General features: G+C 72.6%; 56 protein-coding genes (1 of these 56 only partly in view). 40 read left to right on the top strand and 16 right to left on the bottom strand.

Annotated elements, in window-relative coordinates; all coding sequences use genetic code 11:
- The 9 genes from J5X75_RS29245 to J5X75_RS29205 all read left to right on the top strand — a co-directional run.
- A protein-coding gene (locus tag J5X75_RS29245) for a hypothetical protein (protein ID WP_208470744.1) crosses the window boundary here: on the top strand, positions 1–207 show its final stretch. 360 nt of this gene lie to the left of the window's left edge; only the last 207 of its 567 coding nucleotides appear in the window; the start codon falls outside the window, past its left edge; the stop codon is at positions 205–207.
- Entirely contained in the window at positions 204–1,277 is a 1,074-nt protein-coding gene (locus J5X75_RS45640; protein WP_208470743.1) for a peptidoglycan-binding protein, read from the top strand. The genes J5X75_RS29245 and J5X75_RS45640 overlap by 4 nt, the downstream gene beginning before the upstream one ends.
- On the top strand, positions 1,274–1,942 hold the full coding sequence (locus tag J5X75_RS29235) for an ABC transporter ATP-binding protein (RefSeq protein WP_208470742.1): 669 nt from the start codon (positions 1,274–1,276) through the stop codon (positions 1,940–1,942). Before J5X75_RS45640 ends, J5X75_RS29235 begins: the two co-directional genes overlap by 4 nt.
- Positions 1,939–3,132, top strand: a complete 1,194-nt coding sequence (locus J5X75_RS29230) for an ABC transporter permease (protein WP_208470741.1) — start codon at positions 1,939–1,941, stop codon at positions 3,130–3,132. The genes J5X75_RS29235 and J5X75_RS29230 overlap by 4 nt, the downstream gene beginning before the upstream one ends.
- A 58-nt stretch (positions 3,133–3,190) precedes the next feature.
- Entirely contained in the window at positions 3,191–4,012 is an 822-nt protein-coding gene (locus J5X75_RS29225; RefSeq protein ID WP_208470740.1) for a TIGR02452 family protein, read from the top strand.
- A gap of 43 nt (positions 4,013–4,055) precedes the next feature.
- Complete coding sequence (locus tag J5X75_RS29220) at positions 4,056–4,505, top strand: hypothetical protein (protein ID WP_208470739.1); 450 nt, start codon at positions 4,056–4,058, stop codon at positions 4,503–4,505.
- A 116-nt stretch (positions 4,506–4,621) separates the two neighbouring features.
- Positions 4,622–6,250, top strand: coding sequence for a methyl-accepting chemotaxis protein (locus J5X75_RS29215; RefSeq protein ID WP_208470738.1), 1,629 nt, complete (start codon positions 4,622–4,624; stop codon positions 6,248–6,250).
- A gap of 37 nt (positions 6,251–6,287) precedes the next feature.
- The gene (locus tag J5X75_RS29210; protein ID WP_307798324.1) at positions 6,288–6,551 is read left to right on the top strand and encodes a hypothetical protein; all 264 of its coding nucleotides are present in this window, start codon (positions 6,288–6,290) and stop codon (positions 6,549–6,551) included.
- 9 nt (positions 6,552–6,560) lie between these two features.
- Positions 6,561–7,067, top strand: coding sequence for a GAF domain-containing protein (locus tag J5X75_RS29205; RefSeq protein WP_208470737.1), 507 nt, complete (start codon positions 6,561–6,563; stop codon positions 7,065–7,067).
- Positions 7,068–7,070: 3 nt separating this feature from the next.
- Here the strand turns inward: J5X75_RS29205 and J5X75_RS29200 are convergent, their stop codons facing one another.
- Complete coding sequence (locus tag J5X75_RS29200; RefSeq protein ID WP_208470736.1) at positions 7,071–7,712, bottom strand: DinB family protein; 642 nt, start codon at positions 7,710–7,712, stop codon at positions 7,071–7,073.
- 70 nt (positions 7,713–7,782) lie between these two features.
- On the opposite strand from J5X75_RS29200, the gene J5X75_RS29195 reads away from it, so the two are divergent.
- The 4 genes from J5X75_RS29195 to J5X75_RS29175 all read left to right on the top strand — a co-directional run bounded on the left by J5X75_RS29195 (position 7,783) and on the right by J5X75_RS29175 (position 11,700).
- The gene (locus J5X75_RS29195; protein ID WP_208470735.1) at positions 7,783–8,184 is read left to right on the top strand and encodes a hypothetical protein; all 402 of its coding nucleotides are present in this window, start codon (positions 7,783–7,785) and stop codon (positions 8,182–8,184) included.
- A 43-nt stretch (positions 8,185–8,227) separates the two neighbouring features.
- Positions 8,228–9,292, top strand: coding sequence for a carbohydrate kinase family protein (locus J5X75_RS29190; protein ID WP_208470734.1), 1,065 nt, complete (start codon positions 8,228–8,230; stop codon positions 9,290–9,292).
- Positions 9,293–9,685: 393 nt separating this feature from the next.
- A complete protein-coding gene (locus tag J5X75_RS44735; RefSeq protein WP_238489741.1) occupies positions 9,686–11,338 on the top strand; it encodes a family 4 glycosyl hydrolase in 1,653 nt (550 codons plus the stop codon).
- A gap of 53 nt (positions 11,339–11,391) precedes the next feature.
- Positions 11,392–11,700, top strand: coding sequence for a putative quinol monooxygenase (locus J5X75_RS29175; RefSeq protein ID WP_208470733.1), 309 nt, complete (start codon positions 11,392–11,394; stop codon positions 11,698–11,700).
- Positions 11,701–11,801: 101 nt separating this feature from the next.
- On the opposite strand, the gene J5X75_RS29170 is transcribed toward J5X75_RS29175, so the two are convergent.
- Positions 11,802–12,980: a fatty acid desaturase family protein gene (locus tag J5X75_RS29170; protein ID WP_372450981.1), complete on the bottom strand. Its 1,179-nt coding sequence runs from the start codon at positions 12,978–12,980 to the stop codon at positions 11,802–11,804.
- A 127-nt stretch (positions 12,981–13,107) separates the two neighbouring features.
- A complete protein-coding gene (locus J5X75_RS29165; protein WP_208470732.1) occupies positions 13,108–14,202 on the bottom strand; it encodes a ferredoxin reductase in 1,095 nt (364 codons plus the stop codon).
- Positions 14,203–14,312: 110 nt separating this feature from the next.
- Between J5X75_RS29165 and J5X75_RS29160 the strand changes: the two genes are divergently transcribed.
- The 7 genes from J5X75_RS29160 (at position 14,313) to J5X75_RS29130 (ending at position 20,715) form a co-directional block, all read left to right on the top strand.
- Positions 14,313–15,497 (top strand): PucR family transcriptional regulator, encoded by a 1,185-nt coding sequence (locus tag J5X75_RS29160; RefSeq protein WP_208470731.1) that lies wholly within the window; start codon positions 14,313–14,315, stop codon positions 15,495–15,497.
- 123 nt (positions 15,498–15,620) lie between these two features.
- Positions 15,621–16,319 (top strand): YqeB family protein, encoded by a 699-nt coding sequence (locus tag J5X75_RS29155; protein ID WP_208470730.1) that lies wholly within the window; start codon positions 15,621–15,623, stop codon positions 16,317–16,319.
- A complete protein-coding gene (locus J5X75_RS44730; protein ID WP_307798322.1) occupies positions 16,316–17,485 on the top strand; it encodes a sensor histidine kinase in 1,170 nt (389 codons plus the stop codon). Before J5X75_RS29155 ends, J5X75_RS44730 begins: the two co-directional genes overlap by 4 nt.
- A complete protein-coding gene (locus J5X75_RS29145; protein ID WP_372450980.1) occupies positions 17,464–18,144 on the top strand; it encodes a response regulator in 681 nt (226 codons plus the stop codon). The genes J5X75_RS44730 and J5X75_RS29145 overlap by 22 nt, the downstream gene beginning before the upstream one ends.
- A 131-nt stretch (positions 18,145–18,275) precedes the next feature.
- Positions 18,276–19,247, top strand: a complete 972-nt coding sequence (locus tag J5X75_RS29140; RefSeq protein WP_307798321.1) for a methionine ABC transporter ATP-binding protein — start codon at positions 18,276–18,278, stop codon at positions 19,245–19,247.
- On the top strand, positions 19,244–19,900 hold the full coding sequence (locus tag J5X75_RS29135) for a methionine ABC transporter permease (protein ID WP_208470727.1): 657 nt from the start codon (positions 19,244–19,246) through the stop codon (positions 19,898–19,900). The genes J5X75_RS29140 and J5X75_RS29135 overlap by 4 nt, the downstream gene beginning before the upstream one ends.
- An 11-nt stretch (positions 19,901–19,911) precedes the next feature.
- Positions 19,912–20,715, top strand: a complete 804-nt coding sequence (locus J5X75_RS29130) for a MetQ/NlpA family ABC transporter substrate-binding protein (protein WP_238489737.1) — start codon at positions 19,912–19,914, stop codon at positions 20,713–20,715.
- 32 nt (positions 20,716–20,747) lie between these two features.
- Here the strand turns inward: J5X75_RS29130 and J5X75_RS29125 are convergent, their stop codons facing one another.
- Positions 20,748–21,431, bottom strand: a complete 684-nt coding sequence (locus J5X75_RS29125) for a lytic polysaccharide monooxygenase (RefSeq protein ID WP_208470725.1) — start codon at positions 21,429–21,431, stop codon at positions 20,748–20,750.
- Positions 21,432–21,546: 115 nt separating this feature from the next.
- Here J5X75_RS29125 and J5X75_RS29120 point away from each other — a divergent pair, with 115 nt between their 5' ends.
- Positions 21,547–21,711: a hypothetical protein gene (locus J5X75_RS29120; RefSeq protein ID WP_208470724.1), complete on the top strand. Its 165-nt coding sequence runs from the start codon at positions 21,547–21,549 to the stop codon at positions 21,709–21,711.
- Between the two features lie 206 nt (positions 21,712–21,917).
- Here the strand turns inward: J5X75_RS29120 and ald are convergent, their stop codons facing one another.
- Positions 21,918–23,033, bottom strand: a complete 1,116-nt coding sequence (gene ald, locus J5X75_RS29115) for an alanine dehydrogenase (RefSeq protein ID WP_208470723.1) — start codon at positions 23,031–23,033, stop codon at positions 21,918–21,920.
- Positions 23,034–23,162: 129 nt separating this feature from the next.
- On the opposite strand from ald, the gene J5X75_RS29110 reads away from it, so the two are divergent.
- Positions 23,163–23,633 (top strand): Lrp/AsnC family transcriptional regulator, encoded by a 471-nt coding sequence (locus J5X75_RS29110; protein WP_208470722.1) that lies wholly within the window; start codon positions 23,163–23,165, stop codon positions 23,631–23,633.
- A gap of 102 nt (positions 23,634–23,735) precedes the next feature.
- A complete protein-coding gene (locus tag J5X75_RS29105) occupies positions 23,736–25,004 on the top strand; it encodes a WD40 repeat domain-containing protein (RefSeq protein WP_208470721.1) in 1,269 nt (422 codons plus the stop codon).
- Positions 25,005–25,036: 32 nt separating this feature from the next.
- Here J5X75_RS29105 and J5X75_RS29100 read toward each other — a convergent pair whose 3' ends face one another.
- The 5 genes from J5X75_RS29100 to J5X75_RS29080 are packed head-to-tail and all read right to left on the bottom strand — an operon-like array spanning position 25,037 to position 29,836.
- Positions 25,037–25,690, bottom strand: coding sequence for a hypothetical protein (locus J5X75_RS29100; RefSeq protein ID WP_208470720.1), 654 nt, complete (start codon positions 25,688–25,690; stop codon positions 25,037–25,039).
- Positions 25,687–26,523 carry a carbohydrate ABC transporter permease gene (locus J5X75_RS29095; RefSeq protein ID WP_208470719.1) on the bottom strand — a complete coding sequence of 279 codons (837 nt, stop codon included), beginning with the start codon at positions 26,521–26,523 and terminating at the stop codon, positions 25,687–25,689. Before J5X75_RS29095 ends, J5X75_RS29100 begins: the two co-directional genes overlap by 4 nt.
- Positions 26,523–27,500 carry a carbohydrate ABC transporter permease gene (locus J5X75_RS29090; RefSeq protein ID WP_208470718.1) on the bottom strand — a complete coding sequence of 326 codons (978 nt, stop codon included), beginning with the start codon at positions 27,498–27,500 and terminating at the stop codon, positions 26,523–26,525. The genes J5X75_RS29095 and J5X75_RS29090 overlap by 1 nt, the downstream gene beginning before the upstream one ends.
- 5 nt (positions 27,501–27,505) lie before the next feature.
- A complete protein-coding gene (locus J5X75_RS29085) occupies positions 27,506–28,801 on the bottom strand; it encodes an ABC transporter substrate-binding protein (RefSeq protein WP_208470717.1) in 1,296 nt (431 codons plus the stop codon).
- A gap of 9 nt (positions 28,802–28,810) precedes the next feature.
- Complete coding sequence (locus J5X75_RS29080; RefSeq protein WP_208470716.1) at positions 28,811–29,836, bottom strand: LacI family DNA-binding transcriptional regulator; 1,026 nt, start codon at positions 29,834–29,836, stop codon at positions 28,811–28,813.
- Positions 29,837–30,054: 218 nt separating this feature from the next.
- Here J5X75_RS29080 and J5X75_RS29075 point away from each other — a divergent pair, with 218 nt between their 5' ends.
- The 9 genes from J5X75_RS29075 (at position 30,055) to J5X75_RS29035 (ending at position 40,603) form a co-directional block, all read left to right on the top strand.
- On the top strand, positions 30,055–31,374 hold the full coding sequence (locus J5X75_RS29075) for a Gfo/Idh/MocA family protein (protein ID WP_208470715.1): 1,320 nt from the start codon (positions 30,055–30,057) through the stop codon (positions 31,372–31,374).
- On the top strand, positions 31,371–32,792 hold the full coding sequence (gene uxaC, locus J5X75_RS29070) for a glucuronate isomerase (RefSeq protein WP_208470714.1): 1,422 nt from the start codon (positions 31,371–31,373) through the stop codon (positions 32,790–32,792). Before J5X75_RS29075 ends, uxaC begins: the two co-directional genes overlap by 4 nt.
- Complete coding sequence (locus J5X75_RS29065; protein WP_208470713.1) at positions 32,789–34,078, top strand: enolase C-terminal domain-like protein; 1,290 nt, start codon at positions 32,789–32,791, stop codon at positions 34,076–34,078. Before uxaC ends, J5X75_RS29065 begins: the two co-directional genes overlap by 4 nt.
- On the top strand, positions 34,069–35,529 hold the full coding sequence (locus J5X75_RS29060; RefSeq protein WP_208470712.1) for a mannitol dehydrogenase family protein: 1,461 nt from the start codon (positions 34,069–34,071) through the stop codon (positions 35,527–35,529). Before J5X75_RS29065 ends, J5X75_RS29060 begins: the two co-directional genes overlap by 10 nt.
- Positions 35,529–36,689 carry a Gfo/Idh/MocA family protein gene (locus tag J5X75_RS29055; RefSeq protein ID WP_208470711.1) on the top strand — a complete coding sequence of 387 codons (1,161 nt, stop codon included), beginning with the start codon at positions 35,529–35,531 and terminating at the stop codon, positions 36,687–36,689. Before J5X75_RS29060 ends, J5X75_RS29055 begins: the two co-directional genes overlap by 1 nt.
- A 143-nt stretch (positions 36,690–36,832) precedes the next feature.
- Positions 36,833–37,168 (top strand): cupin domain-containing protein, encoded by a 336-nt coding sequence (locus J5X75_RS29050; RefSeq protein WP_208470710.1) that lies wholly within the window; start codon positions 36,833–36,835, stop codon positions 37,166–37,168.
- 10 nt (positions 37,169–37,178) lie between these two features.
- Complete coding sequence (locus J5X75_RS29045) at positions 37,179–38,492, top strand: pectate lyase family protein (protein WP_208470709.1); 1,314 nt, start codon at positions 37,179–37,181, stop codon at positions 38,490–38,492.
- 145 nt (positions 38,493–38,637) lie between these two features.
- A complete protein-coding gene (locus J5X75_RS29040; RefSeq protein ID WP_208470708.1) occupies positions 38,638–39,237 on the top strand; it encodes a fascin domain-containing protein in 600 nt (199 codons plus the stop codon).
- 142 nt (positions 39,238–39,379) lie between these two features.
- Positions 39,380–40,603, top strand: coding sequence for a hypothetical protein (locus tag J5X75_RS29035; RefSeq protein WP_208470707.1), 1,224 nt, complete (start codon positions 39,380–39,382; stop codon positions 40,601–40,603).
- 76 nt (positions 40,604–40,679) lie between these two features.
- On the opposite strand, the gene J5X75_RS29030 is transcribed toward J5X75_RS29035, so the two are convergent.
- Both J5X75_RS29030 and J5X75_RS29025 read right to left on the bottom strand, forming a co-directional pair.
- Positions 40,680–41,969: an MATE family efflux transporter gene (locus J5X75_RS29030; RefSeq protein ID WP_208470706.1), complete on the bottom strand. Its 1,290-nt coding sequence runs from the start codon at positions 41,967–41,969 to the stop codon at positions 40,680–40,682.
- Positions 41,970–41,989: 20 nt separating this feature from the next.
- Positions 41,990–42,583, bottom strand: a complete 594-nt coding sequence (locus J5X75_RS29025; protein WP_208470705.1) for a hypothetical protein — start codon at positions 42,581–42,583, stop codon at positions 41,990–41,992.
- Between the two features lie 219 nt (positions 42,584–42,802).
- Here J5X75_RS29025 and J5X75_RS45635 point away from each other — a divergent pair, with 219 nt between their 5' ends.
- Entirely contained in the window at positions 42,803–42,937 is a 135-nt protein-coding gene (locus J5X75_RS45635; protein ID WP_274383686.1) for a hypothetical protein, read from the top strand.
- Positions 42,934–44,970: an MFS transporter gene (locus J5X75_RS29020; protein WP_208470704.1), complete on the top strand. Its 2,037-nt coding sequence runs from the start codon at positions 42,934–42,936 to the stop codon at positions 44,968–44,970. The genes J5X75_RS45635 and J5X75_RS29020 overlap by 4 nt, the downstream gene beginning before the upstream one ends.
- Before the next feature lie 7 nt (positions 44,971–44,977).
- Here the strand turns inward: J5X75_RS29020 and J5X75_RS29015 are convergent, their stop codons facing one another.
- Positions 44,978–45,835 (bottom strand): class I SAM-dependent methyltransferase, encoded by an 858-nt coding sequence (locus J5X75_RS29015; protein WP_208470703.1) that lies wholly within the window; start codon positions 45,833–45,835, stop codon positions 44,978–44,980.
- A gap of 47 nt (positions 45,836–45,882) precedes the next feature.
- On the opposite strand from J5X75_RS29015, the gene J5X75_RS29010 reads away from it, so the two are divergent.
- A complete protein-coding gene (locus J5X75_RS29010) occupies positions 45,883–46,449 on the top strand; it encodes a helix-turn-helix domain-containing protein (protein ID WP_208470702.1) in 567 nt (188 codons plus the stop codon).
- Between the two features lie 6 nt (positions 46,450–46,455).
- Here the strand turns inward: J5X75_RS29010 and J5X75_RS29005 are convergent, their stop codons facing one another.
- A complete protein-coding gene (locus J5X75_RS29005; RefSeq protein ID WP_208470701.1) occupies positions 46,456–47,475 on the bottom strand; it encodes a LacI family DNA-binding transcriptional regulator in 1,020 nt (339 codons plus the stop codon).
- Positions 47,476–47,652: 177 nt separating this feature from the next.
- Between J5X75_RS29005 and J5X75_RS29000 the strand changes: the two genes are divergently transcribed.
- Positions 47,653–48,663, top strand: coding sequence for a LacI family DNA-binding transcriptional regulator (locus J5X75_RS29000; RefSeq protein WP_208470700.1), 1,011 nt, complete (start codon positions 47,653–47,655; stop codon positions 48,661–48,663).
- Positions 48,664–48,731: 68 nt separating this feature from the next.
- Here the strand turns inward: J5X75_RS29000 and J5X75_RS28995 are convergent, their stop codons facing one another.
- Both J5X75_RS28995 and J5X75_RS28990 read right to left on the bottom strand, forming a co-directional pair.
- The gene (locus J5X75_RS28995) at positions 48,732–49,343 is read right to left on the bottom strand and encodes a GNAT family N-acetyltransferase (protein ID WP_208470699.1); all 612 of its coding nucleotides are present in this window, start codon (positions 49,341–49,343) and stop codon (positions 48,732–48,734) included.
- 123 nt (positions 49,344–49,466) lie between these two features.
- Positions 49,467–50,867 carry a serine/threonine-protein kinase gene (locus J5X75_RS28990; protein ID WP_208470698.1) on the bottom strand — a complete coding sequence of 467 codons (1,401 nt, stop codon included), beginning with the start codon at positions 50,865–50,867 and terminating at the stop codon, positions 49,467–49,469.
- Positions 50,868–51,019: 152 nt separating this feature from the next.
- Here J5X75_RS28990 and J5X75_RS28985 point away from each other — a divergent pair, with 152 nt between their 5' ends.
- From J5X75_RS28985 to J5X75_RS28970, 4 genes are all read left to right on the top strand, one after another.
- Positions 51,020–51,613 (top strand): hypothetical protein, encoded by a 594-nt coding sequence (locus J5X75_RS28985; protein WP_208470697.1) that lies wholly within the window; start codon positions 51,020–51,022, stop codon positions 51,611–51,613.
- A 131-nt stretch (positions 51,614–51,744) separates the two neighbouring features.
- On the top strand, positions 51,745–53,568 hold the full coding sequence (locus J5X75_RS28980; protein WP_208470696.1) for a sensor domain-containing diguanylate cyclase: 1,824 nt from the start codon (positions 51,745–51,747) through the stop codon (positions 53,566–53,568).
- Positions 53,565–55,841, top strand: coding sequence for a putative bifunctional diguanylate cyclase/phosphodiesterase (locus J5X75_RS28975; protein ID WP_208470695.1), 2,277 nt, complete (start codon positions 53,565–53,567; stop codon positions 55,839–55,841). Before J5X75_RS28980 ends, J5X75_RS28975 begins: the two co-directional genes overlap by 4 nt.
- A 20-nt stretch (positions 55,842–55,861) precedes the next feature.
- Positions 55,862–56,361 (top strand): hypothetical protein (locus tag J5X75_RS28970; protein ID WP_208470694.1); only part of this gene is annotated, 500 nt, incomplete at its 3' end.

Below are 56,361 nucleotides of genomic sequence, written 5' to 3'. Positions count from 1 at the left end.
GGCCCCGAGGACGTCGAGGCGCTGCGCAAGCTGGCGCAGTGCTACCGGGAGAACGGTGTGCCGGAGTGGCCGGACCCGGACGCCGAGGGCCGGTTCCCGATCAAGGGCACGGCCCTGGAGGGCGAGCGACCGGAGCCGGGCAACCGCCTGGACACCGCCCGCAAGGCGTGCGAGCAGGTCTGGTCCGGCCCGATCGGGATCTCGTGAGCACCCGGCGGAGGGTGGCGGTGTCGCTGACCGGGGCGGTGGTCGCCGCCGGCGCCCTGGTCACCGGCTACACCGTCACCGCGGAACCGGAGGCGGCGGCGAGCGCCACCGAGGTACCCACGAACACCGTGGCGGTCGAGAAGGGCACGGTCACCCAGCGGTTCCGGATCTCCGGGACGTACGGGTTCGACGGCTCCTACACGATCGTCCACCGGGGCGCCGCCGGAATCCTCACCGGGACCGCCCGGGCCGGATCGACGGTCCGCCGCGGCGGCGTCCTCTACCGGGTCGACGGCGCACCGGTCCGGCTGCTCTACGGCAACGTTCCCGCGTACCGGGATCTCGACGTGAGCGTCACCGACGGCGACGACGTCCGCCAGCTGGAGCGCAACCTGAAGGCGCTCGGCATGGACCCGGACGGCGAGATGACCGTCGACCGGGACTTCACCGCGGCGACCGCGGCCGCCGTGAAACGCCTCCAGAAGAAGTGGAACGTGACGCGGAACGGCCGGCTCACCCTCGGGACGGTGGCGTTCCTGGCCGGCGAGATCCGGGTCACCGAGGCGAAGATCGGGGTGGGCGCGTCGGCCGGTCCGGACCAGCCGGTGCTGACCGGCACCACCACGCGACGGGTGGTCACCGCCGACCTGGCCGCCGAGAAACAGAACCAGATCAAGGCCGGCGACCAGGTGTCGGTCACCGTGCCGGGGGCCGGCCCGGTCGACGGCGAGGTGCTCGAGGTCGGGAAGGTCGCCACCAGCGCCACCGACGACAACGGCAACCAGGAGCCGGCCACCGTCCGGGTGGTCATGCGGATCGGCACCCCGAAGGGCGGCGCCACCCTGGACCAGGCGTCGGTGCAGATCAGCCTGGCCACGGCGAGACACGACGACGTGCTGGTCGTCCCGATGGCGGCGCTGCTGGCCGCCCCGGGGACCGGCTACCGGGTACGGCTCGCCTCCGGGGCCTACGCCGACGTGAAACCCGGCCTGTACGACGACGCCTCCGGCCTGGTCGAGGTGACCGGGAACATCCGGGCGGGCGACCGGGTGGAGGTGCCGGCGACATGACCGCCGCCCTGCAACTCGCCGGGGTGTCCAAGACGTACCCGGGCAACCCGCCGGTCGAGTCGGTCCGCGACGTCGACCTCACCGTGCACAGTGGCGAGATGGTCGCCGTCGTCGGCCCGTCCGGATCCGGCAAGAGCACCCTGCTCAACCTGGCCGCCGGGCTGGACCGGCCCACCTCCGGTTCGGTACGCGTCGCCGGAGAGGCCCTGGAGAAGCTCAGCGAACGCCGGCTCGCCGGATTGCGGGCGCACCGGCTCGGCGTGGTCTTCCAGCAGTTCTTCCTGCTCGACCACGCCGACGCCCGGGACAACGTGGCGACCGGCCTGCTCTACCGGGGCATCCCGGCCCGGCACCGGCGGGCGGCCGCCGAACAGGCCCTGGAACGCGTCGGCCTCGGCCATCGGATGAACCACCGGGCCCGGCTGCTCTCCGGCGGGGAACGGCAGCGGGTGGCGATCGCCCGGGCGCTGATCGGCCGGCCCGCGGTCCTGTTCGCCGACGAGCCGACCGGCAACCTCGACTCGGCCAACGGCGACGGGATCCTGACGTTGCTGCGGGAACTCAACGCCGAGGGCGCCACCATCGTGGTGATCACCCATGACGCCCACGTGGCGGCCGCCGCCCAACGGCAGGTCACCATCCGGGACGGGCGGGTGGCGTCATGACCCCGCTGTCCCGGCTGCGCCCGGCCGACCTGCTGCCGGTCGCCACGATCGGGCTGCGCACCCGGCCGGGCCGGGCCGCGCTGTCGGTGCTCGGCGTGGCCATCGGCATCGCCGCCATGGTCGCCGTCCTCGGCGTCACCCGGTCCAGCCAGGCGCAGGTGATCGCCCAGCTCGACCGGCTCGGCACCAACCTGCTCACGGTCGCCAGCAGCCAGCCCAAGGGGGCGCCCGAGGAGCAGCTGCCGGCCACCGCGGCCGCGTCGATCCGGCGTACCGAGGGGGTGACGTCGGCGTCCGGCACCGCGCAGATCCCGGACGTGCACGTGCTGCGCAACGACCGGATGCCGGCGAACCGGCACGGCGGGCTGGACGTCCGGGCCACCGACACCGAGCTGCTGTCCACCCTGGACGGCAGCCTGCTCGACGGGGTGTTCCCGGACGAGGCCACCGCGCGGTACCCGGTGGTGGTCCTCGGCTACCAGGCGGCGACCGTGCTCGGCATCGCCGAGGTGACCGGATACGAACGGGTCTGGCTGGGCGAACGCTGGTTCACCGTGGTCGGCGTCCTGCGGCAGGTGGAGCTGGCGCCGGAGATCGACCGGGCCGCGCTGATCGGGTTCGAGGTGGCGAAGAGCGAGTTCGGCTACCAGGGGCATCCGAGCCGGATCTACGTACGGACCGACACCGCGCTGACCGAACAGGTGGAGAACATGCTGCCGCGCGCCGCCAACCCGCAGAACCCGGGCCGCACCTCGGTCAGCCAGCCGTCCGACGTGCTCACCGCCCGGCAGGCGGTCGACGACGCGAGCACCTCGCTGTTCCTCGGCCTCGGCGCGGTGGCGCTGCTGGTCGGCGGCATCGGCATCGCCAACGTCATGGTGATCTCGGTGCTGGAACGGCGGGGCGAGGTCGGCCTGCGCCGGGCGCTCGGTGCGGCGCGGCGGCACGTGGCGGCCCAGTTCGTGGTCGAGTCGGTGCTGCTCGGCGCGGTCGGGGGCGGGGTGGGCGTACTGCTGGGGGCCGGGGTCACGGTGGCGTGCGCGGTCAACCGGGGCTGGCAGCCGCTCATCCCGCCGGAGGCCGCGACCGGCGGGCTGGCCGCCGCGATCCTGGTCGGCACGATCGCCGGCCTCTACCCGGCGCTGCGGGCCGCCCGGATGGCCCCGACCGAGGCCCTCCGGACGGCGTGACACGTCTCGGCCGGTAAATGCCTGGTGCCGTTCGCCGAGGGCGGCGATCATCGAGGCCATGAGTGCCAGGTTGCGCGGGATCGCGCGGGAGACGGTCGCGATCACCGAGCGGGGGTGGTACGAGGGGCCCGACGGTGTCGTGGACATCGCCGGTGACGTCGCCGCCGCGGTCGCCGGCACCCGGCTGCACCTGCCCGGCGACCCGCTTCCCGAACCCGTCCCGGCGCCCGGCCCACCCGTGATCGAGGTGACCGCGGAGTCCACTCTGGCCGCCGCGCGCCGGATCGGCGGCCGGGTCGCCTGCCTCAACTTCGCGTCGGCCCGCAACGCCGGTGGCGGCTTCCTCAACGGGGCCCAGGCTCAGGAGGAGAGCATCGCCCGCGGCTCGGCGATCTACCCTTCGCTGCTGGCGGCCGGTGACTTCTACGCCTTCCACCGGGCCGACCGGGGACTGCTCTACACCGACCGGGTCATCTGGTCCCCGGCGGTTCCGGTCTTCCGGGACGACCGCGGCCGGTTGCTGGCTCACCCGTACCCCGTCTCGATTCTGACCTCGGCCGCCCCCAACCGCGCGGCGATCACCCGGAACGAGCCGGACCTGCTCGCGGAGGTCTCCGGCGCGCTCGCCCGGAGGGCGGCGCGAGTGTTGCGGGTGGCCGCCGCCCACGGTGTCCGTGAGCTGGTCCTCGGAGCCTGGGGCTGCGGCGTCTTCGGCAACGACCCGGGCGAGGTGGCGCGGGTCTTCGCCACGGCGCTGCGGGACGGGCCGTGGTTCGACCGGGTGGTGTTCGCGATCCTGGACCGCCGGGAGACGGTCCGCGACGAGTTCCGGGCGGCCTTCGCGCTTCCCGCCGACGCCGGGCCCCGGACGGTAGGGTAGGCGCTGCCGCCTGTCCGCCGTCGTTGCCCGGCTGGAGTGCGTCATGACGGATGCCGACGACCCCCTGGTCCGCGTCGGGCGCTGGGCGCTCGCCAAGGTCTGGTTCGGGGTGGTGCTCTCCGGCGGCTACGCGCTCGGCCGCCACTACGACTGGCCACAGGCGTTCCTGACGGCGGCCGCCGTGCTCGGCGCGGTGGCGCTGGCGCTGGCCTCGTCGTTCCTGCCGATCTGGACCAGGCAACGGCCCAGCGGCATCCCGGTCGCCGACGTCGGCCTGCGGGTGATGGTGTGGGGCGGGCTGACCGGGTCGGTGATCGCCCTGCTGCTGGGCATGCCGGCGGTCGGCATGGTGGCCGCCGCGCTCCTGTTCAACACGGCCGCCCGTACCTTCGGCGATCCGTTCGCGCCGTTCCTGCGGCGACTGCGGATCACCCCGCCGGTCCGGTACCGGGACCGCCGGCGGTCCGCCCCGGTCGAGGACCGGGCCGCCTGAGTCCCGGTCCGTCCCGCGCCTCCTATCTGGCCCGGGTTGCTCAGCGGTAGCCGGATGGTGCCGACCTGAGTAGTACGGGCGGCCGGTGTGGTCCGGCCGGACCAGGGGGACACGAGATGACCGAAGTGACCGGGGAGGCGGATCGGGACGCCGGAGTACGGCGGTTCTGGGCCGACCTCAGCGTCAACCTCAAGATCATTTTGGCGATCGTGGTCGCCGTGGTGGTCGCTCTGCTGATCGGCGTACTGGGACTGCGGGCGCTCAGTTCGGCCAGCGACTCGGCGCAGTCGATCTACCGGAGCAACGTGCTGGGCGTGGCGGCGCTGGGCGCGGTACAGAACGGGATGACCCAGGCCCAGCTCGCCCTCTCCGACCACATGCTCAACGCGGACACCGACGCCGAAGGCCAGTACGAGGAGCGGATCTCCGAAGACTTCGACGCCGTCGAAACGGCCTGGGCCCAGTACGACGCCACCGACCCGGTCCCCGACCCCGCCATGGTCGACGACGTGAAAGCCGACTGGCGGACGTTCGTGCAAACCGCGAACGAGAAGCTGATCCCCGCCGCCCAGAGCAACGACATGGACGCCTGGGTGGGGGTCCGCAACGGCCCGCTCGACGAACTGACCACCGAGGTCGACGGGCACCTCGCCGAGATGGTGCAGATCGAGCAGGCCGCGGCGGCGCAGGCGGCCGAGAGCGCCCGCTCCGGCTACGAGAGCAGCCGCCTCCAGTCGATCCTGCTGCTCGTCCTCGGCGTCGCCGCGGCACTCGGACTCGGCGTTCTGGTGGCGCAGGGCATCGTACGCTCGCTGGCCGGCGTCACCGACGTCTGCGAAGGACTGGCCGACGGGGACCTGACCCGGCAGACCGGGCTCACCAGCCGCGACGAACCCGGGCGCATGGGCCGCGCCCTGGACGTCGCCATCACCCGGCTCCGGGACACCGTCGGCACCATCGGCGGGTCCGCGGTCACGCTGGCCAGCGCGTCCGAGGAGCTGACCACGGTCAGCTCCCAGCTGGAGAGCGGCGCCGCCGAGGTCGCCGAGAAGGCCGGCGCCGCCAGCTCGGCCAGCGAACAGGTCAACGTCGGCGTCCAGTCCATCGCCGCCGGCGCCGAGCAGATGAGCGCCTCGATCACCGAGATCGCCTCCAACGCGGCCGACGCGGCCCGGATCGCCCACGAGGGCATGGCCGTCGCCGACCGCACCAACAACGAGGTCGCCGAACTCGGCGCCGCCAGCGCGGAGATCGGTGACGTGGTCCGGCTGATCACCAGCATCGCCGAGCAGACCAACCTGCTCGCCCTCAACGCCACCATCGAGGCCGCCCGCGCCGGCGAGCTGGGCAAGGGCTTCGCCGTGGTGGCCGGTGAGGTCAAGGAACTCGCCCAGCAGACCGCCAAGGCGACCGAGGAGATCACCGAGCGGATCGCCGCCATCCAGGAGTCCAGCGGCTCGGCGGCCACCGCGATCGGCGAGATCACCCAGGTGATCCAGCGCATCGGCGACTACACCACGACCATCGCGTCCGCCGTGGAGGAACAGACCGCCACCACCGGCGAGATGAGCCGGTCGGTGGCGGACGCCGCCACCAGCAGCGGGGACGTCGCCCGGACCGTCTCCGAGGTCGCCGAGGTGGCGGCCGCCACCGCCGACGGCGCCCGGGCCACACAGCAGGCGGCGGGCGAACTGACCCGGCTCGCCGGAGACCTGACCAACCTGGTCGGTGGGTTCCGCCACTGAACCGGCGGACCCGCGGACCCCCGATACGGGAGAGATCGTGACCAGTGCGCCCTACGGGCTCAGCCGGCCCGACCTGGACGACGCCCGGGCCGCGGTGCTCCGGGTCCACGCCGGCGACGGCCCCCGGGTCTGGAACGACCTGCTCCACACCGCCGGGCTCACCGGAAAGGAGCCCGGCGGTCTGGACCGGATGCTCGTCGTCATGCACGGCGCCGACCCGTCCACCCGGCTCTGCGCCCTCGCCCTCAAGATCCGGATCACCGCACACACCGAGCTCACCGCCACGCACAGCATCCTGTAGGAGCCACCCGTGAACACCGACCTCTTCGACCGGCTCGGCGTACCGGAGCGGATCCGGGAGATCGCCGGGTACGACCTCTTCGACGACGACCTGCGGACCAGCCTCGACGCCATCGCGAAACGCAGCGCCGGGCTCCTCGAGGCGCCGGTCTCGATGGTGTCGATGGTCCTCGACACCTCACAGTTCATCATCGGCTCGTACGGGGTGTCCGGATGGGTGGCCGACGCGGAGGGGACGCCGGCGGAATGGGCCATGTGCACGCACACCGTGCTCGCCGGGGAGCCCTACTGCGTCGTCGACGGGACGCAGGATCCCCGGCACGCGGACAACCCGTTCCTGCGGATGACCGGACTGCGCAGCTATCTCGGGGTGCCGCTGACCCGCGGCGGGCACGCGCTCGGGGCGCACTGCGTGATCGACGCGCGGCCGCGGATCTTCACCGACGTGGACCGGGCGGTGCTGGCCGACGGGGCGGAGAAGGTGATGAAGCTCCTCGAGGCCTACCGGATCACCTAGCCGTCACCCGGTCGCGAGGGGCGTGCCGTCCCACCGCCAGTCGGACGGCCGGCGCTCCCGGCCGGTCAGTTCGCCGCGGCCGGTCGCCCACAGCAGCGTCGCCCAGCGGCCGGGGCCCGTCGGGGCGTCCCGGAACAGCCGGCGCAGTGCCCGGTCGCACAGGTCCTCCGGCGGCGTCCACTCCAGGTGCAGGGCCCGGGCGACGTCGTGCATGTGCGCCAGCGTCTCGACCACGCCCATGGCCGCGAAGCCGGAGGGATCCGACACCCCGTACGGATGGAAGGTGCGCCGGTCCGCCGGAGTCACCGCCACCACCGCCGCCAGCAGGCCGGCCGACGAGTCCAGCACCTGGATCAGGCCCTCCGGGCCCGCGCCGTCCTCGGCGTAGACGGTCAGCGCGGGACCGCCCTCGCGGTTTCGCCGCCATCCGAAGGGGACGTAGGTGTCCCGTGACGGATTTCCCGGCGTCAATGGAGCGGCGTAGGCGAAAAGATCATCGGCGATGTGCTCGATCGTTTCCCAGCAGGTCCAGGTGAGGCCGGCGGCGGGAATGTGCCAATCCCGGTCCGTCGCGGCTCGCAGCGTGGCGATGGCCAGGTCAGCCGCCTCGCGGACGTCGTCTTCTCCGGGCCGCGTCTCGGTCATCGCGGCAATCTATCCCGATGGGTGACGGGCGGCCACGGAATTTGTCATACCCCAGGCGCATCATCGCGGTATGGGAGAACCAGCAACGCCGATTCGCCGCCGGATTGAGCTCACCGTCGCTGAGGCTCGCCTGCGGTTCCAGCAACTCGTCCGCGTCACCGGGGTGACCGGGCAGGTGACCGTCGTGGTCGACGGCGGGCGGCCGATCGCCGCCATCGTCCCGGCCTCGCAGGTGCTCGACCCGCCCCCGCCCGCGGCGCCGCCCCCGTCCCCGGCCGCCGCCGAGGGTTGGATGCGCCGCATCGAGAAGGTGCGGGAGGACGTCCGGCGGCAACATGCCCAACGCATCGGTGACCTGTCCCAAGCCTTGGAAGAGGCATGGAGCGTCATCGATGGACTTCGGCCACCGGGCACCGACCGGACTGTGGACACGCTGCGTGCCGCGCATGTAGACCTTCGGAAGGCTCGCTGATCAAAGACCACTTCGCCGATAGGCGCGGCGCTAAGATCGGACGATGGCTCGACAGCTCGACCTCTTCGTCCCGGGAATCGTCTACCTCGATGTGATCTTCACCGGCCTCCGCGAGCTGCCCGAGCCCGGCACCGAGGTCTGGGCGCCCGGCATGGGGTCGTGCCCCGGCGGCGTCGCCAACCTGGCGGTGGCCGCCAGCCGGCTCGGCCTGCACACCGGGCTCGGCACGGCGCTGAGCTCGGACGCCTACGGCGAGTTCTGCCACCAGGTGCTGAGCCGCCAGGAGGGGATCGACCTCACCGCCTCCCGCCGCCTCGACGACTGGCACTCGCCGGTGACCGTGTCGGTGGCGTACGACCGGGACCGCAGCATGATCACCCACGGCCATCCCCTGCCCACCGACGCCGACGGGCTGGTCAACGGCCTGCCACCGGCCCGCAGCGCCGCCGTGAGCCTGGCGCCGGAGGGCACCGGCTGGGTGCGCCGTGCCCGCGCCGCCGGGACACTGATCTTCGCCGACGCCGGATGGGACGACACCGACCAGTGGTCGTGCGAGGTGCTGGGGGTGCTCGCCGACTGTCACGCCTTCCTGCCCAATGCGGTCGAGGCCATGCGCTACACCCGCACCGACGAGCCGCGCCAGGCGCTGGAGAAGCTGTCCGGCCTCGTACCGGTGGTGGTGGTGACCTGCGGCGGCGACGGGGCACTCGCCATCGACGGGAGCACCGGGGAGGTCGCGTCCGTCCCCGGCGTGCCGGTGGAGGCCCTCGACCCGACCGGCGCCGGCGACGTCTTCACCGCCGGGTTCGTCACCGGCACGCTCGGCGGCTGGCCGCTCGCCGAACGGGTCGCCTTCGCCACCCTCGTGGGCGCTCTGTCGGTGCAGCACTTCGGCGGTTCCCTGTCGGCCCCCGGCTGGGGCGACATCGCCGACTGGTGGACCGCCACCCGCGCCGGCGCCGCCCGCCACCACGGCGACTCCAGCGAGGCGGTCCTGGCCAGGCGCTTCGGCTTCCTCGACGACGTGATTCCACCGGGCAGCCGCAACGCGGTCCACCGGGCCACGGCCACGATCGCCCGCCTCTCCGACGTCGGCCCCGGCACATGACCATCCCCGCCGGCGCAGCCCTCCGCACCGGGCCGCAGCCCCGCCCCTCCACCGACGGGCAGGCGACTGTGCGATCTTGCCCAGCCGGCCGTGGGTGCTGTTTCAACGGTGCTGGGACAGCTCTGACCGCCAGCCGCGACCGCCCGGCCGGCCGTGCGTGCTGTTTCGGAGCGTTCGAGACCGCGCTGACGGCCAGCCGGGCAAGATCGCTCGCCTGCGGTCGGGCGGCGTTCCCGGGCCTTTCGGTCCGTTCGCGTCGGGTCAGCCCTCGCGTGGGCAGCGCGGGGAGAAATCGCCGCCGTTCACGTTGTGGTCCGGCGCCTTCTGCCTGGCCGTCGCCCGTGGGCCAGAGCGGCGAAGAACGATGATCGGTAGCCGAGTCAAGGAGACCGCATGCGACTGACGATTCTCGGCGGCGGGGGCTTCCGGGTGCCGCTGGTGCACCGGGCGCTGCTCGCCGACCGCGAGCGGACCCTCATCACCGAGCTGGTCCTGCACGACGTCGACGCCGGGCGCCTCGACGCGATCGGGCGGGTGCTCACCGCCCAGGCCCACGGCGTGCCCGGAGCCCCGCGGCTGATTACCACCACCGACCTGGACACCGCGGTCGCCGGTGCGGATTTCGTGTTCTGTGCGATCCGGGTGGGCGGCCTCCGGGGGCGGGTCACCGACGAGAGGGTGGCACTCGAAGCGGGCGTCCTCGGCCAGGAGACGGTCGGGGCGGGCGGCATCTCCTACGGCCTGCGCACCGTCCCCGAGGCCCGCCGTATCGCCGCCCGCATCGCACGCCTCGCCCCCGCCGCCTGGACGATCAACTTCACCAACCCCGCCGGTCTGGTCACCGAAGCCATGGCCACCCACCTCGGCGACCGGGTCATCGGCATCTGCGACTCCCCGTCCGGACTGGTGGACCGCGTGCTGCGGGCCCTCGGCGCCGACCCCGGCACGGTCCGCGTCGACTACGCCGGACTCAACCACCTGGGCTGGCTCTACGGCGTCCACCCCCTCGGCGCGGCCGACCCACGCACCGCAGATCATCCACCAGGATCGGCCGCTCAGCGTGCCGTAACCGACCCACTCGGGGACCCCGCTCGAGGCGGCGGGGCCGATTCGCTCGGGGCGGGCGCTCGGCATGGCGGGACCGATCCGGTGGGGGCGGGCGCTCGGCGTGCCGGGGTCCACTCGGCCGGAGGGAGCGATGCGCTCGGGGTGGGCTCGGCCGGGTGGAGTGATGCGCTCGGGGTGGGCGCTCGGCGTACCGGAACGGGTTTGCCGGGCTCTGTCGGCGTGACCGACCCGCCTGCCGGCACCGAGGTCCTCGGCGGGGATCTCCTGCCGCGCCTCCTGGCCGACCGCCCGAGGCTGGAGTCGTTCGAGGAGGGCCGCCTGTTCGGCGCCGACCGTCTTCGGGACCTGGGCGCGATCCCCAACGAGTATCTGCACTACTACTACGATCCGGCGGGCACGCTGGCCGCGGTGCGCCAGGCGGCGCAGACCCGGGGCGAGTTCCTGCTCGGGCAGCAGCGGCGCTGTTACGCCGAGATCCTGGTCCGTGATCCGCTCGGTGCCTGGCTGGGGGCGTGGCGGGAGCGGGAGGCCACCTACATGGCCGAGAACCGGGAGCTCACCGGCGCCGGAGAGCGGGAGCACGACGAGTCCCGCCCGGCCGGTTACGAGGGTGTCGCGCTCGCGGTGATGCGGGCTCTGGCCCACGACGAGCCCACCACCCTGATCCTGAACGTGCGCAACCGGGGCGTCGTCGCCGCCCTCGACGACGACGCGGTGGTCGAGGTGCCGTGCACGGTGGACGCCCGCGGGGCTTCGCCCCAGCGGATCTCGCCGCTTCCGGCGCACGGCACGGGGCTGATCCAGGCGGTCAAGACGGCCGAGCGGTGGGTCCTGCGGGCGGTCGACGCGGGATCGAGAACCGCGGCGGTACGGGCGATGGCCGCGCATCCCCTCGTCGGATCGGACCACCTCGCGGCCCGCCTGATCGACGCCTACCGGGCCGAGTTCCCCGAACTCGCCTACCTGCGGGCCGGGTGAGCCGAGAACTGTCGTACCCGCGTGGCAGGGTGACCGGTGGAAGGGGGCACGAGATGAGATACGGCTACTTCGGCACGATGAGGGCCCGGCCCGGCCACCGGGAGGAAGTCGTGTCCATCCTGCTCAGGGGCGCCGACGGTCTGCGCGCCGCCGGTTGCCACGTCTATGTCGTCGGTGTCTCGGACGCCGACGAGCACACCATCTGGGTCAACGAGGTGTGGGAGAGCAAGGAGCATCACGACGCCTCCCTGCGACTGCCCGCGACCCGGGCCGCGATCGCCACGGCCATGCCGCTGCTGACCGGCGAGTTCACCAGTCAGGAGATCAGCGTGCTGGGCGGCCTGGGAGTCCCACCGGAGTGACGGCGCCGGGGCCGGCGGGGTGATGCCGGGCGGAGTGACGGCGCCGGGGCCGGGCGTCACACGCCCGGCCCCGGTGGATCGTGCCGTGGTGGATCGTGCGGTCAGGCCGCGACCTCGGCGGGGTGGCGCGGCGGGATCGAGTGGTCGATCTCGCGGGCCGGCTTGCGGTTGGGCAGGGCCAGGCGGAAGACCTTGGCCCACGCCGACGCCACCTGGAAGACCAGCGGCCCGGTCACGTACTTGAGCTGGTAACGCTCGAAGAGCGCCCGGACCTTCGGCGCGACCTCGGCGTAACGGCTGGCCGGCAGGTCGGGGAAGAGGTGGTGCTCGATCTGGTGGGAGAGGTTGCCGGTCATGATGTGCATCAGCTTGCTGCCGGAGATGTTGGCCGAGCCGAGCATCTGCCGGAGGTACCACTCACCCCGGGTCTCGCCGGTGATCGACGTGCGCTCGAAGGTCTCGACGCCGTTCGGGAAGTGGCCGCACATGATCACCGAGTGGCTCCACAGGTTCCGGACCAGGTTGGCCACGAAGTTGGCGGCCATGGTGCCGAAGAGGGCGCCGAGCGGGTTGCCGACGGCGAAACCGACCGGGAGAGCGAGAGCCGGGTGCACGACGTAGTCCCGGGTGACCTGCCGCCGGATCTTGTGGAGGACCTGGCGGGCGCGGGCGCGGAACTCGGGGTTGTTGCGGCGCTTCTTGGTCCGCAGGTTGCGGCCCAGCTCCAGGTCGTAGGCGGCGATGCCGTATTCGAAGAAGCACGCGTTGACGAAGTTGTAGAACGGCTGCCCGAGGTGGGCGGGCGCCCACTTCTGCTGCTCGTCGACGCGCATGATGCCGTAGCCGAGGTCGTTGTCCCGGCCGACCACGTTGGTGTACTTGTGGTGCAGCTCGTTGTGCGAGTGCTTCCACTGCTCGGCCGGCGACGCCGAGTCCCACTCCCAGGTGGTCGAGTGGATCTTCGGGTCGCGCATGAAGTCGTACTGGCCGTGGAGGATGTTGTGGCCGATCTCCATGTTCTCCAGGATCTTGGAGATCGACAGGCCGATCGTGCCGAGGACCCAGGCCGGCGGGAAGACCGAGAAGAGGAGTACGGCGCGGCTGCCGAGTTCGAGGCGCCGCTGCACGGCGATCATCCGCCGGATGTACCGGGCGTCCTTCTCGCCGCGGACGGCGAGGATCTCGTCGCGGATGGCGTCGAGCTCCCGGCCGAGCTGCTCGATGTCCTCGGGGGAGAGATGGGCGATCGGGTTGACTTCCTTGCGCTGCAGCGTCGTCACAGAACTTCCTCGTTCTTTCGGGAGCCGGTCCGGCGGGGAGCCGGCTCGCGGGCGGGTCTCCGAGGCGGCGGCTCGGAGGTGGCGCCTCCGAGGTTGCGGGCTCGGAGGAGGCCGGGTCGCGAAGGGGTCAGGCGTCCAGCCGGCACGGGCCGGCGGCGGTGGAGATGCAGGTCTGGATCAGGACGTTGTCGCCGTCCACCTCGGTGGCGGTGGTGAGCTTGCCGTCGCGGACGTCGCGGACGATGCCCTCGCGCATGGGCAGCACGCACTTGAAGCAGATGCCCATCCGGCAGCCGGATTTCATCAGCTGGCCCGCCGCCTCGGCCGCGTCGAGCACCGTGGCGCCGGCGGCCACGTCGACGACCAGCCCGGACTTCTCGAAGGTGACCGTGCCGCCGTCGCCGGCGACCAGCACCGTGGGCCGGAACCGTTCGACGTGCAGCCGCTCGGCGGCGCCCGCGTCGGCCCAGTGCTCCTGGAGGTCGTCGAGCATGTCGCCGGGGCCGCACGCCCAGGTCTCCCGCTCGAACAGGTCGGGCACCAGGTCGGCCAGGGCGGCCGGCTTGAGCCGCCCGTCGGCGCCGGTGTGCCGCTCGATCAGCCGGATCCGGCCCTGGGCGGCGAGCTCACGCAGCTCGGCGCCGAAGACCACGGCCTCCGGGGTCCGGGCGGAGTGCACGACGACCACGTCGCCCAGCTCGGGAAGGGCGCTGCGCAGCATGCCCATCACCGGGGTGATGCCGCTGCCCGCCGTGACGAACAGCGTCCGGGCGGGCCGGGGCGAGGTCAGCACGAAGTCACCGGCGGGCAGGTCGAGGTGGACCAGCATGCCCTTGCGGGCGTGCCGCAGCAGGTGACCGCTGACCACACCGTCCCGGACGGCGTTCACGGTGACGGTGAACCGGCCGTCGCGACGGTCGGCCGCGCTGGTCACCGAGTAGGCACGCCACAGCCGGACACCCTCGACGTCCACGCCCAGCCGAACATACTGTCCGGGCTGGTGCGGCTCCCAGCCGCGGCCGGGGCGCAGCTCCAGGGTGACCGCGTCGGTGGTCTCGGGGCGCACCGCTTCGATCCGGGCGCGCAGGACGGTGGGGTTGCGCAGGGGCGCGATGACGTCGAGATAGTCGGCGGGCACCACCGGAGTGGTGATCAGCTCGACCACGCGCCACGCGCCGTTCCTGAGTCGCCGGGTGAACGGCGATGTCTGTGTCACAGGCACCTGACCAAGCCTGGTCGCTCGCAAAGGCAAAGTCCTGACCTGGGGAAGTGAATCCGGGGCCGCATAATTGTTCGGCGGGGACAAGGACGGACGGAATGTGAGGGAGCCGCGTGAAACAGCCGTTGCGCGACGTACGGTCCTATCGCCTGCCGCCGGAGGTCGTCGACCCACTCCGGCAGGGTTTGTCCGGAGTCTCCTCCCAGACGATCACGGCGATCATCCGGGAGGTCCCGGCGTACGCCGAACCGTTCGCCGGCGAGCTGGGGCACAAGATCGCGAGGGCGGTGCGGGCCGCGCTCGCCACCTTCCTGAACCTGGTGTCCCGCCCCGGCGCCGACCCGGGCACCCCGATGGCGTCGGCGATCGAGGCGGCGTACGCGCTGGGCCGCGGCGAGGCCCGCTCCGGCCGCAGCCTGGACGCGCTGCTCGCCGCCTACCGGGTGGGCGCCCGGGTGGCGTGGCGTGAGCTGGCCGCGATCAGCGTCGCCGCCGGGCAGCCGGCCGCCACCATCGCCGACTTCGCCGAGCTGGTCTTCGCCTACATCGACGAGCTGTCCGCGGCCAGCGTGGCCGGGCACGCCGACGAGCTGGCCGCCTCCGGCCGGATCCGGATGCGCCACCTCCAGGAGCTGGCGCAGGCGCTGGTGGCCGGGGAACCGGCGCACGTGCTCCAGGCCGCCGCCGAGCAGGCCGAGTGGGTGCCCCCGCAGACCCTCACCGTGCTCCTGCTGCCGGAACGCGCGGCACGCTGGGTGATCGACCTGCTCGATCCGCGTACGCTGCAGCTCGCCGACGCCGTGCCCGAGCTCCCCGGCATGACCGTCCTGCTGGTCCCGGACCCGCAGGGCACCTCCCGCCCGACCATGACCCGGCTGCTGACCGGCCACAACGTGGTGATGGGCCCGGCCCGCCCGTGGCTGGAGGCGAAGAGCTCCCTGGACCGGGCGATCCGGGTGCACCGGCTGACCGCACCGGCCGGCGGCGAGGTCGTCGACACCGAGGATCACCTGGCCGCGGTGGTGGTGACCGCCGACCCGGGCGCGCTGGCGGATCTGCGGTCCTGGGCGCTGACCCCGCTGGCCGGTGAGCGCGGCGCGGCCGCCGCCAAGCTGATCGAGACGCTGCGCAGCTGGCTGCTGCATCACGGCCGCCGCGAGGACGTGGCCGCCGAACTGTTCGTGCACCCGCAGACGGTCCGCTACCGGATGGCCCGGCTCCGCGAGCTGTACGGCGACCGGCTCCGCGACCCGCAGTGGGTCCTGGCCCTGACCATCGCCCTGGCCATCCCGGAGTGAGGACCCGGTTGCCGGATATACCAAAGTCAGAACCGGCCGACTTCGGACGACTGGTTCGGCCGGACCGCCCGAAATAGCGTGGTCACCGCAGAGGGCGGGCAGGGGAGGCGGGTGGTCGGGGACATGAGCGGCGAAGCGTCACGGCAGGACGGGACGGTGCTGACGTTCTCGCCGGTGGCCCGTGTCCTCGTGCTGTTCGGGCCGGCCACCCTCGGCGTCCTGCTCGGGCTCGCGCTGCCGGTGGTCGCCGGTTGGCTGGCCGATGTGGGCTTCCCGGTCCTCGGCGTGGTATGGCGGGTGGCCGCCTCGGTCGACACCTGGTGGAAGGCCGCCGTGCAGGCCGCGATCTTCGCGCTGGTGGGCGCGCTGGTCAGCGTCGAGATGGTGCGCGGCACCGTCCGGGTCACGGTCGGTTCCGGCGAGGTGCGGCTGCGGACCGGGGAGAACGAGGTCGCCGTCGCGCGTACGGACGTCGGGGCCCTGTTCATGGACGGTGACGCCCTGGTGATCCTGGATGGGGAGTCGCGGCGGGTGTTCCACGGCGAGCCGCAGGCCGAAGCCGGCGTGCTGGAGCGGGTCTTCCGGGAGCACGGCTACCCGTGGCGGGCGGGCGACCCGTTCGCCGACCTCTACCAGCGGTGGACACCGGAGAGCGGCCACCTGCCGGTGGCCGTCGACGCGGTCCTGACGGCCCGGTCCGTCGCGGTGCGCAAGAAGGCCGTGAAGGAGGCCGCCGAGCTGCGTGGCTCGCTCGAGAAGCTGGGTTACGCGGTCCGCGACGACGACGGCCACCAGTTCTGGCGGCCGCTGGTGCGATCGTGACACCGGCGACCGAGGTGGAGCGGAGCGAGCGGAACCGGCAGCGCCTCTGGGACGTGACGGCCGTGCTGTCGTCCTGCCTCGGCGCGGCGATCCTGCTCGGCGACGCGCAGGCCAGCCGAGGGTTGAGCGACGACCAGGTGTTCCTGCACCTGGTGGCCGGGTGTGTCCTGGCGCAGGCGCTCTGGTGGCGGCACCGCCGGCCGGTGGCGGTGGCGGTCCTGCTCAGCCTCGTGTCGGTGGTCGCCGAGGGCGCCGGCGTGGCCTCGCTGATCGCCCTCTTCACGGTCGTCACCCTGCGGCGCGGGCGGCCGACCGTGCTGGTCACCGCGCTCAGCCTGGTGACCGGGCTGCTGTTCGCGTGGCTGCACCCGGACCCGACCGTGCCGATGGCGATCACCATCGCGCTCACCGCGGCGATCAACGCCGCCACGGTCGCGATCGGGCTGGCGGCGCGGGCGCGGCGGGAGCTGATCGCGTCGCTGCGGGAGCGGGCCGCCCGGGCCGAGGAGGAGACGCGGCTGCGGGCCGACCGACTGCGCTCGCTGGAACGGGAACGGATCGCCCGGGAGATGCACGACGCGCTCGCCCACCGGATCTCGATGGTCAGCCTGCACGCGGGCGCCCTCCAGATCCGTCCCGACCTGACCCCGGAGGAGGTGGCGAAGGCGGCCGCCACCATCCGGGACAGCGCCCATCAGGCCCTGGAGGACCTGCGCGAGATCCTCGGCGTGCTGCGGGCCGGCGACGGCGACGACCTTCGGCCGCAACCCGGCCTGCACGACCTGGATGATCTCCTCGCCGATGCCCGCCGGGCGGGGGTCCGGGTGAGCGCCGTCAACCACCTGGACGGACTGCCGGTCAGCGCGTCGCTGGGGCGGACCCTGTACCGGCTGATCCAGGAGGGCCTCACGAACGCGGGCAAGCACGCGCCCGGCACGTCCGTACGCCTGCTGGTGGAGAGCACCGGCGAGGGTGAGCTGCATCTGTTGATCTCCAATCCGTTGCCGGGCGTCACGCGCAGCGTGGTTCCGGGGGCGGGCGCCGGGCTGGTCGGGCTGGCCGAGCGGGTGGAGCTGCTGCACGGGCGGCTGTCGCACGGTGTCCGCGACCATCCGGGTGCGGGCCTGAGTTTCGATCTGGAGGCGTGGTTGCCGTGGCCGAGCTGATCCGGGTGCTGATCGCCGATGACGACCCGCTGGTGCGGGTGGGCCTGTCGCTGGTGCTGGGCGCGGCGCCGGAGATCCAGATCGTGGGCGAGGCGGGGGACGGCGCCGAGGCGGTCGAGCTGGCCCGGCGCCTGCGGCCGGACGTGGTGCTGATGGACGTGCGGATGCCCCGGACGGACGGTCTGGCCGCGACCGCCGAGTTGCGCCGCGACGGCCCGGCCCCGGCGATCGTGGTGCTGACCACCTTCGACACCGACGAGAACCTGCTCGGGGCGCTGCGCCTGGGGGCCAACGGATTCCTGCTGAAGGACATCGCGCCGACCGAGATCCTGGACGCGGTGCGGCGGGCCGCCGCGGGGGAGTCGATCCTGGCGCCGTCCGTGGTGCCGCGCCTGATCGGGTACGCGGTGGCCCGCGACCCGGAGAGCGGCGGCGGTCGCGGCGGCCGGGCGTCGGCGGTGCTCGATCGGCTCACCGAGCGCGAGCGGGAGGTGGCCGAGGCGGTGGCGACCGGGCGGTCCAACGCGGAGATCGGCGCGGAGCTGCACATGAGCGTGCCGACCGTGAAGGCGTACGTCTCCCGGCTGCTCGACAAGCTCGGCTGCGCCAACCGGGTGCAGGTGGCGATCCTGGTTCACGAGTCCCGTACCGGAAAGTGACCTTCTTCGTGAGGGTCGTTACAGGAAGTGGTTTCCGGCGGTGACTCCGGCTAGCGTTGTGCGGACGCAAAGACCTACCTGATTAGTAGGCATTGCGACGCTCGTCACAACTGCTGACCAGGGTGTTCAACGTGATTGAAATCAGCGGTCTGCGCAAGGCGTACCGCTCCAGGAGGGGCTCGGTCCAGGCTGTCGACTCCGTCGACCTGACCGTCGGTGAGGGCGAGGTGTTCGGCGTCCTCGGCCGCAGCGGCGCCGGCAAGAGCACCCTGCTGCGTTGCGTCAACATGCTGGAGCGGCCGGACGCCGGCACGGTCACGGTCGGCGGCGTCGAGCTGACCGGTCTGCGCGGCAAGCGGCTGCGGGCCGCCCGGCACGGGATCGGGATGATCCACCAGCACTTCGCGCTGCTCTCCTCACGCACCGTGGCCGGTAACGTCGCGTTCGCCCTGGAGGTGACCGGCACGCCGCGGGCGGAGCGCCGGGCCCGCGTCGCCGAGCTGCTCGAGCTGGTCGGTCTCAGCGACCGCGCGGACGCCCACCCGGCCCAGCTGTCCGGTGGCCAGAAGCAGCGGGTCGGCATCGCCCGCGCGCTCGCCGCGCGCCCCCGGGTGCTGCTCTCCGACGAGGCCACCTCGGCGCTCGACCCGGAGACCACCGACTCGATCCTGCGCCTGCTGCTCGACCTGAACCGCCGGCTCGGCCTCACCATCCTGCTGATCACCCACGAGATGACCGTGGTGAAGCGGATCTGCACGTCCGCCGCGGTGATGCGGGACGGGCGGTTCACCGAGTCCGGCGCCATCACCGATCTGCTGCGGCGGCCGGAGTCGGAGCTGGCCCGGGACCTGTTCCCGCTGGAGCCGGTGACCGCCGCGGCCGGGGACACGATCGTCGACATCACGGTGAGCGGCGACGAGGCCGACGAGCCGATCATCGCGGATCTGGCCCGGCGGTTCGGTCTCGACGTACGCATCCTGGGCGGGTCCGTGGAAACGCTCGCCGCGACGCGCGCCGGGCGCTGGCGTCTCGCCCTGCCCGGCGCCCCCGACGACAACCGTGCGGCCCTCGACTATCTGCGCGAACGGGGGGTGGCGGCGTGACCTGGCAAGAGATCTACGACCTGCTCGACGTCGGGGTGCGTGAGACGGCCTGGATGGTCGGCGTGTCGGCGCTGCTCACCGCCGTCGGCGGCCTGCTCGTCGGGGTGCTGCTGGTGCTCACCGGCGCCGGCGGCCTGTTGCCGCTGCGGCCGCTCAACGCCGTCCTCGGCCTGATCGTGAACGTCGGCCGGTCGCTGCCGTTCATCATCCTGCTGGTCGCGGTCATCCCGTTCACCCGCGTGGTGGTCGGCACCACGATCGGCACCGACGCGGCGATCGTTCCGCTGACCATCGGCGCCATCCCGTTCTTCGCCCGGATCGTCGAGTCGGCGCTGCGTGAGGTGCCGCCGGACGTGGTCGCCGCGGCCACCGCGATGGGCGCCACCCGCACCCAGATCGTCGGCAAGGTGCTACTCCGCGAGGCCCTTCCGGCCCTGGTCGCGGGCCTGACCATCACGGTGATCGCGCTGGTCGGCTACTCGGCGATGGCCGGGGTGGTCGGCGGCGGCGGCCTCGGTGACCTCGCCATCCGGTACGGCTACCAGCGCTTCGAGACCGAAGTGATGATCGCGACCGTGGTGGCCCTGGTGGTCCTCGTCCAGCTCGTTCAGATGGTGGGCGACGTCCTCGTCCGCCGGCTCTCACACCGATGAAAGGTCGTTCCATGCGCCGCCGTTCCCTCATCGCCGTCGCCGCCCTCGTGCTGGGTCTGGCCGCGTGCGGCTCCGAGGAGTCCTCGAACCCGGACACCCTCAAGGTCGGCGTCAGCCCGGTCCCGCACGGCGAGATCCTCAGGTACGTCAAGGACAACCTGGCCGCCGCCGAGGGCCTGAAGATCGAGATCGTCGAGTTCAACGACTACATCCAGCCCAACGTGGCACTCAGCGAGAAGCAGCTGGACGCCAACTACTTCCAGCACATCCCGTACCTGGAGGAGGAGGTCGCGTCGAAGGGTTACAAGTTCACCGCGCTGGAGCCGGTGCACATCGAGCCGCTCGGCGTCTACTCCAAGACCGTGAAGACCCTGGCCGAGGTGCCGTCCGGCGGCGTCGTCGGCATCCCGAACGACCCGTCGAACTCGGGCCGCGCGCTCGCCCTGCTCGCCAAGAACGGCCTGATCACCCTGAAGGACGGCGTCGGCGTCAAGGCGACCGAGAAGGACATCACCGCCAACCCGAAGAACCTCCAGTTCAAGGCGCTCGAGGCCGCGCAGCTGCCGCGCAGCCTGGAGGACACCGCGATCTCGGTGATCAACGGCAACTACGCGATCGAGACCGGGCTCAAGCCGGCCACCGACGCGCTCGCGCTGGAGACGGGCGAGGACAACCCGTACGCCAACCTGGTCGTGGTCCGCGCCGGTGACGAGACCGACGCGCGGGTCGTGAAGCTGGAGAAGCTGCTGCACTCGGCCGAGGTGAAGAAGTTCGTCGAGGACAAGTACCAGGGCTCGGTGCTGGCCGCGTTCTGAGGCCGCGCCCGGTGCGGGCGCGGCCTGTCGAACTAGCAGGCGCCCTGGTCCGCCCACACGTCGGCGGATCCGGGCGTCTCGCCCTGCGTCCACCACTTGGCCCGCCAGGTGCGGCCGTTGTGTGACACCAGGTTGCCGCCCACGTAGACCGCGGAGCTGCTCCACGCCGCCGCCGAACAGCCGGTCGGCGGCGGCGTGGGGCCACCGGTGCCGCCGATGTTGACGTCGATGCACGAGTAGAACGCGTTGGCGGTGTCGGCGATCGTCCAGACGGCGAGGACCTTCTGCCGCCCCGAGAAGCCGCTCAGGTTGACGGTGTGCGACAGCGTCGCCGGCGGTTGCTGGCTGTTGCCGGCGAAGTACCCGACCCGCGTGCCGCCGATGAAGTACTCCCAGCTCGTGGTCGCGTGCCGGGCCGTGTTGATCCAGGTGAACGTCTGCGAGGTGCCGACGTTGGTGGCCGGCCAGCCCTTGCCGTCGTCGTTGAGTTCGGCGAAGACGGCGTTGTTGCCGTGACAGTTCCGCAGGCCCTTGGGGCCCTCGACGCTCTGCGGCTCGTACTTGATCTGCCCGCAGGCGACCCGCCCCTGCGCGCAGAGGGCCTGCCGGCTGGGCGGTGACGAGACATATCCGTGCGCGGCCGCCGGTGAGGCGACCAGGATCGAGCCCGCGGTCCCCAGGACGGCGACGGCGAGCAGGGTCAGTATTTTGCGCATGCCACTCCCTCCAATGACAGATGTCGATTGATGGATGTGACAAAAATATAAAGTAAGGTTTCCTAAATTTAAAGCGGGCTGGCGCGATCCGCACACGACGGCGCATGATCGGGGCATGACCGAGGAGACCGCCGCCGAACGGCACCAGCGCTTCGGCAGACTGCCCGCCCGGATCCGGCCCGAGGACCACGTCGAGCTGGTCGACATCCGCCGCCCGGAGGCACGGCCGGCCACCGCCCTCGACCCCGACCACGAGCGCGCCCTGCACACCGCCGCCTGAGGTCCGCGGCGCGCCTCACTCCGGTGCGCCGCTTCGAACCCCTTTCCGGTACGCCACGGCACGCGATCCGGTCGCCGGTCCGGCCCGTGCCGCGAGCGCCGGGCGTTGAGTGGGTGGTCACCCTCCGCGCGGTCCGGGCCGTCGCGCGCGCTGCGGCCGAAGAACGCGCCCCTCGCCCGAGGGCGAGAGGCGCGGGACGGGCCGGGTCAGGCCAGGATCGCGTCGATCTTCTCGGTGGGGAGACCGAGGGCCGAGCCGACCAGGTCGTTGGTGAGCACACCGGCGTGCACGTTCAGGCCCAGCGCGAGCGCCGGGTCGGCCCGCAGCGCGTCGCGCCAGCCCAGGTCGGCCAGGCGCAGGACGTACGGCAGGGTGGCGTTGGTGAGCGCGTAGGTGGAGGTGTTCGGCACCGCGCCCGGCATGTTGGCCACGCAGTAGAAGACCGACTCGTGCACCCGGTAGACCGGGTCCTGGTGGGTGGTGGGCCGCGAGTCCTCGAAGCAGCCGCCCTGGTCGATCGCGATGTCGACCAGCACCGAGCCGGGCTTCATCCGCTTCACCAGCGCGTTGCCGACCAGGGTGGGCGCCTTCGCGCCGGGCACCAGCACCGCGCCGATCACCATGTCGGCGTCCAGGACCGACTGCTCGATCGCGTACGAGCTGGACACCAGCGTCCGCACCCGGCCGCCGAACCGCTCGTCGATCTGCCGCAACCGCGGGATGCTCAGGTCCAGCACGGTGACGTCGGCGCCCAGGCCGAGGGCGATGGTCGCCGCGTTCACGCCGGAGACGCCGCCGCCGATCACCGTCACCTTCGCCGGCGCGACCCCCGGGACACCACCGGGCAGCACGCCCCGGCCGCCGCTGTTGCGCATCAGGCTGTACGCGCCCACCTGCGGCGCGAGCCGGCCGGCCACCTCGGACATCGGCGCGAGCAGCGGCAGCGACCCGTCGGCGAGCTGCACCGTCTCGTACGCGATCGCGGTGGTCCCGCTGTTCAGCAGCGCCTTGGTGCCCTCGGCGTCGGCGGCCAGGTGCAGGTAGGTGAAGAGGACCTGGCCGGCGCGCAGCCGGTGGTACTCCTCGGCGATCGGCTCCTTCACCTTGAGGATCATGTCGGCCGCGCCCCACACGGCGTCCGCGTCCGGGAGGATCCGGGCGCCCGCCGCCGCGAAGTCGTCGTCGCTGATGGCGGATCCCACGCCGGCGCCGGCCTGGACCGAGACCTGATGTCCGTGCCGCACCGCCTCCACGACTCCGGCCGGGGTGATCGCCACCCGGTACTCGTGGTTCTTGACCTCTGCCGGCACACCGATGTGCATGGGGTTTCCTTCCGCCACCAACTCCCGATGGCGATAGACTGAAACGATGTGCAGCGCGGCGGCAACACGAGCGAAGAAGATTCTGAGCGCCGGTGCGCCTGGGCAGATCCTTCGATACGGCAGCCTCGGATGACCGATCTGCCGAAGGATGTTCGAGGCCTCGATCACATCGATCTGGAGTTGCTGAGCCTGCTGGAGTCCGACGGCCGGATGCCCAACAACGCGCTCGCCGAACGGGTCGGCATCGCCCCGTCGACCTGCCTCACCCGGATCCGGCGGCTGCGCGAGCTCGGCGCGGTCCGCGGCTTCCACGCCGACGTCGACCCGGCCTGGATCGGCCGCCCGATCCAGGCGATGATCGCCGTGCGGATCCGCTCCGACGCCCGCGAGGGCATCGGCCGCTTCGCCGAGTCACTGGCCGGCATCCCGGCGGTCCGCGACGTCTACTTCGTCTCCGGGTCGTACGACTTCCTGCTGCACGTCGCCTGCTCCGACGTCGAGGACCTCCGCTCCATCATCACCGAACGGCTCAGCGGCACCCGCCTGATCGCCGGCACCGAGACCCACCTGATCTTCGAACACCGCCGCGGCTCCGTCTGACCCCGGCCGGGCTTCACACGATCATCTATGCTCGGCGCGCCGGTACTTGTCGATCATGGGGAGGCGCGGGTGCGGGCCGACCGACTGCCACGGTGGGCAAGCGTGACGGCGCGGATCGCCGCCGTCACCACGCTGGTCACGATGCTGGTGCTGTGCTGCGGATTCGCGGGGCTCGCCGGCGAGTGGCATCCGGCCGGGGGAACGGCGCGGGCCCTCTCGCCGGGCGACGGATCGCTGCCGGAGAGGATCGGCGCGCCGCCGCTGTGGACCCCGGACGGTCTGGCGGCGCCGATCGGGGCGGCGTCGGTGCTCTTCACCTCGAACACCTGGTTCGGCGACGAGTCCGGCCACCTCACCGGGCTGGTCGGGCGGGACGACGACACCTACCGGGTGACCGAACTGTACGGACCGGCCGGCCTCTCCTCGGTGATCTCCCCGGACGGCACCCGCCTCGCCGTGGACGACGGCGTCGCCGACCTCGCCACCGGGCGGATCACCCCGTTCCGGCCGCGCGACGACACCGACGACTCCCACCTCGAACCCCAGGCGTGGTCGCCGGACGGCAACACGGTGGCGGTGCTCTTCGGCTGGTGGAACGACGGCGGGCGCGCGGACGGCGTACATCTGAAGCTCGTCGACGTGCGCAGCGGCGCGACCCGCGAGATCGCCGAGCTCAGCCCGATGGCCGCGTTGCCCGGATGGACCGTGGCGTTCTCGCCGGACGGGACCCGGCTCGCCGTCCAGGTCGAGGACCGGATCCGGGTGCTCACCCTGGCCGATGGCACGAGCGTGGACCTGCCCCTGCCGGCCGGCGCGCGGATCGCCGGGAAGGGCGCGTGGACCCGGGACGGGCGGAGCCTGCTCGTGGTGAGCGGCGAGAAGTGCGACTGCGCCGGGTACCCGCGGCGGTGGACGGTCCAGACGATCTCGGCGGCCGACGGCACGGTCGGCGGGCCGTCCTGGACCCGCGACGGCGTCTACGCGCTGCGGGTCCTCGGATGGTGGAGGGGCCGGCCGGCGACGGTCGAGTACACGGCCACCCGGGTGGCCCAACCGTCGGTGTTCGCCGACGCCGTCGCGCGAGAGGAGCTGACCAGCCAGGACGGCATCGAGAGGGCCCGGCTGATCGAGCTGGGCGGCGGCCGGGAGCTGCTGTCCGGGGACGGGATCCCGCTCAACGGGGACGTGGAGTCGATCGACGTGCCCGATCGGATCCTGGCCCAGGGGCGGGCCCGGGCGGGGTCGCCGCCGCTGCTGGACGTGGAGGCGCTGACCCTGCTGCCGCTCACGGTCGTGCTGACCGGCCTGCTGGTGCTGCTGTTCCTCGGCGTCTGGTGGCTCGCCGTCCGGCTCTGGCCCCAGCCCCACTGACACGCCGGTGCGTCAGCGCGGCATGGCAGTGATCATGGTGCGGGGACGAGGCGGTCGCTCAGGACGTGGACGGCGAACAGGTGGAAGCCCACCACCAGCGGGATCGTCGCCGGCACCGAGAGGGCCAGGAAGACGGCGAGCACACCGGCCAGCGCCGGGGCGAGCGCCGACCACGGCCGGTGCACCGCCTGGCCCCAGGCCCAGACGATCGCGGTCCTCCACGACTGCGACGGATCACGGCCGCCGGCCACCAGGGTGAGCGTGGCGACCCCGGCCAGCCAGATGACGACGGCCGCGGTGATCACCAGCATCGGGGTGCCGCCGGGGACCCAGCCGCGGCTCAGCGCGATCAGGTCGATCAGCAGGAGCGCCGCCACCAGCACCACCGGGACGCCGGGCAGCAGGGTGCGGCGGAACTGCCGCAGCAGCGGGCGCAACGACGGCAGCGACCCGGTGGCGTACCGGTGCCGGACGGCCGCCGAACCGGCGGCCAGCGCCGCCGGCAGCGTCAGGACCGGCAGCGCCGAGACCGTCACCCCGATGCCGATCAGCGCGAGATCCGCGCCGAGCGCGAACCGTTCGCGCCAGTCCGGCCGGCTCTCCGGCTCGTCCTCGTGCGGCCAGTTCGGGCCGGGCGGCCCGCCCGCCGGTGCGGCGAGCGGGCCGGTGGAGGCGGGCGTCGTCATCCCTTGAGGCCTGACGTGTTGATGCCCTCGACGAGCATCCGCTGGAAGGCCACGAAGAACAGGAAGACCGGGGCCAGCGACAGCACCGACATGGCGAACATCGGGCCGACCGAGGACTGGCCGCTGGAGTCGATGAACAGCGTCAGCGCCACCGGGGCGGTGTACTTCTCCAGGTCGGACAGGTAGACCAGCTGGCGGAAGAAGTCGTTCCACGTCCAGATGAACGAGAAGATCGCGGTGGACACCAGGGCCGGCCGGGACAGCGGCAGGATCACGTGGCGGAACACACCGTACGGGGTGCAGCCGTCGATGGTGGCCGCCTCGTCCAGTTCCCGGGGCACACCTCGCATGAACTGGACCATCAGGAAGACGAAGAACGCCTCGGTGGCCAGCAGCTGCGGGACGATCAGCGGTGCGTACGGCCAGTCGCCGCCCACCCAGCCGAAGGTCTTGAACATGACGAACTGCGGCACGATCAGCACGTGGCCGGGCAGTAGCAGCGTCCCGATCATGAGGGCGAACCAGAAGCCGCGCAGCCGGAACTTCAGACGGGCGAAGGCGTACGCCGCCAGCAGGCACGAGACGCAGTTGGCGACCACCGTGAGGCCGGCCACGAGCGCGCTGTTGACGAAGAACCGCCCGAAGCTGACGTCGAAGTTGTTCCAGCCGTCGGTGTAGTTGGCGGGCGTCCACTCGTCGGGCAGCACCGACACGTTGTTCAGGACCTCGGACGGGCTCTTGAACGAGCTGCCGAGCATCCACACCAGCGGATAGAGCACCACCGCCGAGAGCAGGACCAGCGTCAACGGCCGGGCCAGGCGCTGGAGGGTCATCAGTCTTCTCCGTCCGAGTAGTGCACCCAGAACTTGCCGGTCCGGAAGACGACGGCGGTGACCAGGCCGATCGCGAGCAGGAAGACCCAGGCCATCGCCGAGGCGTAGCCCATCTGGTATTCGTTCCAGCCCTTGATGTAGAGGTGCAGCGTGTACATGAGGGTCGAGTCGACCGGGCCGCCGGTGCCGTTGCTGAGCACGAACGCCGAGGTGAAGCCCTGGAAGCCGTTGATCGTCTCGAGCACCAGGTTGAAGAAGATCACCGGCGACAGCATCGGCAGCGTGATGCTGAGGAACTTGCGCCACGGGTTGGCGCCGTCCACCGAGGCCGCCTCGTACAGCTCGACGGGCACCTGCTTGAGACCGGCCAGGAAGATCACCATCGGGGCGCCGAACTGCCACACGGCCAGCAGGATCAGCGTGCCGAGCGCGAAGTCCGGGTCGTTCACCCAGGCCTTGCCCTCGATGCCGAACCAGCTCAGGAACTGGTTGAACGCGCCGTCGCGGTTGAACATGTTGACCCAGACGATGGCCAGCGCCACGCTGCCGCCCAGCAGGGACGGCAGGTAGAACAGGCCACGGAACAGCCCGGCGCCCTTGAACGACCGGTTCAGCAGCATCGCCACACCGAGCGCGGCGGCCAGTTTGAGCGGGGTGGCCACCAGCGCGAAGAGCAGGGTGACCCGGACCGCGTGCCAGAAGGACGGGTCCTCGGTGAACATGGTGCGGTAGTTCTCCAGCCCCACCCACTCCATCGACTCCCAGTCGGAGAGGACGTCGTAGTTGGTGAAGCTGAGGTAGAGCGACATCAGCATCGGGATGGCCGTGATGGTCAGCAGCCCGAGCAGCCAGGGGGAGAGGAAGACGTAGCCGGCGACGCCGTCGTTCTTGCGCTGGGCGGGCCGGCCCCGCCGCTGGGAAGCGGCGGGACCGGTCGTCGGCGCGGTCGGCGAGGGCCGTGCCGTGGTTGTCGCCATGGGACTCACCGGCTGATCGCGGCCTGGGCGGCGGCGAAGAACTGCTCGGCGGCCTTGGCCGGGGTGGCGCGGCCGTACTGGGCCTCCTCCGCGGCCTTGATCAGCTCGGAGCGGACCGTGCTGTGGCCCTTCGGCGGAACGGCGGGCGCCGGGCCGAAGTTCTTGGCCAGCTCCTGGACCACCGCGATGGTCTGCTTCATCGACGCGTTCTCGGTGGTCGCGGCCACCTGGGCGCGGATCTCGGTGTTCGCCGGGATGCCCCGGTCGGTGCCCAGGATCTTGCCGGCCTCCGGGTCGTTGGCCAGGAAGTTCAGCACGTCGGCCGCGACGTCCTTGTGCTTGCTGCCCTTGTAGACGGAGAAGTACATCGAGGCGCGCGGCCACTGCTTGCTGGAGTCACCCGGGTACGCGATGACCTCCAGCGCGTCCTTGGTGTTCTTCTGCAGCTCGGGCATCTGGTTGGCCCACACCCAGGAGGTGAGCGCCTTGCCGGTGACGACCAGCTGCTTGCTGACGTCGGTGGCGTTGCCCTCGTGGATGACGTCCGGCGTCGGGGTGGCCTTGGCGTCCCGGGCGCCCTTCCACAGCTCGAACCAGGCCTGTACGTCGGCCTGGGTGAAGCCGAGCTGGCTGCCGTTGTAGAACTCCTTGCCGTTCTGGCGCAGCCACACCCAGAACGCCTTGTAGTCGGCGCTCGGGTCCTGGGTGCCGGCGACACCGGTCTTCGCGGCGGCGTCCTTGGCCCAGGCGATGTGCTGCTCCCAGGTCTGCCCGGTGGTGGGCAGCGGCACCTTGGCGGCCTCCAGCTTGGTCTTGTTGAAGACCAGTCCCTGGGTGTTCTCACCGATCGGCAGGCCGGCCAGCTTGCCGTCCACGGTGGCGTACGTGACGAGACCCTCCGGGAACTTCGAGGTGTCGATCTTCCCGGACTTCTGGTACTCGGTGAGGTCCTGCGTGACGTTGCGGGTCGCGTACTCGGCCAGGTAGTTGTCGTCGATCTGGAAGATGTCCGGCGCGTCGTTGCCGGCGGTGAGCGTGGCCAGCTTGTCGAAGTAGCCCTGGTTGGCCTGCCAGGTCTTCTTGAACGTGACCTCGGGGTGCTTGGTCGTGTAGAGGGCGAGGGCCTGCTCGGTGAGCTGGGCGCGGGCCTCGGCGCCCCACCAGAAGAAGCTCAGCTCGACCTTGCCGTCGTCGCTGGAGTCCTCGCCGCCACAGGCGCCGAGGACCAGGGGAAGGGCCAGCATGCCGGCGACCAGGCCGCGGAGCAGGCGGCGCCGGGGAAGGGGGTGGGATGCGGTCATGGGGTTTCGTCACTCCTTGACGTGTGCGGCAACCTCAGCGGCGATCGCGACGGCCGGGGCGTACGGCCCCGGGCCGGTGGAGTTGCGAATGATCAAGTCGGTCCGGAGGGTGACCTGCCCGGTCGCCCCGTCGTCGCCCTGCTGGAGCAGCATGTCGACGGCGGTGCGGCCGGCGGCGGCGGTCGGGTTGGCCACGGTGGTGAGCCGTGGCCGCACCAGCCCGCTGTACGCGATGTCGTCGATGCCGACGACGCTGACCTGCCCGGGGATGTCCACACCGCGGTCCTGCAACGCCTGGAGCAGGCCGATCGCCATCAGGTCGTTGTAGGCCAGCACCGCGGTGGCGCCGGTGGCGAGCACCGCCTCGGCGGCGGCCGCCCCGGCCTCCTCGACCGGCTGGTTCGGGCCGAGGACGGTGAGATCCGCGCCGGCCGTACGGGCGGTGGCCCCGGCGGCCCGGCGGATCTCCCGGTTGGTCCACGAGCCCCGCGGCCCGGCCAGATAGACCAGGTGGCGGTGGCCCAGGCCGAGCAGGTGGCGCACGGCTTCCCGGGCGCCCTGTCCCACATCCATGACCACCGCGGGCAAGCCGGTGATCATGCGGTTGATGACGACCAGCGGCACCTCGCGGCGCAACTGCTCTATCTGGTCGTCACTCATCCGGGGACTGCACAGCAGGATCCCGTCGACCTGTTTGGCCAGTGCCTGCACCAGATCGGACTCGACGATCGGATCCTCGTCGGTGTCGGCGACGAAGACGTGGTAGTCCCGCCGCCGGGCGTGGGTCTCGGCCGCCTTGATCAGAGGCGGGAAGAACGGGTTCGCGATATCGGCCACGATCAGGCCGATGTTGTGGGTACGTCCGGTGATCAGTGCCCGGGCCGCCCGGTTGGGGCGGTAGCCGAGCTGCTCCGCGGTGGCCAGGACCCGGGAACGAGTCTCGGGATTGACCAGATGCGGTGCGGAGAAGGTGCGCGACACCGTGGAGATGTGCACGCCGGACGCCCTTGCGACGTCCCGGATCGTCACGGCCACGGTGCCTCCCTTGATGGCGGCCCGGATGTGACCCGGGTCTCTAGGTGACAGCCATTAATGCAAACGGTTGCTGTCGTGTCAACGCCCTTCGATGTCGATCTTGTGGCGCGGCCGTGACTCAGTCGGGTCATTTATGGACAAATGCTGGCCATGCATTGACTTGGGTCGTGGTCTGCTCCCTAAGCTGTTGCAAACGTTTGCCGAATGGAGGCGACGGAATGCCCCTCTCTTCCCGCCGCCGGTACGCCCTCGTGGGCGCCGGCTCCCGGGCCGGAATGTTCCTCCGCGCGATCACCGGCGACCACGCGGACGTGGCCGAGCTGGTCGCCATGGCGGACACCAACCCGGCCCGGCCGGCCGCTCACAACAGGCGGCTCGCCGAGCCCGTCCCGGTGTACGACGCGGCGGACTTCACCGAGATGCTCAAGCGTGAGCGTGTCGACGTCGTGCTGGTCGCGACCGTGGACCGCTATCACGACCACTACGTCGCGGCGGCGCTCGACGCCGGCTGCGACGCGATCACCGAGAAGCCGATGACCGTCGACGTCGCCGGTTGCCGTCGCATCCTGGACGCCCAGCGGCGCACCGGGCGCGACGTCCGGGTCACCTTCAACTACCGCTACAACCCGCTGCACGAGGCGGTGAAGCGGGTCATCTCGTCCGGCGAGATCGGCGAGGTCGGCTCGGTCCACTTCGAGTGGTTGCTCGACGTCCGGCACGGCGCCGACTACTTCCGCCGCTGGCACCGCGACAAGGCCAACTCCGGCGGCCTGCTGGTGCACAAGGCCGGCCACCACTTCGACCTGGTCAACTGGTGGCTCGACGACGGGCCCGAGCAGGTCTTCGCGGCCGGGCGGCTGTTCTTCTACGGCGAGCAGGGCCGTCGCCACGGGTACGCCCGGGACTACGACCGGGCGCACGGCGCGGCCGACGCCGACGGGGATCCGTTCGCGCTGCGGATGGCCGACGAACCCACCATGCGCGAGCTCTACCTCGACGCCGAGGGCAACGACGGCTACATCCGGGACCGCAACGTCTTCGCGCCCGGGGTGACCATCGAGGACGACATGGCCGTGCTGGTCCGCTACACCCGCGGCGCGTCGATGAGCTACCACCTCACGGCGTACGCGCCCTGGGAGGGCTACCGGGTGATGTTCAACGGCAGCCGGGGCCGCCTGGAGCTGGAGGTGGTGGAGAGCGACCACGTCTCACCCGGGGCCGCGGCCGGCGTCAAGGGCGAGCCGGGCGCCGAGTCGGCCGCCGAGAGGGGCTCCAAACGGCTGCTCGTCCGGCCGTTCTGGGCGCCGCCCCGGGAGATCGCGGTGGACGGGCTGTCCCGGCACGGGCACGGCGGCGCGGACGTGCGGATGCTCGCCGACCTGATCCGGCCGGACGCGCCGAAGGACCCGCTCGGGCGCACCGCGAACGCCGTCGACGGCGCCCGCGCCCTGCTCACCGGCCTGGCCGCCAACGAGTCCCTGGCTCACGGGCAGGCCGTACGCGTGCCAGACCTCCTAGATCTTGAGGACAACGAGTGATCGACGAGAACCATCTCTTCCCCGCCGAGCCGACCCAGCGGCAGATCGCCCGCGAGCTGTACCGGCACGCCAAGGATCTGCCCCTGATCAGCCCGCACGGGCATGTCGACCCGGTGCTGCTCGCCGACGACCAGCCGTTTCCCGACCCGGCCCGGCTGTTCGTGGTCCCCGACCACTACGTCACCCGGATGCTGGCCAGCCAGGGCATTCCACCGGCCCGGCTCGGCGTGCCCAGCATCGACGGGTCGGCGGTCGAGACCGACGGGCGGGCGATCTGGCGGCTGCTCGCGGAGAACTGGAAGCTGTTCCGCGGCACCCCGTCCCGGCTCTGGACCGAGAAGGTCCTCTCCGACGTCTTCGGCCTCACCGAGCCGCTGAACGCCGCGACCGCCGACGAGATCTACGACGAGCTGTCCGCCCGGCTCGCCGAGCCCGGGTTCCGGCCCCGGGCGCTGTTCACCCGGTTCAACATCGAGGTGCTCGCCACCACCGAGAGCCCCCTCGACGAGCTGCACGCGCACGCCAAACTGGCCGCCGACGGCTGGGGCGGACCGGGCGGCCGGGTGATCACCACGTTCCGCCCGGACAACCTGGTCGACCCGGACTGGCCCGGCTGGGCCGAGCGGGTCGCCCGGCTCGGCGAGCTGACCGGCCTCGACGTCGGCACCTACCCGGGCTTCCTGAACGCGCTGCGCGCCCGCCGGGCCGCGTTCATCGAGGCCGGCGCCACCAGCTCGGACCACGGCCACCTCACCGCGGCCACCCTGGTGCTGAGCGACGCGGACGCGGCCGTCCTCTACCGCAAGGCCCTCGGCGGCGGCGCGAGCGAGGCCGACGCCGAGGCGTTCCGGGCGCACATGCTCGTCGAGTTCGCCCGGATGTCCCTCGAGGACGGCCTGGTCATGCAGCTGCACCCGGGTTCGGTCCGCAACCACAACGAGGCGCTCTACCAGCGGCACGGCCGCGACGTGGGCGGCGACATCCCGTCGGCCACCGACTACGTGCACGCGCTCAAGCCGCTGCTCGACGCGTACGGCACCGACCCCCGCCTGCGGATCGTGCTCTACACGCTGGACGAGACCGTCTTCACCCGCGAGCTCGCCCCGCTCGCCGGCGGCTACCCCAGCCTCTACCTGGGCGCGCCCTGGTGGTTCCTGGACAGCCCGGAGGGCCTGCGCCGGTTCCGGGAGACCGCCACCGAGACGGCCGGCTTCTACAACACGTCCGGATTCGTCGACGACACCCGGGCGTTCTGCTCGATCCCGGCCCGGCACGACGTGGCCCGCCGGATCGACGCCGGCTTCCTGGCCCGGCTCGTCGCCGAGCACCGCCTCCCGCTCGACGAGGCCGCCGAGACCATCGCCGACCTCGCCTACCACCTCCCGAAGCGTGTCTTCCGACTGGAGAACAACTCATGACAGTGCGGATCACCGGCGTCGACGTCCACGACGTCCGGTTCCCGACGGCGGCGGCCGGCGACGGCTCCGACGCGATCAACAAGGGTGACTACTCGGCCACCTACGTCGAGGTCACCACCGACGCCGGGATCACCGGCAGCGGCCTGACCTTCACCAACGGGCGCGGCAACGAGCTCACCTGCGCGGCCGTCGAGGCGCTGGCCCACCACGTCACCGGCCGCACCGTCGAGGAGATCGCCGCCGACCAGGTCGGCTTCTGGCGGTCCATCACCGCGGACGTGCAGCTGCGCTGGCTCGGCCCGGAGAAGGGCGTCATCCACATGGCGTCCGGCGCGCTGATCAACGCGGTCTGGGACCTGCGGGCCCGCCTCGCGGGCAAGCCGATGTGGCGGTACCTCGCCGAGATGCCGGCCGGCGAGCTGGTCGCCTCCATCGACTTCCGGCACATCAGCGACGCGATCACGCCCGGCGAGGCGCGCGAGATCCTCGAGAAGGGCGCCATCGGGTACGCGGAGCGCCTGGCGGAACTCACCCGCGACGGCTTCCCGGCCTACACCACGAGCGTCGGCTGGCTCGGCTACCCCGACGACAAGGTGCGCGAACTGACCCGGCAGGCGGTGGCCGACGGCTGGCGCGCGGTCAAGATGAAGACCGGCGGCCCGCTGGCGGACGACGTCCGCCGGGCCGGCATCATCCGCCGTGAGCTGCCCGAGGGCGCGCTGCTGATGATGGACTCCAACCAGGTCTGGGACGTGGACGAGGCGATCGCCGCCATGGAACGGCTGAAGGCCTTCGACCCGTACTGGATCGAGGAGCCCACCCACGCCGACGACGTCCTCGGTCACGCCCGGATCGCCCGCGCCGTGGCGCCGGTCCGGGTCGCCACCGGCGAGGTCGCCGCCAACCGGGTGATCTTCAAGCAGCTGCTCCAGGCCGGCGCGATCGGCGTCTGCCAGGTCGACGCCTGCCGGGTCGCCGGCGTCAACGAGGTGCTCGCCATCCTGCTGCTGGCCGCCAAGTTCGGGGTGCCGGTCTGCCCGCACTCCGGCGGCGTCGGCCTCTGCGAGTACGTGCAGCACCTGGCGATCTTCGACTTCCTGCGGGTGGGCCGGTCGCTGGACGGCCGCATGATCGAGTACGTCGACCACCTGCACGAGCACTTCACCGACCCGGTCACCGTGGCCGACGGCCGCTACCGGCTGCCGCAGGCGCCCGGCTACAGCGTCGAGATGAAGCCGGAGTCGATCGCCGAGTTCCGCTTCCCGGACGGGCCGGCATGGCGGTGACCTATCGCCTCGGCCGCGGGGCGCTCACGTCGCTGCCCGAGGCGAGCCGTCCCGCCGTCGACCCCGGCAGCGTCCGGGCCGGGATCGTCCACCTCGGCCTCGGCGCCTTCCACCGCGCCCACCAGGCCGTCTTCACCGAGGACGCGGTCGCCGCGTCGGGTGGCGACTGGGGGATCCACGGTGTCGCCCCACGCTCCCGCGACATCCTGGAGAAACTGCGCGAGCAGGACGGGCTCTACAGCGTCCTGACCGTCGGCGGGGGAGCGGACCGGGCCCGCACGATCGGCATCCTGGCCGGGCTCGGGCACGCCGCCGGCGACCCGTACGGGGTGGTCGCGGCGATCGCCGACCCGGGCATCCGGATCGTGTCGACCACCGTCACCGAGAAGGCGTACCGGCTGGACCCGGCCGGGCGGCTGCTGCTCGACGACGACCTGCGCGCCCAGCTCACCGGGCAGGCGCCGCCGGTCACCGTGCCGGCGCTGCTGACTCGCGGGTTGATCCGGCGGCAGGCGGCCGGCGGCGGCCCGCTCACCGTGCTGTGCTGCGACAACATGCAGGGCAACGGGCCGCGGATCCGTGGCCTGGTCGCCCAGGCCCTCGAGGTGGCCGGCGCCGACCTGCCCGCGGACGTGGCGTTCCCGGCCACCATGGTGGACCGGATCGTGCCCGCCACCAGCGCGGACCACATCCGGCGGGCGGCCGCCGCGCTGGGCGCCGACGACGCGGTGCCGGTGGTGGCCGAGCCGTTCACCCAGTGGGTGATCGAGGACGACTTCCCGGGCGGGCGGCCGGACTGGGCGGCCGCCGGGGCGGTGCTCACCGGCGACGTCACCCCGTGGGAGCTGTGCAAGCTGCGCGCCCTCAACGGGGTCCACTCGGCGGCCGCCTACCTGGGCGCGCTCGCCGGTCGCGAGTTCATCGCCGACTCGCTGGAGCTGCCCGGGATGACCGGGCTGCTGCGCCGGTTCATCGCCGACGACATCGCGCCGACCATCGCGCCGCCGCCCGGGGTCACCGTGACCGGGTACGGCGAGCAGTCCCTGGAACGGTTCGCGAACCGGGAACTCGGCCACCGCAACCTCCAGGTGGCGATGGACGGAAGCCAGAAGCTGCCGTACCGGCTGCTCGCCACGATCACCGAACGCCGCCGCGCCGGCGCCGTGCCGGTCTGGGGCGCGCTGATGGTGGCCGCGTGGATGCGCTTCGCGCGGGGGTCCGCCGACGGCGGCGCTCAGCTGCCGCTCGACGACCCGCTGGCCGGGCCGATCCGGGACGCCCTGGCGGCCGCGCCGGACACCCCGGCCGGTGTGGTGGACGCGCTGCTCGGCCTGGACGCGATCTTCGGACCGGACCTGGCCGGCGACGACGTCCTGCGCGCCGAGCTGCTGCGCTGGTACGCCGACCTGGACCGGCACGGCGTCGTGGCGACGGTGAAGGGACTCGGCTGATGGCCACCCGGGTGGCGCTGATCGGCGCCGGGGGCCACGGGCTCGCCCACCGGCGTACGTTGCAGCGGTTGTCCGACGCCGGAACCGTCGAGGTGGCCGGGCTCTGCGACCGGCAGCCGGTCGAGCCGCACCCGGACGCGCCGCTGCCCGGGGTGCCGTTCTACCACGACCACCGGGAGCTGCTCGCCGGGGAGCGGCCGGAGATCGTGATCGTCTGCACCCCGCCGCACACCCACCTGGCGATCGCGCTGGACGTGCTGGCGGTCGGCGCGGACCTGCTGCTGGAGAAGCCGCCGGTGATGTCGTCGGTCGAGCACGACCGGCTGGCGGCGGCCGTGGCCGAGAGCGGGCGGCTCTGCCAGGTCGGGTTCCAGGCGCTCGGCTCGGCGGCTCTCGCCGAACTGCGGGCGGCCGCCCCGGCCGGGCCGATCGGGGTGTCCGGGGCGTGGTGGCGGCCGGACTCCTACTACGAGCGGGCGCCCTGGGCCGGGCGCCGTGCCGTGGACGGCCGGCCGGTGCTGGACGGGGCGCTGGTCAACCCGTTCGCGCACGCCCTCATGCAGGCGCTGGTGCTGGCCGACGAGGGCGGTCCCGGGTTCCGGCCGGTCCGGATGGAGCTGGAGCGCTACCGGACCCGGCCGATCGAGACCGACGACACCACGTTCCTGCGCCTGACCGGGAACGACGGGCGCCGCGTCACCGTGGGGGTGACGCTGGCGTCGGCGGTCTTCATCGCCGGGGAGATCCGGGTCGGTGACGCCGTCCTGGAGTACCCGACCGACCGGCTGCGGCTGTCCGGCCAGGCCGAACCCCAGCGGGTCCCCGGGCGGACCGGGCTGCTGGAGAACCTGATCGAGCACCGGCGCGACCCGCGGACGCCGCTGCTGGCGCCGCTGGCCCGGACCGGGTTGTTCACCGCGGTCGCCGAGGCGATCGTGCGGGCGCCCGCGCCGAACGTGATCGGCGACGGCTGGCTCGCGCCGCACCCGGACGGCGGCGGGCGGGTCGTCACCGGCATCGACGAGATCGTCCGGGAGGTGGCCGAGACCGACCGGCTGCCCTCGGAGACGAGGGTGCCCTGGGCCGGCGAGGTCCATCGCACCGTCGTGGACCCCCGGCCGGCTCCGGGAGCTGTCGCCACTCCGGTGCGACAGCCCTGACAGCCGGCCGGTGACCACCGATGCGGCCCGGCGGCCGCGCCGCGGCCTCGCGTGGCAGATGCTCGCGCGGGCGCCACGGGGCGGCGCGGCTGCGGTGGTGGGCTGCTCAGCCCGTACGAAAAAGGATCGAAAGGAGGAACGCCATGCGCAAGTTGAGCTTCGCCGATCTCGACACCGGGGATCAGGGGCCGAGATTCACCAACGTCCTGCCCGGACATGTGACCGACCGCGGCGGGTTCCGGATCTATCCGGAACCCGGCCACCGCACACACGACGGGCCGGGGCGGCACACGCACCCGATCCCCGAGGTGTTCTACATCGTGCAGGGAGAGGGCGAGATCGAGATCGAGGGCGAGGTGGTGGACAAGTTCGAGGCCGGCGACGCGATCCTGATCGAGCCGGAGGAGGACCACCACCTGATCAGCCGGGGCGAGGGCCCGCTGGCCTTCGTCTGGATGCACCTGGAACCGGTCGAGTAGGGCCCGGGCCATGCGAACCGCTCTCGCGGCGGCGCTCGGCGCGGTCCTCACCGCCGGCGTCGCCACCATCCCCGCCTCCGCCGCCCCGCCCGCCGTCCCGGCGCAGGCGCGGCAGACCCTGCCCGCCGACGACGGGTGGGCGGCCGCCACCACCGGGACCACCGGTGGCTCCGCGGCCGACGACGCGCACGTCTTCGTGGTGCGCAACCGTGCCGAACTGGCCGCCGCCCTGGCCGGAGGCACCGATCCGACCCCGCGGATCGTGCTGGTCAAGGGCACCATCGACGCCAATGTGGACGACGCGGGTCATCCCCTGACCTGCGCCGACTACGCGGACCCGGCGTACGGTCTGGACGCCTACCTGGCCGCCTACGACCCGGCGGTGTGGGGCCGGACGAGCCGGCCGTCCGGGCCGCTCGAGGAGGCCCGGGTCCGGTCGGCACGCAACCAGGCCGCCCGGATCCAGCTCAGGGTGGGCGCCAACACCACCATCTACGGGCTGCCGAACGCCCGGCTGGTCGGCGCCAACCTGCTCATCTCCAACGTGGACAACGTCATCGTGCGGAACCTGCGGATGGAGGACGCGGCGGACTGCTTCCCGGCGTGGGACCCCACCGACGGGTCGGCGGGCAACTGGAACTCCGCCTACGACCTGATCACCCTGACCGGGGCGACGCACGTGTGGGCCGACCACAACACGCTCAGCGACGGCGACAACGTCGACGCGAACCAGCCGCTCCACTACGGGCGGCCCTACCAGGTGCACGACGGCGCGCTCGACGTGATCCGGGCGTCCGATCTGGTCACGGTCTCCTGGAATGTGTTCCAGGAGCACGACAAGACCATGCTGATCGGTTCCACGAACACCGTCGGCGCGGATGTCGGAAAACTGCGCGTGACGCTGCACCACAACCGTTTCGCCAATGTCGGGCAGCGCGTTCCGCGGGTGCGTTTCGGTCAGGTCGACGTCGTCAACAACTATTACTACATGACCGATGAGGACACCTATTCGTATTCGTGGGGGGTCGGCGTCCAATCGGCGATCTACGCGGAGAACAATTTCCTGCTGCGTAGCGCGGACCTGGCGCCCGAGGACTTCGTCTACGACTGGGGCGGCACGGCGATCACCGAGATCGGTACGCTGACCAGGGTCGGAACCGGCCCGGTACGCGAGGTCGACCTGGTCGGCGAGTACAACGCCACGCACGACCCGGACCTCGGCACGGACGCCGGCTGGACCCCGGCGCTGCGGGCCGGACCGGTCACGCCGACCGTCGCGGTGCCGGTTCTGGTGAACGCGTGGGCGGGCGCCGGAAAGCTCTGACGGAGAAATCTCCCGGCCGGGGTTTTCGGCTTCCCCGGCCGGGTCCTCCTCCTCGCATCCGCCGATCGCACCGAATAGCGGAAAAGGCTGGGCTACGCTGGCGGCGTCCGCTTCCCGGCGAATTCGCAATTCGAGGGTGATCCTCATGAACAGTGCTGCCCGCTGCGCGGCGGCGGTGATGGCGGCCGCTCTCCTCCCGCTCGCGGTGCCCTCCGCGCCCGCCGGGGCGGTCCCGGTGCGCCCGGGCGGCGGCTCGCCCGCCCTGGAGCGGATGCGGCGTGAGGTGGCCGCCGCGACCGGATCGCACGAGGTGTCCTGCTGGCGCAACATCACCATCAGATCTGTGGCCAACGGCCGGTACGTCTCCGCCGAGATCGGCTGGGACGGCCCCTACTACGGGGCGTTGCGCGCCCGGGCGACCTCGGTCGGCCCGTGGGAGAGATTCACCGTCTGCCGCGACGCCGGCTCCGGTGTCACCCGGATCCGGGCACAGGCCAACAACGACTTCGTCTCCGCCGAGCTGGACTACGCCGGCGCCCGGTACGGGCTGTTGCGCGCCCAGGCCGAGACGGTCGGCGGATGGGAGCGGTACTACTCCAACCGGGAGCCCGGCGGCCACTTCTCGTTCTACGCCCGGGACACCCGGCGATGGGTGTCCGCCGAGGTCACGTTCCGTGGACGGGGGTACGGAACGCTGCGCGCGCGGGCCACGGCGGTCGGCGCCGAGGAGACTTTCAGCTGGTGAGCGCCTTCCCGTTTGGTAAGAGCCTTAAGAGTGCAGCCCCTCGAACCTTAAGTTTTTCTTTATTCAGATCTTTGGTGATCCGCCGTTGGGAGCGTTCCCGTATGGACCGGTCGAGAGAGCGGTTCGACAGGAAGGCACGCAGATGAAGCGGTACCGGAGCTACGCGAAGGGCTCGTCGGCCGGAGCGAAGCGCTGGCGTGTGGCCGGCGTCGCGGGTGTCGCGGTGGCCCTGGTCGGTGTGGGGCTCGGCGTCGCGGCCGCGGCCGACACCGCCGTCCCGACGGTGAACTGCCCGACGGTGGCCGACAAGCTCGGCGCCGTACCGGCGCAGGCCCAGGCGGAGATCGCCCGCAACCTGCAACTGCTGAACACGCAGATCCAGGAGGCCAACAACCGGATCCGCACCACCCAGGGCCAGGGCGGCGCGAACTTCATCCAGAACGCGATCCTCGGCCCGCTGAAGGACAAGCGGTTCGCGGCCATCAACCGGATGGAGACGGCGATCGGCCGGACCATCGCCAAGCCGAACCTGAACGCCGAGGGCCTCTCCGGCTGCTCGCTCAACGCCAACGGCGGCGGCAACGCCTCCCCGGAGCCGGCCCAGGTGCCCGCCGCCGCGGTGTCGGCCGGCGCCGCCGCGGCCGGGAACGTCGGCACGATCGTCTGCCCGGACGTCGTCATCAACGTGGCGGTCCCGGCGCAGGCGCGGGCCGAGATCGACCGGAACCTGGCCCTGCTGCAGACCCAGATCAACGAGGCGAACGCCCGGCTCAAGAGCTCGTTCGGCCAGGGCGGCGCCAACTTCGTCCAGAACGCGATCCTCGGCCCGCTGAAGGACAAGCGGTTCGCGGCCATCAACCGGATGGAGACGGCGATCGGCCGCAACGCCGCCAAGCCGGACCTGAACGCCGAGGGCCTGTCGACCTGCTCGCTCAACGCCGCCGGCGGTGGCGCCGGGGCCGCGCCGACCGCGGCCCCGACCACGCAGGCCCCGGCGAACAACGGCGGGAACAACGGCAACAACCAGGCCGCGGCCAGCCGGAACACCGGCAACGTCGGCATCAACGACGGCACCGCGCAGGTGGACTGCCCGGACGTCGTGATCAACGTGGCGATCCCGGCGCAGGCCGCGAACGAGGTCAACCAGAACCTGGCCCTGCTGCAGACCCAGATCAACGAGGCCAACGCCCGGATCAAGAGCACGGCCTTCCAGGGCGGCGTGAACTTCATCAACAACGCGATCCTCGGCCCGCTGAAGGACAAGCGATTCGCGGCCATCAACCGGATGGAGACGGCGATCGGCCGCAACGCCGCCAAGCCGGACCTGAACGCCGAGGGCCTGTCCGCCTGCAACCTGAACAAGTGATCCACCGCGTCTGATCGGCGCAACGGCCCGGCTGCCCTGGCGGCCGGGCCGTTTCCCGTACGGGCCGGGTGACGGACTATCGCGTGCCGGCGGCTTCCGCTTGGCCGTCGGCTTCCGCTTTGCCGGCGGCTTTCGCTTTGCCGGCGGCGCGGCGGTAGAGGAACGCCTTGGCCGCGGCCTGGGACAGGTTCGCCACGCCCAGCGCGGTCCAGAGCAGTGGCAGCCCGCCGTGCTCGGCGGCCGGCACGGCCACCACCGCCAGCAGGCCGAAGAAGATCAGCGTGCAGAACAGGCTCGGCAGGGTGTTGCGCAGGCCGAGCAGCGCGAACCCGTAGACCGCCTGGAGCGCGTCGGTCACCACGGCGAACCCGACCAGCGGCAGCAGCGCCACCACGTCCGGCCGCAGCTGCGGGTCGGCACTGAACACCGGGACGATCCAGCGGCCGGCGACGATCAGGACGCCGGCCAGGGTCCCGGTTCCGATCAGCGCCAGGATCGCGGCGGTCCGGGCCGCCCGGTACCCGCCGGCGCTGACCCGCGGCACCGTGGCCTGCCCCAGCGCCACGGCCGCGGTGAAGATCAGATTGACCAGCGTCTCGCCGATGCCGTGTGCGGCCGCCTGCGCGGCGCCCAGCCGGGCCGCCGCGATCGTCAGGACACTCAGCACCGCGAACTTCACCAGCACCGTGCCGGCCATCGGCAGACCGGTCCGGGCCAGGGTGACGATCTCCCGGCGATCCGGGCGGCCCGGCCGGCCGGTCCTCCGGTGCAGGCCGGCCCGCGCCACCACGGCGACGACGACCGCGGAGGCCAGCATCGCGATGCCCGCCCCGGACACCCCGGTCCGCGGTGTCAGCAGCGCGGACAGCAGCACCGTGACGGCCGTGCCGGACAGGCCCGCCCACATCACCAGCTTCCCGCGGTCCAGGGCGACCAGCGCGGAACTCGCCGAGGCGCTCACCGACTGGGCGAGCACCGCGGCGGCCAGCAGCGGCGGCAGCGGGCCGAGACCGTCGACCGCCGCGCCGTCCACCCCGGACGCCCGGGCGACCGCCGGGGTGGCCAGCACCACCAGAGCGCCACAGCCACCGATCCCGAGACCGAGCACCCGGCCGCTGCCCAGCACCCGCCGCAGCGCCACCGGATCGTCGTGGGCCGCGGTGACATAGGGCATCATGCCGCGCATCACCCCGGACACCGCGGTGACCACGGGCACGTAGACCGCGGCGGCGACCGCGAACGCGGCCAGGGAGGCGGTGCCGTGCCGGCCCAGGAGCGCGGTGCTGACCAGCGCGCTCGCCGAGGAGACGGCCATCGTGACGTACAGGGGCAGCGCGGAGCGCAGAATCGCCCGGGTCTCGGTCATGATGAGGCGATCATGCCGAATCAGGGCGGCGTCGGTTCTCCCGGGTCGTCCGATGTGAACAACCCGTTGATCCCGGACGTGGCCTCGTGCTGCACCCGGGCCTCGATGGCGTCCCGCTCGACGTTGTGGGACTCCTCGACCAGGACCTCGGCGGCGACCGCGGCCACGTGCGCCGCCGCGCGGACCTGGACCGTCTCGGACACCGCGTCCAGATAGGCGCGGCGGGCCACCCGGACCCGGTCGTCGTCGACCTGATCGGCCGGTGGGCCGGCATGGTGCCAGATGCCGTTGAGCTGCTCCACCGTCAGCTCGCCGCGCCGGTAGGCGGCCAGCGCCGCCCGCTGCACCAGCATCTGGGTCTCGTCCGCGGTGGCCACCCGGGACTCCCAGCGCGCCTCCAGATAGCGGTCCTCGGCCCGGTCCCGCTCGCCGGCCGCGTGCTCGGCCCGGTGCCGTGCCTCGTCCGCCGCCCGGACCGCCCGGCCGGCCGCGGCCCGGACCGCCTCCACGTCGGCCACCATCTCGTCCACCTCGGCGGTCACCCGCCGGGGGCGCTGCCAGACGGCCACCGCCGCCACACAGACCAGGATCACCACGACGGCAGCGGCCGCCACGACCGCCCACCTCACGACCATCGACCGCTACCCCTCCCGGCACCCGACCACCGTCGATACCCCGACCGTAAATTGATCACCCGCCGGTCGCCACTCCATCCCGGCCGGGGGTGTGAATCGCCTCGGGGTGGCGCCATCGGATAGCCTCATGCGCCGCGTGGCGCACCGGAGCCGGGACACGGGCGTGGTAGACAGCGGGCGCACAGGGGAGGTGACGTCGTGGGAAGCACGGACACGATCGTCGCCGTCGCCGGTGGACCGGCGGCACGGCGCACCACCGGCAACCGCCGCGCGCTGATCGCCGCGGCGCTCGACGAGGACCTTGCGGCCGCATCGAAAGGCGTTCGACCGTGAAGCAGTTCAACGACCTGATCGCGGACTTCTGGCGGGACTACGCCGCCCTGGTCCTGCTGGCCGGTGGCCTGCTCGGGGTCATCCTGCTGATCAGCTTCGGCATCTGGGCCAAGCGGACCGGAAAGCCGCTGCGCCCGCTCGCCCTGGCCTTCAGCATGAACCTGGCGCTGCTGCTCAACGCCGAGGGCATGTGGGTCATCGCGATCGACCAGCTCAACCTGCCGAAGATCTTCGCGGTGCTGGTGTTCGCGGTCTTCGAGATCTGCTTCCTCACCGCCACGTCACTGGCCGCCGAGCAGTACCGGCGCACCTCCGTCCACGCGAGCGACGGCACCATCGTCACCCCCGGCCATCCGGGGGCGATGCTCTACATCGCGGCACTGATCGCCGGGCTCTCCGGTGTCATCGTGGCCAGCAACGCGGTCACCTTCACCGAGAAACTGCTGCGGCTGGCCGTACCCTGCATGATCTTCCTGATGTGGTGGGCGGCGCTCACCGCGGCCGGGCAACGGGTCCGGCGCGGGCGGTTCGCCTACAGCCCGCGGCGGCTCGCCGAGCGGTGGGGCTGGCTCATCCCGGACGACGACCCCGATCTGGTACGGATGGCCGCCGAGCGACAGGTGCGCCGGATGGTCGTCAACTACCACCGGGTGAGCGCCGGCCGCTTCCCGAAACCGTGGTGGCGGTCCCGGCTGCTCAAGGACGCCCGGACCGCGGGGGAGCCGGTCGTCGAGGAGGTCATCGAGCAGCTGGCCCGAATCCAGCGGGTGATGGATCTGCTGGTGCCGGGGGCGGTGCGGATCCCGGTACCGGCCGGGGGTCTCGCCGCGGTCGCCGCCGCCGAGCCGAGGACGCCGGCCGCGCTCCTGTCCGCCGGGGTTCCGGCGGACGCGGCCGGGACGATGGCGGGCGCGGCCGGGACGAAGGCGGACGGCCCCGTGCCGGCCGGGCAGGCCGATCCGGCCGTGGCCGCGCCGGGCCCGGCGGTGCCGTCGGTGCAGCCGGTCCGGTTCGTCCAGCCGGTCGAGCCGGAACCCGTCGCGCCGGCCCCCGCTGCGGCGGCTCCGATTTCACCGGCTCCCGTCTCACCGGCTCCGATTTCACCGGCTCCGGCTGAGCCGGATGCTCCGGCTCCGGCCGTGGCCGCGGACGACCGGGCCGGCGTCCCGTCGGCTCCGGAGACGCCGCCCGTCCCCGAACCGGCGCTCCCGGCCGCGGTCGCGACGGTCGCGATCCCGGTCCAGCGCGGCCCGGCCGACCGGGGCGTTCCGATCCCGGTCTCCCCGGCGCCCGCCTCGCAGCCGGCCTGGGCGGCCACCCCGACCGGGGCCCGCCCGGCCGTCAGCATCGCCGGTTCGCCCTGGTGGCGGCTCGAGGTCGACCGGCTCAGCAAGATGGTCGACCAGGAGATCAGCGCCGAGGACCTGCCGGAGATGAACTATCTGCGGATCAACGAGCTGGCCCGCAAGCTCGCGCCCCGGGTGCCGAAGCTCGGCGAGGGGGTCGTCCGCACGTTCATCAACGAGTACGTGCGGGAGCTGGACGGTGAGCACGTCGAGTCGACCTACCCGTGGCGCGACTTCCTGCCCGCGCCGGCGCTCGCCCCGGTCGGCTCCGAGGCCTGGAACAACGCCCTCCTCGACCTGCGGACCGCGCTGGAGGAGGAGCTCGGCGAGGGCCAGCCGCTGGACCCGGAGGAACTGGCCGACCTGCTCGCCCCCAGCGCTCCCCGGCTCGACGACGCGACGATCCGCCGCTTCATCGGCGACTACGCGCTGGCGCTCACCGGGATGACCGCGCCGGGCAGCTCCCAGCCGTGGGCGGAACTGCTGCCGCGGCCGCAGAGCGCACGTCCGGCCAGCGACGACGAGGTGCTGGAGATGCACGGCGCCGAGTTGTTCGAGCACCTGCGCAGCACCGGGCGGTTGAGCCGGTACAAGGTGCAGGCGGTGACCGGGATCAAGAGCCGGGTCCAGGCCGACCGGATCAAGACGATCATCGAGGAGCGCGCCGCCGAGACGGCGACCGCCTGACCGGATCCTAGGACCGCGCGGCGATCCAGGCCGAGCGGGTGCTGTGCACCGACAGGCCGGGCAGGTGCCGCAGGACGTGCTCGTCCTTCGCGAGCAGCGTGTCGAGCGTCTCCCGGTCCTCGGCCGGCAGGCGCTCGGCGAGACCGGCCCGGAACCGTTTCAGCGTGGCCACCGCGTAGCGGACCGCCGGGGCGGGCAGCGGCGGGGCCAGGTCGACGACCAGGTCCCGGGAGTCGAGGACGGTGAACCCGGCGGCGCGCAGCCGGGCCGGCCAGTCGGAGCCCATGTGCGGCAGGTGCTCGGCCTTGGCCGCGTCGGCGAGGGCGTGGCAGCGCGCCTCCAGGCCGGAGGCGCCGATGCCGATGTCGTCGGGCAGGAACCGGGGCATCGACTCCATCTCGATCATCGCGAGCAGGCCCCCGGGGCGCAGGGTGGCGTGGACGTCGGCGAGCACCCGGTCCGGATCGTTCATGTGGTGCATCGACGACGACGCCCAGACCAGGTCGGCCTCGCCGGTCTCCGGCCAGCCGGCGTCGGCGTCGGCGTGCACCGGGCGGATCCGGTCCGCCACGCCGTGCCGGGCAGCGCTCTCGGTGAGGTGCCGCAGCATGCCCTCGTCGGTGTCGACGGCGGTGACGACAGCCCCGGGGAAGCGCCGGAGCAGCGCGAACGCCCCGGTCCCGGTGCCGCTGCCGAGGTCGACGACGCGATGGACGGCGGTGTCGCCGGCCAGTTCGGCGATCCGGCCGGTGAACACGGCGAGGTGCGCGGCGGTGACCTCGGCGTCCAGCAGGAGTATCTCGGCCAGATCGGACCCGTCGCCGTGCCCGTGACCGTGGCCGTGGTGGTGATGTTGGTGAGCCATACGACGACTGTAGAACCGGTTTGCGGCTCACGCATACAATCTTGCGTATGACGCAAGACGCTGAGGTCGACGCTCTCGTCCGGGCCCGCATCCGGGGGCTCCGGATCGCCAAGGGCTGGTCGCTCGACGAGCTGGCGGCCCGCTGCTACCTGAGCCCGTCCACGCTGAGCCGGATCGAGACCGGCCACCGCCGGATCGGGCTCGACCAGCTCACCGCGATCGCCCGGGCGCTGGGCGCCAGCCTCGACCAGCTCGTCGAGACGGAGAACGACGACGTGGTGATCAAGCCGCACCACCATCCGGAGCGGGGCATCACCACCTGGATGCTGAGCGGCGACCACGAGCACGCCGGGCTGACCGTCGCCCGGGTGCGGGTGACCCGGCCGGCGTCACGGCGCCCCGAGGACCTGCGGGTGCATCCCGGACGGGACTGGTTCACCGTGCTCTCCGGGACGGTCGAGCTGGTGCTCGGCGACCGGGTCGTCATCGTCGAGGCCGGGGAGGCCGCGTCGTTCTCCACCATGACGCCGCACAGTTTCGGCGCGCGCGGCGGCCCGGCCGAGGTCATCGCGGTGCTCACGCCCGACGGCGAGCGCACCCACGTCCACTCCTGAGCCGGGTCAGGCCGGGCCCGGCGCGGCGAGGCTGGACCGCCACACCAGGGCCGCCGCGGCGGGTTCGCTGTGCGGGCCGGTGTCGTCGCCGAGCGCCAGGGCCATCGCGCGCTCGCCCATCTCGACCAGCGGCAGGCGCACCGTGGTCAGCGCGGGAGTGACGTCCCGGGCGATCGGCATGTCGTCGAAACCGGTCACCGAGATGTCCTCCGGCACGCGGACCCCGCGCTCGCGCAGGGTGGCGAGGGCGCCGACGGCCATCGAGTCGTTCAGCGTGATCAGGGCGGTCAGGCCGGGCTCGGCGTCGAGCAGCGCCCCGGTCGCCTGGGCGCCGCCGTCCCGGGTGAAGTCGCAGTAGACGAGCCGGGACGGTGGCAGCTCCACGCCGGCCTCGTCGAAGGCGCGGCGGAAACCGGTGAGCCGGTCCGTGGTGGTGGTCAGGTAGCGGGGCCCGGCGATGACCCCGATCTCCCGGTGCCCCAGGCCGAGGATGCGCAGGCCCAGCTCGTGGGCGCCGTCCTCGTTCGCCGGCAGCACGGCGCTGCCGACCAGACGGTGCCGGCCGATCACCGCGACCCGGCCGCCGGCCTGCTGGTACGCGTCCAGCTCGCCGTTGAGCCGCTCGGTGAACGCGTCGTCGTGGTAGCCGGAGCCGGCCAGGATCAGCGCGTGCACCTGCTGGGCCCGCAGCAGCCCGACGTACGCCAGCTCCCGCTCCGGCTCCCGGTAGCTGTTGCAGATGACCAGCAGCCGGTCGTGCGCCCCGGCCTGCCGCTGCAGACCCCGGGTGATCTCCGCGAAGTACGGGTCGGAGACGTCGTGCACGATCACGCCGACCGCCGACTTGCGGGGGCGGGCCACGTTCTGCGCGTGCGCGTTCGGTACGTAGTGCAGCTGCCGCACCGCGGCCAGGACCCGCTCGCGGAGATCCTCGTTGACGCGTTTCGCGCTGTCGTTGATGACGCGGGAGACGGTCGCCGGGGAGACCCCGGCGAGCCGGGCAACATCCGCCAGGGTGACCGCCATCCGGACAGGTTAACGGCCCGGTGGGGCGGCTGTGCCGACGACCCGGCCGAAGACGTCGATCGACGGTTCCGGATCGGTCGTGGGGACAGTTCCCGTAACTTTCGGTTGGGGGGCTACCCTCATCAGGGCGCACCTGGAATCGTGCACATCTCAGGTGGCGGAAAGGACGGTCAAAGGATGAGGGAGGACCGGAGCCGCTCGACCGGGCGGCCGACCCTCGAGGAGGTCGCTGCCCGGGCCGGTGTCGGCCGCGGGACGGTGTCCCGGGTCGTCAACGGGTCGGCGCAGGTCAGCCCGAAGGCGCGGCAGGCCGTTCAGGACGCCATCGACGCGCTCGGCTACGTGCCGAACCGCGCGGCCCGTGCGCTCGTCACCCAGCGGACCGATTCGATCGCCCTGGTGATCTTCGAGTCCGGGGAGCGGTTCTTCGCCGAGCCGTTCTTCGGCCGCATCGTGCAGTCCATCTCGTCGGTGCTGGTGGCGCGCAACCTCCAGATGGTCCTGATGATCGCGCAGGCGCCCGAGGAGCGGCGCCAGCTCGAGGGCTACCTCACCCGCCAGCACGTCGACGGCGCCCTGCTGCTGTCGCTGCACGGTGACGACCCGCTGCCCGCCCTGCTCGAGGAGCGGGGCGTGCCCACCGTCCGCGCCGGCCGGCCGTTCCATCCCGAGCCGGTCAGCTTCGTCGACGCCGACAACCGCGGCGGTGCCCGGGCCGCCGTCGCCTATCTGCGTGACCAGGGGCGGCGCTGCATCGCCACGATCACCGGCCCGCTCGACATGGCGGTGGGCATCGCCCGCTACGACGGCTACCGCGACGTCGTCGGCGACGGCCCGGCCGCCCGCGGCGACTTCGGCGAACTCAGCGGCGCCACCGCCATGGAGTGGCTGCTCAGCCAGTACCCGCAGATCGACGCCGTCTTCGCCGCGTCCGACATGATGGCGGCCGGTGCGCTGCGTGTGCTGCGCCGGGCCGGGCGGCGTGTCCCACAGGACGTCGCGGTGATCGGCTTCGACGACTCGGTCATCGCCCGGCACACCGATCCGCCGCTGACCAGCGTCTACCAGCCGATCGAGCAGATGGGCCAGGAGATGGTCCGCCTGCTGCTCACCAAGATCGACGGCGAGGAGTCGGCCGACTGGGAGACCGTGCTCCCCACCCGCCTGATCCTGCGCGGGAGCGCCTAGCCGGGCCACCCCCGCACGTGCCGCCGGTCGCGGCGGGTCGGTGGTCGCGGTTCGGTGCCGCGAGAGCGCTACGGCCGGGAGTGGGCGGTCCGGGTGCCGGGCAGCGGCGGCAGGCACGACTCACCCGCCGCGAAGGGACCGGCGGTGATCCGATAGACGACGCTGTGCCGCAGCGGTCCGGGTGGCATGGTCACGTCGTCGAAGTCCTCGGCCGGATCGTGGGTCATGCCGAGGCGGCGCATCAGTGCCCGGGACCGCTCGTTGCCGGCTACCGAGATCGCCAGGATCTCCGGCAACCGCAGAGTCTGGAATCCGTACGTCAGCACGGCGCGGGCAGCCTCGGTCGCATATCCGTGGCCCCACGCCGAGCGGGCCAGCCGCCACCCCGCCTCGATGCCGCTCACCGGGGCCTCCTCGTCGACCGGATCGAGTCCGGCCATCCCGATGAACTCTCCCGTCGCGGCCACCTCGACCGCCCACCATCCCCAGCCCCGCCGGGCCAACTCGTCGCGGAAGTACTCCAGGTGGGCGGCAGCCTGCTCACGGGTGAGCAGGTCCGGCCAGAACTCGCGGACCTGCGGGTCGGCGTTCATCGCCGCCCATGCCTCCAGGTCGCCGGCGAGCCACTGCCGCAGCCGCAGCCGCTCGGTGGTCAGCTCGGTGAACCGCTCTGTCGTCATCGTCGTCCCCGTCTCCGGTCGCCCTACGACGATCGTCGTCGTCGGCCCGGCGACGCTATGCGATCGGTCGCGCACCCTGCTCAGAGGGGCTCATCCACTGACTCCCCGCGTACCGGAAAGGGTTCACGGGGTTGTCAGGAGGCCCCGGAGGTCGGCCAGGCGCTGCTGGAGGAGGGCGGCCTGGGCTTCGGTCATGCCGCCCTCGTTGAGGCGCTCGCGGACCTTGCGGGCGAGCTGGTCGACCTGGTCGGTGCTGTCGGCTTCGGAGTCCGGGTCGATGAGGCGCAGCAGGTTCATGAAGTCGAGCGCCACGTCGGGGCGGATCTCGCCGCGGTCCTCGCCTCGTTCGACGGCGGCGCGGACCCGGCTGAGGGCCACGTCGACCGTCAGCGTGGCGGCGGGGCTGGGCGAGGTCGTGGTCGAGGTGGTGGCCGGCGGCGCGGGAGGCGGCGTGGACTCGGACTCGGCCGGCGCCGTGGTGGTGGGCGCGCCGCTGGGCGGCTGGGCGAACTCGGCCTCCCGCTGGGAGTCGCCGACCGCGTTGATCACGGCGATGAAGGCGACCGCGATGACCGCCAGGGCGGCGCCCACGGCGAGCCGGCGCGGCAGCGGCGAACGGTCCGGGGCGGCCGGGGTGGGCAGCACCCGGGCCAGACCGGTCGGTGGCCGGCCGGGCAGCGGGATGGTGAGCCGGGCCGGGGCGGACGGGATCAGCCGGGACAGGACCCGGCGCGCCTGCGCGGCGGTGGGGCGGCGCAGCGGGTCCTCGTCGAGGCAGCGCAGGATCAGCTCGCGCAGCCGGGCCGGGAGTGCCTCGGGCAGGGGGGTGGGGCCGTTCGCCTGGGCGAGGGCCAGCTCCTCCCACGTGTTGACGTCGTACGGCGGCTCCCCGGTGACCATCTCGAAGAGGAGCACGCCCAGCCCGTACAGGTCGGTGGCCGGCTCGGCCGGTTTGCCGTCCAGCCGTTCCGGGGCCGCGTACGCCGGTGTGCCGAAACTGACGCCCGTCTCGTCGTCGTCGGGCTCGCCGGCGGCGGCGCTGATGCCGAAGTCGAGGAGTTTGACCCCGCCGGGGCACAGCATCACGTTGCCCGGCTTGATGTCGCGGTGCACCACCCCGGCGGCGTGCGCGGCGGCCAGCGCCTCGGCGACGGCGGTGCCGATCGACACGGCCTCGCCCCACGGCATGGGACCGCCCGCGTCGCACAGCCGGGCCGCCACGGTCTCGCCGTCGAGCAGTTCCATCACCACGAACGGCGCCACCGAGCCGTCCGGCCGGACCGCCTCCCGGTAGTCGTGGACGGCCGCGATGCCCGGGTGCGAGAGCCGGGCCGCGAGCCGCGCCTCCCGCCAGGCCAGGTGCGCGGCGCGGGTGTCGCCGGCCGGCAGTTTGACCGCGACCGGACGGTCCAGCAGCTCATCGGCGGCTCGCCAGACCTGTGCCATGCCACCCGTCTCGAGGAGGGTGACCAGGCGGTACCGGGAGGCCAGGAGAGTGTCGGGGGCCGGCCAAACTTCGTGCATCCCAGGACATTCGCCCAGTGGGTCGGGCATGTCAACCCGTGCCGGTGTGCCGTGGGCCCAACGGATGCAACCGTGCGGCAACCGGTCGGCTCACCGATCTGAACCCGGCGCTGCCCACAGTGGTGTCTCCCCCTAGCTGAGGAGTTCACCAGATGCGCATGCGCCGTACCGCAGTCGCCGTCGCCATGGTCGCGGCCGTCACTGTTCCCGCCGCCGGTATCGGCGGGGTCGCGTACGCCCAGGGCTCGTCGGCCACCGCGTCGGCCGCCAAGAAGCCGAAGGAGACGAAGCACGCCCCGGCGAAGCCCACCAAGGCGCCGGTGAAGAAGGTCGCCTTCCAGGCGTCCGGCACGATCACCGCGGTCGACGCGTCGGCCGGCACGATCACGGTGACCGCGAAGAGCGGCACCAAGGACGTCCGCGGCAGGACCGTGACGATGACCGTCCCGGCGAGCGCCCGGATCGTCCTGAACGGCAAGAAGGTCACGGTGGCCGGGCTGGGCGCCGGGCACAAGGTGTCGATCACCGGGACCCGCGCCGACAAGGCCTACACGGTCAGCAAGATCCAGGCGTCCGGCAAGGCGGTGAAGAAGCCGAAGCCGACCACGTCGCCGACGGTGGCGCCGACCACCTCGCCGACGGTCGCGCCGACCACGTCGCCGACCGAGTCGCCCACCGCGACGCCGACGCCGACCGAGACGGCGCCCACCGAGACTCCGGAGACCCCCGGGGCGCCCGAGGAGTGAGACCCCGCTGACCGGTACGCCCCACCCGCCATGACAAGCCGGGGCGTACCGGTCACCGGCTTCAGCTAATACCCGCCCCTCGGCCGCCGATGGCAACCGGTACGGGACCGGAGCACTGACGGGAGAAGGCAATGCTGTTGCGGCGCGACCCCGTGCTGATCGCTCTGACCGTGGGCGGCGTGCTGGTGCTGGGCGAGCTGATCCTGGGCCCCGGCGACCCCCGTACCAAGCTGATCGCCGGCTGGCTGATCGCCCCGATGCTGGACCTGCTGCTGTTCTGGTCGGCTCGCCGGGTGCACCGATCCCTGGACCTGCCGCCGTACGCGAACCGGTTCTGGCGCGCCCTCTCCCTCGCCGCGCTCATCTTCCTCGCCGGCGACCTGGTGCAGCTCTCCAGCACGGTGACCGACCGCGGCGTCGACCACCTGGTGTTCCACCCGGCGCAGGCGGTGGCGGCCGTGGCCGGCGTCGTCCTGGTCGGCGCGGTGGCGGTGCTGCACCGCCGGGCCCGCGGGCGGCTGCGCGGCCGGCGGATCCGGATTCTGCTGGACACCGCGATCGTCACCACCGCCTCGATATCGGTGGCCTGGTGCCTGATGACGCGCCCGGGCCTGCCGAAGGCCGGTGCCGAGGCGTACGTCCTCGCGATCTTCGGCTGTGGGCTGGTGCTCTGCGCGGCCTTCGTCACGGTGCGTTCCGGCCTGACCGGGGAGACACCGCTGACCGGTTCGGCCGCGGTGCCGATCGTGGTGGCCACCGTGGTGCAGGCGGTGGGCGGGATCCTGGCGCCCAGCGGCAGCGCCGGCGACCCCGGCTGCCAGATGGCGCTGACGCTCGCGCCGATGCTGATGGTCCTGGCCGGGCCGCGGATCCAGCTGCTGCGCGGCGTCGAGGGCCTGGACGGGCGGCGCTGGCTGGCACGGGCCCTGCGCGGCCGGTTCAGCCTGCTGCCGTACACCGGGACCGTGTTCTGCGCCGCCGCCCTGGTGATCGTGCTGGTCACCACGGGACTCGGGCTGAGCGCCTGGGGCGCGCTGGCCGGCCTGCTGGTGAACGTCGCTCTGGTGATCGGCCGGCAGCTTCTCGCGCTGGCCGAGAACAACTCCCTGCTGGTCGAGATCCGCAACCGTGAGCAGCGGCTGAACGCCCTGCTGCTGCACTCCTCCGAGGTCATCTCGATCGCGGCGCCGGACGCCGGTTTCACCTACGTCAGCCCGGCGGTCGAGCGGGTGCTCGGCGTGCCGGCGTCGGCGGCGCTGGGCCACAGCTCGCTGGACATCCTGCACCACGACGACCGGGCGTCCCTGGACGCCGACCTGACCGCGCTGTACTCGACGCCGGGAGCCGAGTTGACCTACCAGGGGCGGTACCGCCACGCCGACGGCTCGTGGCGCTGGCTGGAGGTGGTCGCGGTGAACCTCACCCACGAGCCCGGCATCGGGGGCGTGGTGTGCAACGCGCGCGACGTGACCGAGTCCCGGGAACTGCACGAGCGGCTGCGCTACCAGGCCGGCCACGACGAGCTGACCGGCCTGGCGAACCGGCGCCAGTTCACCGCGGCCGTGACCGAACGGTCCGGCGACGCGGCGGTGCTGCTGATCGATCTGGACGGCTTCAAACAGATCAACGACACGTACGGGCACGCCGCCGGTGACGCGGTGCTGCGGCACGTGGCGGACCGTCTGCGCGAGTGCACCGGCCCGGACGACGTGCCGGCGCGGCTGGGTGGCGACGAGTTCGCGGTGCTGGCCGGAGGCCCGGAGAGCGCCGAGCGGATCGCCGCCGCCCTGCGGGTGCTTCTGGAGCGCCCGGCCGAGATCGCCGGGCGGCCGCTGCCGGTGGGCGCCAGCATCGGCCTCGCCGTCGGCCCGTCCACCGACCCGGATCAGCTGCTCAACGCCGCGGACCTGCGGATGTACGAGGAGAAGCAGCGCACGCGGGCGTACGCGTCATGAGGCGCTACGTGATCGCCACCGGCCTCACCAGCCTGCTGGGCGTCCTCTGGTACGCGGCATGGGTGGTGTCGAGCCCCGGCACCCCCGCGATCGGCTACCTGTTCGTGCCGTTGGCGATGACACTCGGCGGGCTGTCCGTGCGATCGTTGCGGCGAACCGTGCCGATGGCTCCCGCCGGGCGCCGCTTCTGGCTACTGCTGCAGATCAGCTGCTTCCTGTTCGTGGCCGGCTTCGGCCTGCAGACCGTGGCCGGCTTCTGGACCGCCCCGGAACTGCCCACCATGCCGGTGGCCGGCGCCGCCCTGATCGGGTTCGGCGTCCTGGTCGCGATGTGGGCCGTGGGCCAGGTCCCGACCGGCGTGACCACCGGCTACGAGCGCGGCAAACAGTGGCTGGACCGGACCATCGCCTTCCTCGGCTGCGCCACCCTGCTGTGGCACTTCGGGGTCGCCCCGATGTACTCGGCGCCCGAGTCGTGGTCCCAGCAGGCGCTGGTGCTGCTGGTGCTGGCGTGCATGTTCGCGGCCGGGTCGATCACCAAGGTGTCGTACATCGCGGGTGGTCCGGTGGATCGGGCCGCCATGCGCCTGGTCGCCATGATCGGACTGGTGGCGGCCGTCGCCGCGCTGCTCACGGCACTCGGCGGCCACCGCGGCCTCCTGCCCGGCCATGCTCTCGTGCTGCCGGTCTGCGGCATGCTGGTCGCGATCGGCGCCCGCCGTCAGCTGACCGCCACCGCCGGTCCGGGCCGCCCGGCCAACGTGTGGCTGCCCTACCTGGCGATCGGGGCGGTCGACCTGCCGGTCGCCGACGTGCTGATCCGCCGCTCGCACTGGGCGCCGGGCGTCTGGGAGGGCGCCTTCGTGGTGTCCGCGGCGGTGCTGGTCACCGGCCTGGTCGCGGTCCGCCAGTACGTGACGTTCCGGGAGAACACCCGGCTGCTGCGGGAGCGGCAGGAGTCCGAGGCCCGGCTGCGGCACCAGGCGTCCCACGACCCGCTGACCGGGCTGGCGAACCGGGCCCTGTTCCGGCAGCGGCTGGAGGAGGCGCTGGCCGCCGGGCCGGCCACCGTCATGCTCGCCGACCTGGACGAGTTCAAGGCGGTCAACGACTCGCTCGGCCAGGACGCCGGGGACGGGTTGCTGGTCGCGTTCGCGGCGGTGCTGTCCGGCGCGGCCGGGCCGGAGTCGGTGGTGGCCCGGCTGGCCGGCGACGAGTTCGCGGTGCTGCTGCCGGGCCCGGCCGACGGCGAGGCGGTGGCCGAACGGGTGGCCGCGGCGACCGCCGTGCCGATCAGCGACCAGCGGCTGCTGGTCCAGTTCAGCGCGGGCCTGGCCAGCGGGCCGCGCGGCGCCGCCGCCGGTGGCCTGCTGCGCCAGGCCGACGCCGCCCTGTACGCCGCCAAGCAGCGTGGCCGGGCCAACTGGATCCGGTACGCGGCCGGCATGGAACGGCCCGCCCAGGCGCACGCCCAGCTCGGCGGCGACCTGCGCCGGGCCCTGCACGCCGGTGAGTTCCGGCTGCACTACCAGCCGATCGTGCGTCTCGGTGACGGCCGGATCGTCGGGGTGGAGGCGCTGGTCCGCTGGGAGCACCCGACGCGGGGTGTGGTGTCGCCGGCCGAGTTCATCCCGGCCGCCGAACGTACCGGGCTGATCGTGCCGCTGGGCCGCTGGGTGCTGCGGGAGGCGTGCCGGCAGGCGGCCGCGTGGCTGGCCGAGTTCGGTCCGGGCGCGCTCGGGAAGATGGCGCCCAACGTGTCGGTGCGCCAGCTGCACGACCCGGGTTTCGCCGCCGACGTGGCGGCCGCGCTCGCCGACCACGGGCTGCCCGCCGACCGGCTGGTCCTGGAACTGACCGAGTCGGCGGTGCTGCGCGGCCAGCACGTCCTGCGGGTGCTGCACGAGCTGCACGACTCCGGGGTCCGGCTGGCGCTCGACGACTTCGGCACCGGCGAGTCGTCGCTGAGCCTGCTGCGCGCCTTCCCGGCGGCGATCGTCAAGCTGGACAAGTCGTTCGTCGACGGCATCGAGCTCGACGAGCCGGGCACCCCGGACGCCGACGCCCGGCAGGCGGTGGCCCGCGCGGTGGCCCAGCTCGCCGGCGCGCTCGGCCTGGACACGGTGGCCGAGGGCATCGAGAACCAGGAGCAGGCGGACCGGCTGCTCCGGCTGGGCTACACCGTCGGCCAGGGCTACCACCTGGGCCGGCCGATGCCGGCCGAGCAGCTCACCGCGCTTCTCGCGGCCCAGCGCGTGGAGATCGCCGCCTGAACCCTCGATATCGTACGGTGGTGAGCTTTTCCGACGAGGGCACGTCGACCGCCCGGTCGCTCGCCGACTGGCTGGACCGGGTGACCTTCGCCGACCTGCCGGAGACCGAGGCGACCGCCCGGATCGTGGACGCGGTCGCCGAGTGGGCCACCGGCCGGGGCTGGCGGGTCTACCGGCGCGCGCCGAGCGTCTTCCCGCTGCCCGCGCCGCTGCGGGGCAACTCGGTGCTGGACGTGGCCTGCGCGCGCCCGGGCGGCCCGCCGGTGGCGATCGAGGTGGACCGGCTGGACCGGCAGCGTACCGTCGACAAGCTGCTCGCCGAGGCGGCGGCCGGCCGGCTGGCGATCTGGGTGCGGTGGGGCGCCGGCCCGTTCCCGCCACCGCCGCTGCCGGTGCATCTCGTGGTCCGGGAGGCCTCCCGTCGATCCGGCCGATGGCATACGGTGGCGGCGCGGCCGGCGCCGCGCCACACCGGGGCGGGCGGGTACCGGGACCCCGGCCAAGCCGAGGAGTTGGCCGG

Origin of the sequence: Actinoplanes flavus, assembly GCF_017592555.1 — a bacterium.
GTDB lineage: Bacteria > Actinomycetota > Actinomycetes > Mycobacteriales > Micromonosporaceae > Actinoplanes > Actinoplanes flavus.
This window is presented reverse-complemented; position numbering and strand designations above follow the sequence as displayed.

Coding starts and splice junctions, on each gene's coding strand:
- J5X75_RS29235 (WP_208470742.1), top strand. CDS start 1,274: ATGACCGCCGCCCTGCAACTCGCCGGGGTGTCCAAGACGTACCCGGGC.
- J5X75_RS29230 (WP_208470741.1), top strand. CDS start 1,939: ATGACCCCGCTGTCCCGGCTGCGCCCGGCCGACCTGCTGCCGGTCGCC.
- J5X75_RS29225 (WP_208470740.1), top strand. CDS start 3,191: ATGAGTGCCAGGTTGCGCGGGATCGCGCGGGAGACGGTCGCGATCACC.
- J5X75_RS29220 (WP_208470739.1), top strand. CDS start 4,056: ATGACGGATGCCGACGACCCCCTGGTCCGCGTCGGGCGCTGGGCGCTC.
- J5X75_RS29215 (WP_208470738.1), top strand. CDS start 4,622: ATGACCGAAGTGACCGGGGAGGCGGATCGGGACGCCGGAGTACGGCGG.
- J5X75_RS29200 (WP_208470736.1), bottom strand. CDS start 7,712: ATGACCGAGACGCGGCCCGGAGAAGACGACGTCCGCGAGGCGGCTGAC.
- J5X75_RS29195 (WP_208470735.1), top strand. CDS start 7,783: ATGGGAGAACCAGCAACGCCGATTCGCCGCCGGATTGAGCTCACCGTC.
- J5X75_RS29190 (WP_208470734.1), top strand. CDS start 8,228: ATGGCTCGACAGCTCGACCTCTTCGTCCCGGGAATCGTCTACCTCGAT.
- J5X75_RS44735 (WP_238489741.1), top strand. CDS start 9,686: ATGCGACTGACGATTCTCGGCGGCGGGGGCTTCCGGGTGCCGCTGGTG.
- J5X75_RS29175 (WP_208470733.1), top strand. CDS start 11,392: ATGAGATACGGCTACTTCGGCACGATGAGGGCCCGGCCCGGCCACCGG.
- J5X75_RS29155 (WP_208470730.1), top strand. CDS start 15,621: ATGAGCGGCGAAGCGTCACGGCAGGACGGGACGGTGCTGACGTTCTCG.
- J5X75_RS29130 (WP_238489737.1), top strand. CDS start 19,912: ATGCGCCGCCGTTCCCTCATCGCCGTCGCCGCCCTCGTGCTGGGTCTG.
- J5X75_RS29125 (WP_208470725.1), bottom strand. CDS start 21,431: ATGCGCAAAATACTGACCCTGCTCGCCGTCGCCGTCCTGGGGACCGCG.
- J5X75_RS29120 (WP_208470724.1), top strand. CDS start 21,547: ATGACCGAGGAGACCGCCGCCGAACGGCACCAGCGCTTCGGCAGACTG.
- ald (WP_208470723.1), bottom strand. CDS start 23,033: ATGCACATCGGTGTGCCGGCAGAGGTCAAGAACCACGAGTACCGGGTG.
- J5X75_RS29110 (WP_208470722.1), top strand. CDS start 23,163: ATGACCGATCTGCCGAAGGATGTTCGAGGCCTCGATCACATCGATCTG.
- J5X75_RS29100 (WP_208470720.1), bottom strand. CDS start 25,690: ATGACGACGCCCGCCTCCACCGGCCCGCTCGCCGCACCGGCGGGCGGG.
- J5X75_RS29095 (WP_208470719.1), bottom strand. CDS start 26,523: ATGACCCTCCAGCGCCTGGCCCGGCCGTTGACGCTGGTCCTGCTCTCG.
- J5X75_RS29090 (WP_208470718.1), bottom strand. CDS start 27,500: ATGGCGACAACCACGGCACGGCCCTCGCCGACCGCGCCGACGACCGGT.
- J5X75_RS29085 (WP_208470717.1), bottom strand. CDS start 28,801: ATGACCGCATCCCACCCCCTTCCCCGGCGCCGCCTGCTCCGCGGCCTG.
- J5X75_RS29075 (WP_208470715.1), top strand. CDS start 30,055: ATGCCCCTCTCTTCCCGCCGCCGGTACGCCCTCGTGGGCGCCGGCTCC.
- J5X75_RS29065 (WP_208470713.1), top strand. CDS start 32,789: ATGACAGTGCGGATCACCGGCGTCGACGTCCACGACGTCCGGTTCCCG.
- J5X75_RS29060 (WP_208470712.1), top strand. CDS start 34,069: ATGGCGGTGACCTATCGCCTCGGCCGCGGGGCGCTCACGTCGCTGCCC.
- J5X75_RS29055 (WP_208470711.1), top strand. CDS start 35,529: ATGGCCACCCGGGTGGCGCTGATCGGCGCCGGGGGCCACGGGCTCGCC.
- J5X75_RS29050 (WP_208470710.1), top strand. CDS start 36,833: ATGCGCAAGTTGAGCTTCGCCGATCTCGACACCGGGGATCAGGGGCCG.
- J5X75_RS29045 (WP_208470709.1), top strand. CDS start 37,179: ATGCGAACCGCTCTCGCGGCGGCGCTCGGCGCGGTCCTCACCGCCGGC.
- J5X75_RS29040 (WP_208470708.1), top strand. CDS start 38,638: ATGAACAGTGCTGCCCGCTGCGCGGCGGCGGTGATGGCGGCCGCTCTC.
- J5X75_RS29035 (WP_208470707.1), top strand. CDS start 39,380: ATGAAGCGGTACCGGAGCTACGCGAAGGGCTCGTCGGCCGGAGCGAAG.
- J5X75_RS29030 (WP_208470706.1), bottom strand. CDS start 41,969: ATGACCGAGACCCGGGCGATTCTGCGCTCCGCGCTGCCCCTGTACGTC.
- J5X75_RS29015 (WP_208470703.1), bottom strand. CDS start 45,835: ATGGCTCACCAACATCACCACCACGGCCACGGTCACGGGCACGGCGAC.
- J5X75_RS29010 (WP_208470702.1), top strand. CDS start 45,883: ATGACGCAAGACGCTGAGGTCGACGCTCTCGTCCGGGCCCGCATCCGG.
- J5X75_RS29005 (WP_208470701.1), bottom strand. CDS start 47,475: ATGGCGGTCACCCTGGCGGATGTTGCCCGGCTCGCCGGGGTCTCCCCG.
- J5X75_RS29000 (WP_208470700.1), top strand. CDS start 47,653: ATGAGGGAGGACCGGAGCCGCTCGACCGGGCGGCCGACCCTCGAGGAG.
- J5X75_RS28995 (WP_208470699.1), bottom strand. CDS start 49,343: ATGACGACAGAGCGGTTCACCGAGCTGACCACCGAGCGGCTGCGGCTG.
- J5X75_RS28990 (WP_208470698.1), bottom strand. CDS start 50,867: ATGCACGAAGTTTGGCCGGCCCCCGACACTCTCCTGGCCTCCCGGTAC.
- J5X75_RS28985 (WP_208470697.1), top strand. CDS start 51,020: ATGCGCATGCGCCGTACCGCAGTCGCCGTCGCCATGGTCGCGGCCGTC.
- J5X75_RS28980 (WP_208470696.1), top strand. CDS start 51,745: ATGCTGTTGCGGCGCGACCCCGTGCTGATCGCTCTGACCGTGGGCGGC.
- J5X75_RS28975 (WP_208470695.1), top strand. CDS start 53,565: ATGAGGCGCTACGTGATCGCCACCGGCCTCACCAGCCTGCTGGGCGTC.